This is a genomic window from Dickeya sp. ws52, from assembly GCF_007210685.1.
GTDB lineage: Bacteria > Pseudomonadota > Gammaproteobacteria > Enterobacterales > Enterobacteriaceae > Dickeya > Dickeya chrysanthemi.
The window spans coordinates 171,683-229,353 of the sequence record NZ_SZVX01000006.1; the positions used below are offsets into that span (position 1 = coordinate 171,683).

General features: G+C 55.8%; 51 protein-coding genes, 1 tRNA gene and 1 pseudogene (2 of these 53 running past the window's edge). 22 read left to right on the top strand and 31 right to left on the bottom strand.

All coding sequences use genetic code 11. From position 1 onward, the window contains the following. The 7 genes from baeR to FDP13_RS07920 form a co-directional block, all read right to left on the bottom strand. A protein-coding gene (baeR, locus tag FDP13_RS07890) for a two-component system response regulator BaeR (protein ID WP_027711357.1) crosses the window boundary here: on the bottom strand, positions 1–231 show its start. 501 nt of this gene lie to the left of the window's left edge; the window shows 231 of its 732 coding nt (coding positions 1–231); its start codon is at positions 229–231; its stop codon lies beyond the left edge, outside the window. A gap of 13 nt (positions 232–244) precedes the next feature. Then, positions 245–1,603, bottom strand: a complete 1,359-nt coding sequence (gene baeS / locus FDP13_RS07895) for a two-component system sensor histidine kinase BaeS (protein ID WP_012768946.1) — start codon at positions 1,601–1,603, stop codon at positions 245–247. 8 nt (positions 1,604–1,611) lie between these two features. Beyond that, positions 1,612–3,015: a multidrug transporter subunit MdtD gene (gene mdtD / locus FDP13_RS07900; RefSeq protein ID WP_143839157.1), complete on the bottom strand. Its 1,404-nt coding sequence runs from the start codon at positions 3,013–3,015 to the stop codon at positions 1,612–1,614. Positions 3,016–3,109: 94 nt separating this feature from the next. Further along, entirely contained in the window at positions 3,110–6,199 is a 3,090-nt protein-coding gene (gene mdtC / locus FDP13_RS07905; RefSeq protein ID WP_143839158.1) for a multidrug efflux RND transporter permease subunit MdtC, read from the bottom strand. Then, on the bottom strand, positions 6,196–9,336 hold the full coding sequence (locus FDP13_RS07910) for an MdtB/MuxB family multidrug efflux RND transporter permease subunit (protein WP_033576113.1): 3,141 nt from the start codon (positions 9,334–9,336) through the stop codon (positions 6,196–6,198). The genes mdtC and FDP13_RS07910 overlap by 4 nt, the downstream gene beginning before the upstream one ends. Further along, positions 9,336–10,595 carry an MdtA/MuxA family multidrug efflux RND transporter periplasmic adaptor subunit gene (locus FDP13_RS07915; RefSeq protein ID WP_143839159.1) on the bottom strand — a complete coding sequence of 420 codons (1,260 nt, stop codon included), beginning with the start codon at positions 10,593–10,595 and terminating at the stop codon, positions 9,336–9,338. Before FDP13_RS07915 ends, FDP13_RS07910 begins: the two co-directional genes overlap by 1 nt. Positions 10,596–10,804: 209 nt before the next feature. Continuing rightward, on the bottom strand, positions 10,805–11,986 hold the full coding sequence (locus FDP13_RS07920) for a NupC/NupG family nucleoside CNT transporter (protein ID WP_012768951.1): 1,182 nt from the start codon (positions 11,984–11,986) through the stop codon (positions 10,805–10,807). Between the two features lie 258 nt (positions 11,987–12,244). Here FDP13_RS07920 and FDP13_RS07925 point away from each other — a divergent pair. Next, positions 12,245–13,205, top strand: a pseudogene (locus FDP13_RS07925) (aldo/keto reductase). Positions 13,206–13,685: 480 nt separating this feature from the next. On the opposite strand, the gene ompA reads toward FDP13_RS07925, so the two are convergent. Then, a complete protein-coding gene (gene ompA, locus FDP13_RS07930; protein ID WP_012768953.1) occupies positions 13,686–14,753 on the bottom strand; it encodes a porin OmpA in 1,068 nt (355 codons plus the stop codon). 364 nt (positions 14,754–15,117) lie between these two features. Further along, positions 15,118–15,612: an SOS-induced cell division inhibitor SulA gene (gene sulA, locus FDP13_RS07935; RefSeq protein WP_033576116.1), complete on the bottom strand. Its 495-nt coding sequence runs from the start codon at positions 15,610–15,612 to the stop codon at positions 15,118–15,120. Between the two features lie 219 nt (positions 15,613–15,831). On the opposite strand from sulA, the gene FDP13_RS07940 reads away from it, so the two are divergent. Continuing rightward, positions 15,832–16,461: a TfoX/Sxy family DNA transformation protein gene (locus FDP13_RS07940; RefSeq protein ID WP_143839160.1), complete on the top strand. Its 630-nt coding sequence runs from the start codon at positions 15,832–15,834 to the stop codon at positions 16,459–16,461. On the opposite strand, the gene yccS is transcribed toward FDP13_RS07940, so the two are convergent. Together yccS and FDP13_RS07950 are read right to left on the bottom strand one after the other, a co-directional pair. Then, complete coding sequence (yccS, locus tag FDP13_RS07945) at positions 16,458–18,653, bottom strand: YccS family putative transporter (protein ID WP_143839161.1); 2,196 nt, start codon at positions 18,651–18,653, stop codon at positions 16,458–16,460. The two genes, FDP13_RS07940 and yccS, sit on opposite strands and share 4 nt — an antisense overlap. Positions 18,654–18,671: 18 nt before the next feature. Continuing rightward, entirely contained in the window at positions 18,672–19,118 is a 447-nt protein-coding gene (locus FDP13_RS07950; RefSeq protein WP_012768957.1) for a YccF domain-containing protein, read from the bottom strand. 153 nt (positions 19,119–19,271) lie between these two features. Here FDP13_RS07950 and helD point away from each other — a divergent pair, with 153 nt between their 5' ends. Next, positions 19,272–21,329 (top strand): DNA helicase IV, encoded by a 2,058-nt coding sequence (gene helD, locus FDP13_RS07955; protein WP_033576119.1) that lies wholly within the window; start codon positions 19,272–19,274, stop codon positions 21,327–21,329. A gap of 79 nt (positions 21,330–21,408) precedes the next feature. On the opposite strand, the gene FDP13_RS07960 is transcribed toward helD, so the two are convergent. Then, on the bottom strand, positions 21,409–21,867 hold the full coding sequence (locus FDP13_RS07960) for a methylglyoxal synthase (RefSeq protein WP_012768959.1): 459 nt from the start codon (positions 21,865–21,867) through the stop codon (positions 21,409–21,411). Positions 21,868–22,009: 142 nt separating this feature from the next. Next, complete coding sequence (locus FDP13_RS07965; protein WP_027711370.1) at positions 22,010–22,657, bottom strand: DUF2057 family protein; 648 nt, start codon at positions 22,655–22,657, stop codon at positions 22,010–22,012. Positions 22,658–22,905: 248 nt separating this feature from the next. Between FDP13_RS07965 and FDP13_RS07970 the strand changes: the two genes are divergently transcribed. After that, complete coding sequence (locus FDP13_RS07970; protein ID WP_012768961.1) at positions 22,906–23,319, top strand: CoA-binding protein; 414 nt, start codon at positions 22,906–22,908, stop codon at positions 23,317–23,319. 79 nt (positions 23,320–23,398) lie between these two features. Here FDP13_RS07970 and hspQ read toward each other — a convergent pair whose 3' ends face one another. Then, positions 23,399–23,707 carry a heat shock protein HspQ gene (hspQ, locus tag FDP13_RS07975; protein WP_012768962.1) on the bottom strand — a complete coding sequence of 103 codons (309 nt, stop codon included), beginning with the start codon at positions 23,705–23,707 and terminating at the stop codon, positions 23,399–23,401. Between the two features lie 201 nt (positions 23,708–23,908). Here hspQ and yccX point away from each other — a divergent pair, with 201 nt between their 5' ends. Then, positions 23,909–24,187, top strand: coding sequence for an acylphosphatase (gene yccX, locus FDP13_RS07980; RefSeq protein WP_143839162.1), 279 nt, complete (start codon positions 23,909–23,911; stop codon positions 24,185–24,187). An 84-nt stretch (positions 24,188–24,271) separates the two neighbouring features. Here the strand turns inward: yccX and tusE are convergent, their stop codons facing one another. Continuing rightward, positions 24,272–24,601: a sulfurtransferase TusE gene (gene tusE, locus FDP13_RS07985; RefSeq protein ID WP_012768964.1), complete on the bottom strand. Its 330-nt coding sequence runs from the start codon at positions 24,599–24,601 to the stop codon at positions 24,272–24,274. Between the two features lie 150 nt (positions 24,602–24,751). Beyond that, a complete protein-coding gene (gene yccA, locus FDP13_RS07990) occupies positions 24,752–25,411 on the bottom strand; it encodes an FtsH protease modulator YccA (protein ID WP_027711372.1) in 660 nt (219 codons plus the stop codon). Between the two features lie 224 nt (positions 25,412–25,635). On the opposite strand from yccA, the gene FDP13_RS07995 reads away from it, so the two are divergent. Together FDP13_RS07995 and FDP13_RS08000 are read left to right on the top strand one after the other, a co-directional pair. Continuing rightward, positions 25,636–25,723: transfer RNA gene (locus FDP13_RS07995), tRNA-Ser, on the top strand. Between the two features lie 147 nt (positions 25,724–25,870). Further along, entirely contained in the window at positions 25,871–26,395 is a 525-nt protein-coding gene (locus FDP13_RS08000) for an isochorismatase family protein (protein ID WP_012768972.1), read from the top strand. 10 nt (positions 26,396–26,405) lie between these two features. Here FDP13_RS08000 and FDP13_RS08005 read toward each other — a convergent pair whose 3' ends face one another. Continuing rightward, positions 26,406–26,780, bottom strand: a complete 375-nt coding sequence (locus FDP13_RS08005) for a DUF4186 domain-containing protein (RefSeq protein WP_033576173.1) — start codon at positions 26,778–26,780, stop codon at positions 26,406–26,408. A gap of 209 nt (positions 26,781–26,989) precedes the next feature. On the opposite strand from FDP13_RS08005, the gene FDP13_RS08010 reads away from it, so the two are divergent. After that, entirely contained in the window at positions 26,990–27,418 is a 429-nt protein-coding gene (locus FDP13_RS08010) for a universal stress protein (protein ID WP_033576174.1), read from the top strand. Positions 27,419–27,466: 48 nt separating this feature from the next. On the opposite strand, the gene FDP13_RS08015 is transcribed toward FDP13_RS08010, so the two are convergent. The 4 genes from FDP13_RS08015 to ppk1 form a co-directional block, all read right to left on the bottom strand. After that, complete coding sequence (locus tag FDP13_RS08015) at positions 27,467–27,733, bottom strand: DksA/TraR family C4-type zinc finger protein (RefSeq protein ID WP_027711375.1); 267 nt, start codon at positions 27,731–27,733, stop codon at positions 27,467–27,469. A 167-nt stretch (positions 27,734–27,900) separates the two neighbouring features. After that, entirely contained in the window at positions 27,901–28,128 is a 228-nt protein-coding gene (locus tag FDP13_RS08020) for a YfgG family protein (RefSeq protein WP_071603139.1), read from the bottom strand. 214 nt (positions 28,129–28,342) lie between these two features. Beyond that, a complete protein-coding gene (gene ppx, locus FDP13_RS08025; protein WP_012768976.1) occupies positions 28,343–29,872 on the bottom strand; it encodes an exopolyphosphatase in 1,530 nt (509 codons plus the stop codon). Between the two features lie 4 nt (positions 29,873–29,876). Then, a complete protein-coding gene (ppk1, locus tag FDP13_RS08030) occupies positions 29,877–31,946 on the bottom strand; it encodes a polyphosphate kinase 1 (protein ID WP_143839163.1) in 2,070 nt (689 codons plus the stop codon). Between the two features lie 222 nt (positions 31,947–32,168). Here ppk1 and FDP13_RS08035 point away from each other — a divergent pair, with 222 nt between their 5' ends. The 4 genes from FDP13_RS08035 to FDP13_RS08050 all read left to right on the top strand — a co-directional run bounded on the left by FDP13_RS08035 (position 32,169) and on the right by FDP13_RS08050 (position 37,483). Then, positions 32,169–34,385 (top strand): ABC transporter permease subunit, encoded by a 2,217-nt coding sequence (locus FDP13_RS08035; protein ID WP_143839164.1) that lies wholly within the window; start codon positions 32,169–32,171, stop codon positions 34,383–34,385. Then, positions 34,382–36,028 carry a phosphate ABC transporter permease PstA gene (gene pstA / locus FDP13_RS08040; protein WP_143839165.1) on the top strand — a complete coding sequence of 549 codons (1,647 nt, stop codon included), beginning with the start codon at positions 34,382–34,384 and terminating at the stop codon, positions 36,026–36,028. Before FDP13_RS08035 ends, pstA begins: the two co-directional genes overlap by 4 nt. A gap of 17 nt (positions 36,029–36,045) precedes the next feature. Next, positions 36,046–36,861 (top strand): phosphate ABC transporter ATP-binding protein PstB, encoded by an 816-nt coding sequence (gene pstB / locus FDP13_RS08045; protein WP_012768980.1) that lies wholly within the window; start codon positions 36,046–36,048, stop codon positions 36,859–36,861. Positions 36,862–37,042: 181 nt separating this feature from the next. Further along, positions 37,043–37,483, top strand: coding sequence for a helix-turn-helix domain-containing protein (locus tag FDP13_RS08050; protein WP_027711380.1), 441 nt, complete (start codon positions 37,043–37,045; stop codon positions 37,481–37,483). 122 nt (positions 37,484–37,605) lie between these two features. On the opposite strand, the gene FDP13_RS08055 is transcribed toward FDP13_RS08050, so the two are convergent. From FDP13_RS08055 to ppiB, 6 genes are all read right to left on the bottom strand, one after another. Then, positions 37,606–38,976, bottom strand: a complete 1,371-nt coding sequence (locus tag FDP13_RS08055) for an L-serine ammonia-lyase (protein WP_143839166.1) — start codon at positions 38,974–38,976, stop codon at positions 37,606–37,608. Between the two features lie 64 nt (positions 38,977–39,040). Next, on the bottom strand, positions 39,041–40,324 hold the full coding sequence (locus FDP13_RS08060; protein WP_012768983.1) for an HAAAP family serine/threonine permease: 1,284 nt from the start codon (positions 40,322–40,324) through the stop codon (positions 39,041–39,043). A gap of 470 nt (positions 40,325–40,794) precedes the next feature. Then, complete coding sequence (purK, locus tag FDP13_RS08065; RefSeq protein ID WP_033576180.1) at positions 40,795–41,865, bottom strand: 5-(carboxyamino)imidazole ribonucleotide synthase; 1,071 nt, start codon at positions 41,863–41,865, stop codon at positions 40,795–40,797. Continuing rightward, positions 41,862–42,371, bottom strand: coding sequence for a 5-(carboxyamino)imidazole ribonucleotide mutase (purE, locus tag FDP13_RS08070; RefSeq protein WP_143839167.1), 510 nt, complete (start codon positions 42,369–42,371; stop codon positions 41,862–41,864). The genes purK and purE overlap by 4 nt, the downstream gene beginning before the upstream one ends. Before the next feature lie 224 nt (positions 42,372–42,595). Continuing rightward, positions 42,596–43,318, bottom strand: a complete 723-nt coding sequence (gene lpxH, locus FDP13_RS08075) for a UDP-2,3-diacylglucosamine diphosphatase (protein ID WP_143839168.1) — start codon at positions 43,316–43,318, stop codon at positions 42,596–42,598. Between the two features lie 10 nt (positions 43,319–43,328). Continuing rightward, entirely contained in the window at positions 43,329–43,823 is a 495-nt protein-coding gene (ppiB, locus tag FDP13_RS08080) for a peptidylprolyl isomerase B (RefSeq protein WP_012768987.1), read from the bottom strand. Between the two features lie 338 nt (positions 43,824–44,161). On the opposite strand from ppiB, the gene FDP13_RS08085 reads away from it, so the two are divergent. Further along, positions 44,162–44,584 carry a DoxX family protein gene (locus FDP13_RS08085; RefSeq protein WP_027711385.1) on the top strand — a complete coding sequence of 141 codons (423 nt, stop codon included), beginning with the start codon at positions 44,162–44,164 and terminating at the stop codon, positions 44,582–44,584. A 271-nt stretch (positions 44,585–44,855) separates the two neighbouring features. Beyond that, the gene (gene cysS / locus FDP13_RS08090) at positions 44,856–46,241 is read left to right on the top strand and encodes a cysteine--tRNA ligase (protein ID WP_143839169.1); all 1,386 of its coding nucleotides are present in this window, start codon (positions 44,856–44,858) and stop codon (positions 46,239–46,241) included. Between the two features lie 181 nt (positions 46,242–46,422). Here cysS and ybcJ read toward each other — a convergent pair whose 3' ends face one another. Both ybcJ and folD read right to left on the bottom strand, forming a co-directional pair. Beyond that, positions 46,423–46,635 carry a ribosome-associated protein YbcJ gene (gene ybcJ, locus FDP13_RS08095; protein ID WP_027711388.1) on the bottom strand — a complete coding sequence of 71 codons (213 nt, stop codon included), beginning with the start codon at positions 46,633–46,635 and terminating at the stop codon, positions 46,423–46,425. Between the two features lie 6 nt (positions 46,636–46,641). Next, complete coding sequence (gene folD, locus FDP13_RS08100) at positions 46,642–47,511, bottom strand: bifunctional methylenetetrahydrofolate dehydrogenase/methenyltetrahydrofolate cyclohydrolase FolD (protein ID WP_033576222.1); 870 nt, start codon at positions 47,509–47,511, stop codon at positions 46,642–46,644. Between the two features lie 471 nt (positions 47,512–47,982). Here folD and FDP13_RS08105 point away from each other — a divergent pair, with 471 nt between their 5' ends. Beyond that, on the top strand, positions 47,983–49,923 hold the full coding sequence (locus tag FDP13_RS08105) for a methyl-accepting chemotaxis protein (RefSeq protein ID WP_143839170.1): 1,941 nt from the start codon (positions 47,983–47,985) through the stop codon (positions 49,921–49,923). An 11-nt stretch (positions 49,924–49,934) separates the two neighbouring features. Here FDP13_RS08105 and hutG read toward each other — a convergent pair whose 3' ends face one another. Further along, complete coding sequence (hutG, locus tag FDP13_RS08110) at positions 49,935–50,735, bottom strand: N-formylglutamate deformylase (RefSeq protein ID WP_012768993.1); 801 nt, start codon at positions 50,733–50,735, stop codon at positions 49,935–49,937. After that, complete coding sequence (gene hutI / locus FDP13_RS08115) at positions 50,732–51,946, bottom strand: imidazolonepropionase (RefSeq protein WP_143839171.1); 1,215 nt, start codon at positions 51,944–51,946, stop codon at positions 50,732–50,734. Before hutI ends, hutG begins: the two co-directional genes overlap by 4 nt. 251 nt (positions 51,947–52,197) lie before the next feature. Here hutI and FDP13_RS08120 point away from each other — a divergent pair, with 251 nt between their 5' ends. From FDP13_RS08120 to hutH, 7 genes are all read left to right on the top strand, one after another. After that, the gene (locus FDP13_RS08120; RefSeq protein WP_143839172.1) at positions 52,198–53,562 is read left to right on the top strand and encodes a formimidoylglutamate deiminase; all 1,365 of its coding nucleotides are present in this window, start codon (positions 52,198–52,200) and stop codon (positions 53,560–53,562) included. Continuing rightward, entirely contained in the window at positions 53,562–54,110 is a 549-nt protein-coding gene (locus FDP13_RS08125) for a HutD family protein (protein ID WP_143839173.1), read from the top strand. Before FDP13_RS08120 ends, FDP13_RS08125 begins: the two co-directional genes overlap by 1 nt. Before the next feature lie 212 nt (positions 54,111–54,322). After that, positions 54,323–55,180 carry a transporter substrate-binding domain-containing protein gene (locus tag FDP13_RS08130; protein ID WP_143839174.1) on the top strand — a complete coding sequence of 286 codons (858 nt, stop codon included), beginning with the start codon at positions 54,323–54,325 and terminating at the stop codon, positions 55,178–55,180. Between the two features lie 15 nt (positions 55,181–55,195). Next, a complete protein-coding gene (locus FDP13_RS08135; RefSeq protein ID WP_143839175.1) occupies positions 55,196–55,918 on the top strand; it encodes an ABC transporter permease in 723 nt (240 codons plus the stop codon). Continuing rightward, positions 55,915–56,631 carry an ABC transporter permease gene (locus tag FDP13_RS08140; RefSeq protein WP_143839176.1) on the top strand — a complete coding sequence of 239 codons (717 nt, stop codon included), beginning with the start codon at positions 55,915–55,917 and terminating at the stop codon, positions 56,629–56,631. Before FDP13_RS08135 ends, FDP13_RS08140 begins: the two co-directional genes overlap by 4 nt. Further along, positions 56,624–57,406 carry an ABC transporter ATP-binding protein gene (locus FDP13_RS08145; RefSeq protein WP_143839177.1) on the top strand — a complete coding sequence of 261 codons (783 nt, stop codon included), beginning with the start codon at positions 56,624–56,626 and terminating at the stop codon, positions 57,404–57,406. The genes FDP13_RS08140 and FDP13_RS08145 overlap by 8 nt, the downstream gene beginning before the upstream one ends. Before the next feature lie 12 nt (positions 57,407–57,418). After that, a protein-coding gene (hutH, locus tag FDP13_RS08150; protein ID WP_143839178.1) for a histidine ammonia-lyase crosses the window boundary here: on the top strand, positions 57,419–57,671 show its beginning. The gene runs 1,319 nt beyond the window's last position; the window shows 253 of its 1,572 coding nt (coding positions 1–253); the start codon lies at positions 57,419–57,421; the stop codon falls past the right edge of the window.

Here is a 57,671-nt window from a genome sequence, read left to right on the forward strand (position 1 = left end):
GCGACAGAGCGTCAGGCCGTCACGGCCCGGCAGCATCAGGTCCAGCAGGATTAGCTGGCAAGAGTGTTCACGCACCCAGGGTTCGACCTCTTCACCCTGCGTCAGCCAGTGGGTGCGGTAACCCGATGCCTGCAGATAATCCACCAGCAATTGGGCCAGTTTGGGCTCATCTTCAACGATCAGCACCGGCGGGTTTTCATCACCGGCCGCTGCAGGAGACGATGCTGTCATGTCGATTCCTGTATCAGGATAAGTGCAACGGAAGTTCGACGGTGATTTGCACACCGCCAAGCGTGGAATGCTCAGCATACAAGCGTCCATCGTGCGCCTCAACGATATTGGCGCAAATGGATAACCCTAGCCCGGAGCCGCCGCTGGCTCGGTTGCGCGAACTTTCCGCGCGATAGAAGCGCTCGAAAATCAGCGCCAGCTGTTCGTCGCTGATGCCGGGCGCACTGTCGCGCCAGTGAATCACCAATCGTTGCGGGCGTAACTCGGTTTCTATTTCCAGTCGTCCGCCATCATCGGTATAGCGTAGGCTATTTTCCATCAGGTTGTTGAATAACTGGTTCAGACGGTCCGGATCGCCAAACACGATGGCTTCGGGATGAAAGCGGGTGGTCAGCCGGATGCTTTTGTGATGAAAACGCTCTTTGAATGCCGCTACCGACAGTTGCAGTAGTGCGGTGGCATTAACGGCCGCTTTGCGGTAAGCCAACGCACTTAAATCAGACAACGACAGTTGGTGCAGGTCGTCCACCAGTTTAGTTAACAACGCGACTTCCGCCTGCAGTGAAGAAAATGCTGCGGTATCGGGCCGCCGTACGCCATCCTGCAGTGCTTCCAGTTCGCCGCGCAACACTGCCAACGGTGTGCGCAACTCATGGGAAATATCAGCCATGAACGCGCGGCGCGATTGTTCATTTTTCTCCAGCGCCGAGGCTAACTGGTTGAAATCCTGCGCCAGCCGATCCAACTCGTCTCGCCTGCCGGCGGTGACGCGGGTACTGAAATCGCCGCCCGCCAGTTGGTGGATACCGTTGACCAGCCGTTTGACCGGCGCCAGCAAACCACGCGACATCAGCCAGGTGACTACGGCCGCCAGCAGGGTGGTAAAGGCGACAATCAGCCAACTGGTACGCTGCTGCTGGCGATCGAAACTGATGTCGGCGCTACGCGTCAGCCCTTCGACCGGTGCCGCCACCAGCCAACCCACGACCCGGTTCTGCATCATCAGCGGCTGCCAGGTGCTGCCGGCAGGCATCGAGATCGGCGGGCCTATCAGGCGGCGGCGGTTCTCGTCCGTGACCCAAAACCGGGTACGCCAACCCTGCATAGCTTCATCGTTGTTCTGCTCCATCGTTCGCAGCATCGGGAAGATGCCGCGCTCGTTGTTGTGCAGAAAATCCCAGTTGCCGTACTGTTGGTACTGATCCTCCAGCCAGCCGCGGATCTGCACCACCCGCTGTTCGTTGCCGCGGCGAATGTAATCGATAAAGCCTTTTTCGAAACTGAGCCGGACGCCGAAATGCATGATGACCAACACCAACATGCAGGTGGAAAATATCGCCAGAAACAGTCTGGCGGTAATGCCGAATCTCATCATTCACCTCATGAGGAACGTGTCAGCGTCGCCTGCTGAGCGGTATCGGGCGGCACCCGGTTGAAAATCAGCGCCGGGAGCGCCATCACCGCCACCATGCACAGATAGGTGTAAAGGAACACGCGGTGGGTTTCCGGCGCGCCGCTCACCAGATGCTGATTGGCGAAAATGCCCAGCAGCAAGCCGGCGATGGTCACGCCCATACTGGTCGAGAGCTGCATCGACATCGACATCAGGCTGTTGCCGCCACTGGCCAGGGAATCGGGCAAATCTTTGAGCGTCAGGGTATTCATGGTCGAAAAACGGATACCGTTGACCATCCCCACCAACAGTAACACTAACGGCGTCATCCAGTGCCAGTTCATCAGCGCGACCAGCGCAAACAGCAAGGTAGCCAGCGCCAGCGTCAGCGTTGAGGCGATCAACACGATACGGTAGCCGAACCGGTTGACGGTCAGCACCACCAGCCGCTTCATCCCCATGTTGCCCAGCACCAGCGGGATCATCATCATACCGGCATGAAACGGGGTGTACCCCAGCCCGATTTGCAGAAATACCGGCGTCATGAACGGCAGCATACCGCTGCCGATGCGCGCCAGCCAGCCGCCTAACAACCCGATGGTAAAGCTGCGGGTGCGGAACAGGCGCAGGTTAAACAGCGATGCCTCGTTGTTCCTGGCATTCCACCAGTAACCCAGCAGCGCCAACATGCCGGTCAGCACCAGCGCGATCAGCGCCGGCGCGGAAAACCCAAGGCTTTTCTGCCCGTCCAGCGCCAGCGTCAGCGTGCCCATCGCGATCACCAGGCAGATAAAACCCCGCAGGTCGAAACGGCGCGGCGGCATGGTGAAGTTGGGCATTAACCGCCAGGTGGCGAGCGCGCCTATCAACCCGACCGGAAGATTGATCAGGAAGATCCAGTGCCAACTGGCGTATTGCACCAGAAAACCGCCGAGCGTCGGCCCCATCAGCGGGCCTATCTGCCCCGGCAGCGTAACGAAGGTCATTGCAGCCATGTACTGAGCTCGCGGCACCAGCTTCATCACCGTCAGCCGACCTATCGGCACCATCATCGCACCGCCGACGCCCTGAATCACCCGGGAAAACAGCAGTTCATTGAGGGTGGTGGAGCGGGCGCACAGCAGTGAACCGAGGCTGAACAACATGATGGCGGAAAAGAAAATATTGCGCACACCCAGCCTATCGGCCAGCCAGCCGCTGGCCGGCAACAACATGGCGACGGTCAGCACATAAGCGACGATCACAATATGCATACGCAGCGGGCTTTCATTCAGGCTGGCGGCCATAGAGGGCAGGGCGGTGTTAACGATCGTGGTGTCCAGCGCTTGCATAAAAAAGCCGAAGGCCACAATCCACAATTGCCAGCGAACGGATGCAGGCTGATGGGTCATGCGGTATCACTCCCGGGAATATCCTGTCCCTGACAGGCGCCGGGGCGAACCCCGGCGAATGATTACAGGTACGACAATGACGGCTGAAGCGGCATCAGGCCAACGGTTCGGTATGCCCGGCCGTATCGGTACGATCACGACGGCGCCAATGCAGACGGTCAAAGAACAGGTACACCACCGGCGTGGTGTACAGCGTCAGCAACTGGCTCATCACCAGCCCGCCGACAATGGTGATACCCAGCGGCTGACGCAGTTCCGAGCCGTCGCCGTTGCTCAGCACCAGCGGCAACGCGCCGAACAGCGCGGCCATGGTGGTCATCATGATCGGGCGGAAACGCAACATGCAGGCGCGGAAAATCGCCTCCTGCGCCGACAGTTTTCCTTCCCGTTGCGCCACCAGCGCAAAATCCACCATCATGATGGCGTTTTTCTTCACAATGCCTATCAGCAACAAAATACCGATCAGCGCAATCAGGCTGAACGGTTTGTTGAACAGCTCCAGCGCCAGCAGTGCGCCGACGCCGGCAGAGGGCAGGGTAGAGAGAATGGTCAGCGGGTGGGCGACATTTTCATACAATATTCCCAGCACGATGTAGACCGTCAGGATCGCCGCGATAATCAGCACCACCTGCGAATGCTGCGATTGTTGGAACGCCAGCGCGGTGCCGGCAAATTGCCCGCGAACCGTAGGCGGCACGCCCACTGCGGTCATGGTGCGTTCGATGGCGTTGGTGGCATCCGACAGGCTGACGCCTTCCGGCAGGTTGAACGAGAGGGTCGCCGCGGCCGACAACCCCTGATGGTTAACCGCCAGCGGCGCGTTGGCCGGTTGCCAGTGAGCAAAGAATGACAACGGGATCGGCTTGCCGTCGTTGTTGATAACAAACATTTTATCCAGCGAGCTGGGGTCCTGGGTGTAAGCCGAATCCACCTCCATCACCACTTTATACTGGTTCATCGGCTGGTAAATGGTGGAAATCTGCCGCTGGCCGAAAGCATTGTTCAGCAACGCGTTGACGCTGGACACATTGATGCCAAGCCGTGCCATGGCATCACGATCGTAGACCATCATCAATTCGGCGCCCTTGTCCTGCTGGTCGGAACTGACGTCCGCCAGTTGCGGCAATTTGCTCAGCGCATCGCGAATTTTGGGTTCCCAGCTCCGTAACACCGCCAAATCATCCGACAACAGTGAGAACTGGTAACCGCCGTTAGCTTCGCGCCCACCGATACGCACATCCTGCACCGCCATCAGGTACAGATTGGCGCCCGGCTCCTTCGCCAGTTTGGCGCGCAGCCGGGTAATCACCTGCTGGGCGTTAACGTCGCGCTGGGCAAGCGGTTTCAGGCTAATAAACATTGAGCCGCTGTTGGTGCGCATTCCACCGGTAAACCCGGTGACATTATCCACCGCCGGGTCGGCGCGCACGATGGTCATGAAGTCTTGCAATTTGCGCTTCATCGCCTGGAAGGAGATGCTCTGGTCGGCCTGGATAAAGCCCATCAGCCGGCCGGTGTCCTGTTCCGGGAAGAAGGTTTTGGGAATGCTGATATACAGCCAGACGCTCAGGCCGATCGTTCCCAGCAGCACCATCATTACCCAGCGCGAGTGGTTCAACATCCAACGCAGGCTGCGTCCGTAGCCTTGTTGCAGCCCAAGCAACAGCCGGTTGAAACCGCGGGTACGCGGCTGGCTGCGGGGCGTATGAGGGCGCAGCAGGCGGGCGCACATCATCGGCGTCAGCGTGATGGATACCAACAATGAGATCAGAATGGCGACCGATAACGTAATCGAAAATTCGCGGAACAAGCGGCCGGGCAGGCCATCCATGAACAGCAATGGAATGAACACGGCGATCAGCGACAGGCTCATCGATACCACGGTGAACCCGACTTCCCGCACCCCCTGTAGCGAGGCTTGCAACGGCTTCATACCGGCTTCGATATGGCGGGAAATATTCTCCAGCACCACGATGGTGTCATCCACCACAAAACCGGTGGCGACGGTCAACGCCATCAGCGACAGATTGTTCAAACTGAAACCGCACAGGTACATGGCGGAGAAGGTGCCAATCAACGACACCGGTACGGCGATAGCCGGGATCAGCGTGGCGCGTGCGGATCGCAGGAATAAAAACACCACCAGAATCACCAGCGATACCGCGATGGTCAGCGACCGTTCCACGTCGTGCAGCGAGGCGCGAATCGTCGGCGAGCGGTCTTGCGCGACATTCAACGTGATCGAGGCGGGCAACATCGCCTGTAATTCCGGCATAGCGGCGCGGATCGCGTCCACGGTGGAGATGATGTTGGCGTCCGGCGCCCGGCGGATCAGCACCAGTACGGCGGGTTTGGCGTTGGTCATCCCAGCGTTGAGCACGTTTTGCACCGAGTCCTTCACCGTCGCCACATCACTCAGACGCACCGGCGCGCCATTGTTGTAGTGGATGATCAGCGAGCGATAGGCGTCTGCGGTTTTCAGCTCATCATTGGTCTGGATTTGGTAGTGCGTGCTGCCGCTGTCTACGCTACCGAGCGGCTGGCGCACGTTGGACTGGGCGATCGACTGGCGCACGGCGTCCAGCGATACGCCCTGATTAAACAGCGCCTGCGGGTTGAGCGCCACCCGGACCGCCGGTAACGAACTGCCGCCGATGGTGACGTCGCCGACGCCGTCGATTTGCGAGACGCGTTGCGCAATCTGGGTCGAGGCATAGTCGTACAATTGGCCGGGGCCGTAAGTGTCCGACGTCAGCGTGATTATCATGATCGGCGCATCGGATGGGTTCACCTTACGGTAATAGGGACGGGTCGGCATACTGCTTGGCAACAGGCTCTGGGCGGCGTTGATGGCCGCCTGCACGTCACGGGCCGCGCCGTTGATGTCACGATCCAATGCAAACTGCAGGATGATGCGGGTGCTGCCCAGTGAGCTCATCGACGTCATTTCGTTAATGCCGGCGATGCGGCCCAGCGAACGTTCCAGCGGTGTCGCCACCGACGACGCCATGGTTTCCGGCGACGCGCCGGGCAAGGTGGCGCTGACCGAAATCACCGGGTAATCCACCTGCGGCAGCGGCGATACCGGCAGCAACTGATAGCCGAGCAACCCGCATAGCGCTATCGCCAGCGCCAGCAACGTGGTGGCGACCGGACGATGGATAAACAGTGCGAAGAACTTCACTGTGCTTCCCCTTCCTGCGGCCGACGGCGACGCAGACGATGCGCCAGACGGTCAAACAACAGGTAAATTACCGGCGTGGTGAACAGCGTCAACACCTGGCTCATCACCAACCCGCCCACCATACAGATGCCGAGCGGACGTCGCAGCTCCGCGCCGACGCCGGTACTGAACATCAGCGGTACGGCGCTGAGCAGCGCCGCCATGGTGGTCATCAGTATCGGGCGAAAACGCAGCAAACAAGCCTGATAAATAGCCTGATACGGCGCCATTCCCTGTTCGCGTTCGGCCGCCAGTGCAAAATCGATCATCATGATGGCGTTTTTCTTCACGATACCGATCAGCAAAATAATACCGATGATGGCGATGATGTTCAGATCGCTACCCGCGATCATCAGCGCCAGCAACGCGCCGACGCCGGCGGTCGGCAGGGTGGACAAGATAGTGACCGGGTGGATAAAACTCTCATACAGCACGCCCAGTACGATGTACATCGCCACGACGGCGGCCACCACCAGCCAGATGGTGCTGGTCAGCGCCGACTGGAACGCCAGCGTGCTGCCCTGGAAGCGGGTAATGATGTCGCTCGGCAACTGCATCTGTTGCTGTGTCTGCTGAATGGCTTTTACCGCATCGCCCAATGCGTAGCCGGGGGCGACGTTGAACGAAATGGTCGTCGAGGGGAACTGGTCGATGTGGTTTATCGACAGCGGCCCCTGGCGCTCTTCCACCGTGGCGATGCTGCTGAGCGGCACTACGCCGCCGCTGCTGTTGATAAGCCGGATATCACTCAGCGCCGCCAGCCCGTTGCTGCTGTCGTGGTGCTGTTCCAACACTACCCGGTACTGGTTGGACTGGGTGTAAATGGTGGAAATCAACCGCTGACCGAAGGCGTTGTACAGCGCGCTGTCCACCTGCGACATGGTGATGCCGAGACGGCTGGCGTTGTCGCGGTTGACCTTGAGGTAGGCTACCGCGCCGCTGTCCTGCCAGTCGCTGCTGACATCCTGCAACTGCGGCAATTTCTGTAGCTCGGCGGTCAATTTCGGCACCCAGGTGCTGAGCTCATCCAGCGACATGGTTTGCAGGGTGAACTGATACTGAGTGCGGCTGACTTGCGTATCGATGGTCAAGTCCTGCACCGGTTGCAGATAAAGCTGAATGCCGGGCAGGGCGGATGTGCGCTGTTGCAGCCGTTCGATCACGCCCTGAATACGGTCGCTGCGTTCATCCAGCGGCTTCAGGTTAATCTGCAACCTGCCGCTGTTGAGCGATGGGTTGGTGCCGTCAACGCCGATAAACGACGAGACGCTTTCCACCGCCGGGTCCTGCATGATAAGCGACGTGACCTGCTGCTGTTTGTCCACCATGCCGGAGAAAGAGATGGTTTGCGACGCTTGCACGGTGCCCTGAATGATGCCGTTGTCTTGTATCGGGAAAAAACCTTTGGGGATCACGATATACAGCAAGACGGTGAGTACCAACGTACTCAATGCGACGCCGAGGGTAATCCACGGGTGATTAAGCACCCGGGTCAGGCCGCGACCATACCAGGCGATTACCGCATCAAAGAAGCGCTCGCTGGCACGAGTAAACCGGTTTTGCTGGCTCAGCGAATGGTGGCTGAGCAAGCGGGCGCACATCATTGGCGTCAGCGTCAGCGACACTACCGCGGAGATCAGGATAGATACCGCCAATGTTACGGCGAATTCGCGGAACAGGCGCCCGATGATATCGCCCATAAACAGCAGCGGGATCAGCACTGCAATCAGTGAAAAGGTGAGTGAAATAATGGTAAAGCCGATTTCTCCCGCACCTTTCAGCGCCGCCTGTAGCGGCTTTTCGCCTTTTTCAATGTAACGGGCGATGTTTTCAATCACCACGATGGCATCATCGACGACAAAACCGGTGGCGATGGTTAACGCCATTAACGTCAGGTTGTTGATCGAAAAACCGAGAAAATACATGGCGGCGAACGTCCCCACCAGCGATAGCGGCACCGCGATACTGGGGATCAGCGTGGCTACCGCGTTGCGCAGGAACAGGTAAATCACCATCACCACCAATGCGATGGCGAGGATCAGCTCAAACTGCACATCATCCACCGATGCGCGAATAGTGGTGGTACGGTCGGTGAGCAGAGCAACATCCACCGACTTGGGTAAGCTGGCTTTCAGCGATGGCAACAGGTTGCGGATATGGTCGGCGGTCGCAATCACGTTGGCTCCCGGCTGACGCTGAATATTGAGGACGATAGCCTGATTCTGATTAGCCCATGCCGCCAGATGGGTATTTTCCGCCGCCTGTTCTACCGTGGCGACGTCCTGTAGCCGTACCGGGGCGTTGTTTTTCCAGGTAATGATCAACTGGCGATAGTCATCAAGCGAACGCATCTGGTCGTTGGCGGATAGCGTTACTGAGCGCGCCGGGCCGTCAAAACTGCCTTTGGGGGTGTTGACGTTGGCCGCGGTGATGGCGGTGCGCACTGTTTCGCTGCTCAGCCCATAGGCGGCCAGTGCGCCCGGATTGAGCTTGACGCGTACCGATGGCCGTTGCCCGCCGGCCAGGGTAACCAGCCCGACACCTTCCACTTGAGCGATTTTCTGCGCGATGCGCGTTTCAATCATGTCCTGCACCTGTGTCAGCGGCAGGGCGGTGGAGGTGACCGCCAGCGTCATGATCGGCGGATCCGCCGGGTTGACCTTGCTGTAGGTCGGCGGGAACGGCAGATCGGTAGGCAGCAGATTGGTGGCGGCGTTAATCGCCGCCTGTACATCCTGTTCGGCGACATCCAGCGACAGCGACAGTTGGAACTGCAATGTGATCACCGATGAACCGCCGGAACTTTGGCTCGACATCTGCTTGAGGCCGGACATGCTGCCGAATTGGTGTTCCAACGGTGCGGTGACCGCCGAGGTCATCACGTCCGGGCTGGCGCCGGGGTACAACGTAACGACCTGAATGGTCGGATAGTCCACTTCCGGCAGCGCGGAAACCGGCAACGCACGATAGCCCACAATCCCGGCCAGCAGAATGGCGATCATCAACAACGTGGTGGCAATCGGCCGGAGAATAAACAAGCGCGACGGTCCGCCACTGTTATGCAGCGTGGTGTCCTCTGACGGCGTTGTCCCCTGCATCAGGATTTCTCCGCTTTAGGCTGAGATTTTTCACGCTGAGGCTTTTCTGTGCCGGCAGTGGATTTGGCGTCAGCCGCCGCTGGCGCCAGCACTTCTACATGCGCGCCTTCGGTCAAGCGGTCGATCCCGTCGGTGACGACTCGCTCGCCCGCGTTCAGCCCGTTGGCCACTACGGTTTGCTGGCCATACTGAATACCGGTGGTGACGAGGTGTTTACTGACTTGATCCTTATCGTTCAATACCCAGACGAAGCGCCCTTCGTTGCCCATTTGGATAGCGGAGGATGGCGCTACCACCACATTTTGCAGCGTGTCCACTTTCATCTTGATATTGACGAACTGATTGGGGAACAGCGCGTCATCAGTGTTGTCGAAACGGGCTTTTAGCTTGATGGTGCCGGTGGTGGCGTCGATCTGGTTATCCATGCTCAGCAACCGTCCCTGCGAGAGGAGACGCTGACTGGCGCGATCCCAGGCTTCCACCAGTACCGGCTGGCCGGATTTTTGTGCTTTCAGCACGGTGGGGATATCGCTTTCCGGTACGGTGAAAACGGCGTCTATCGGGTGGGTTTGAGTTAATACCAGCAGGTTTTCGGTGCTGGTGACATAGTTGCCGATATCAATCTGACGCAGGCCGACGCGGCCGCTAAACGGTGCAGTGATACGGCTGTAATCGAGTTGCAGTTGCGCGCTGGCGACCGACCCCTGATCCGATTTCACCGTCGCTTCGTACTGGCGGACCAACGATTCCTGGGTATCCAGTTGCTGGCCGGAAACCAAGCTGGTTTTAGACAGTTGCTGGTAACGAGCCAGATCCTGCCGGGCATTGATCAACAAAGCCTGATCTTTGGCTAATTGCCCCTGAGCCTGTGTCAACGCGACCTGAAATGGCCGCGGATCGATTTCCGCCAGCAGTTCGCCTTCTTTGACCTGCTGCCCTTCCTGAAAATGGATCGCCATCAATTGCCCCGCCACCCGGCTGTGTACCGTAACAGTATTGGCCGCCGTCACCGTACCCAAACCAGACAGATAGTAAGGCACGTTGGATGAAGAGGAAAACGCAGCCTGAACCGGCGGCGGAGCGGTAGAACCGCGGCGGCCACTGCCGTTGCGGTTTTGTCCCTGACGTGAGGCTTGCTGTGAGGTCGTCGCCTCGTTGGCGGATTCTGATTGTGATGGGCGAAAATAACGCCAGGCGAACAACGCCGCGGCAATAACAACAACGAGGATCAGAAAACGAAATAAGCGTGCGGCGTTCATAATTATGGAAGGAACCTCCAATCAGCACAGGCCAAGATAAGCCCATGAAACACTGAATATTATGATACTAGTTTAAACAGCGAAGGGAGGACAAAAATGGAGGAAATATGGAAGATATGTCAGGGTTTGTAGAAAAAGAATCCCCGGCGTATGAACGCCGGGAACTCTGCTGAGTGTGTTAGCGAGGTGTCATTGCCGCGACAATCGGGTTACAGCACCAGACCGGCAACGGCGGCGGACAGCAAGCTGACCAGCGTTGAACCATAAACCAGCTTCAGACCAAAACGGGAAACGGTGTTGCCCTGTGCTTCGTTCAGCCCCTTGATGGCCCCGGCGACGATACCGATCGAGGAGAAGTTGGCGAAAGACACCAGGAACACCGACAGAATACCCACGCTGCGCGGGGACAACTGACCGGCCACTTTCTGCAATTCCATCATGGCGACGAATTCGTTGGACACCAGTTTGGTGGCCATAATACTGCCCACTTGCAGCGCTTCGGCTTTGGGGATCCCCATTATCCAGGCAAACGGATAGAACACGTAACCCAGGATTTCCTGGAAGCTCAGCCCGAATACAGCGCTGAACAGCGCGTTGATAGCGGCGATCAATGCGATGAAACCGATCAACATCGCAGCAACGATAACCGCAACTTTGAAACCGGCCAGGATGTACTCGCCCAGCATTTCAAAAAAGCTTTGACCTTCATGCAGATTGCTCAGGTGCAGCTCTTTCTCTTCATTGGTGTCGTACGGGTTGATGAGCGACAGCACGATAAAGGTACTGAACATGTTGAGCACCAGTGCCGCTACGACGTATTTGGCGTCCAGCATTGACATGTAAGCGCCGACGATCGACATGGAGACGGTCGACATCGCGGTGGCCGCCATGGTGTACATGCGTTTTTCAGACATCTGTCCGAGAATGTCTTTATACGCAATGAAGTTTTCAGACTGGCCCAGAATCAGCGAACTGACGGCGTTAAACGACTCCAACTTACCCATGCCGTTGACTTTGGACAGGATGGTACCGATCAGCCGGATAATGAACGGCAGCACTTTGATGTGCTGCAAAATCCCGATCAGCGCGGAGATGAATACAATCGGGCACAGTACTTTCAGGAAGAACACAAAGCTATTGTTGCCAATATTGCCAAAGACGAAGGTTGTACCTTCACCGGCGAAACCGAGCAGCTTGTCAAACAGACCGGCAAACCCTGTTACGAAACCGAGACCTGCACTGGAGTAAAGAAAGAAATAAGCGAGCAGGATTTCAATGACTAAAAGTTGAACAATATACCTGACGCGAATGCTTTTGCGATCGCGGCACACCAGCAGTGACAGGCCGGCGACAACAATCAGGGCCAGGATAAATTGCAGAATGTTGGACATGTTTGCTCCAAATTATGATAGGGGCCGATTTTTGGACGTCATTTTATGTAACGATTGCGCTTAAAATGAGACGTAAGACGCAAAAGCAGAATTATATCGCGGAAAATAACCTAAACTAAAGCGTGGGTCTCATAGCATTCGCTTCTGTCTGAGAGAGAGTCGGGCATTTCAGCACGGCTGACTGGAAAATGCTGTGATGGAAGTTCCTCGTCCGTCACTCCGGCAGAGTAGGGAAAACCTAACCACAAGGAGAGAATCATGCCTGCATCTGACGTATTACGTGAATTAGGGCATTCAGGAATTCGGGTGCCGTTGCTGACGTTTGGCGGCAACGTGTTCGGCTGGACCATTGATGAGCCGAACTCGTTTCGCGTATTGGATGCCTTGCTTGAGCAAGGACTCAATTTTATTGATACCGCCGATGTCTATTCAACCTGGGTGCCGGGCAATAAAGGCGGTGAGTCGGAAAGTATCATCGGCAACTGGCTCAAACAGCGTGGAAACCGTGATCGGGTGATTATCGCCACTAAAGTGGGTAAGACGATGGGCGGCGATCGGCAGGGGTTGTCGGCTGGTTATATCCGTCGGGCGGTAGAGGATTCATTGCGTCGTTTGCAGACCGATTATATCGACTTGTATCAATCCCATGATGATGACCGCTCGACTCCGCTGGAAGAAACGCTGTCGGCTTTTGATGCGTTGATTCGCGAAGGCAAAGTGCGTGCTATCGGGGCATCCAATTATGCAGGCGAACGTCTGGCGCAGGCGTTGCGTCAGCAAGGATAACCATTTGGCTCGCTATGAAACGCTGCAACCGGAATATAACCTGTATGATCGACAGCACTATGAAACCACGCTGGAACCGGTGGTGAAAGCCAATGGGCTAGGGGTGATCGGGTACTATTCGCTGGCAAGCGGCTTTTTGTCCGGCAAATATCGTTCGGCCGCCGATGCGGCGAAAAGCGCACGTGGTCAGGGAGTGGTGGAACGTTATCTTAATCCGCGCGGGCTGGCGATTTTGAATGCGTTAGATCAGGTGGCGGAAGCTCACCATACTACACCCAGCCAGGTTGCGTTGGCATGGCTCATAGCCAGACCGGGCGTCACATCGCCGATAGTCAGCGCAACGTCGATTGAACAGGTCGTAGAGCTGGCTGGCGCGACGCGTCTGGCGTTGATGCCTCATGAGATTGAACGGCTAACTGTCGTCAGCGCCTGAGTGTTGAGTGCTGCCACTACGTTGATATGGCAAGCGGCTGTCCGGCACGTTGGCTTGCTTACTCGGCTCATCATCAATGGGCAACGCGTTGCGTTGTTTAACACGCCATGCATGTTGTCCTGCAACTCAAATTATTTGGGGGATAACGAACGAGCTGCTAATACTGCCCTGATCGTGGTCCGGTTCTGGTTGTCATCCGGTGTGGTGATGGCGAGTGGTTTTGATACTACCTGAATATAAACGATGAGGCATTTTAGCGCTGCCATCATTGTTTTATTCTATGAAGTACATGTGTTTATTCCAGAGTAGGATAATCCAATTGATGTCGTGCGCTTATGAGCAACAGTAAGCGTCAGGAATAAAAAAGCAGCCTCTGCATAAACAGAGACTGCTTTTTTGTCAGGGAAACAGCAGCCACTTACAACGATAGAAAACTATCTATAGGGGCCGTGTTTACCCTTAACGCGTGCTCAGCGGCAATTAAGCCTGAGGCTGAGTCACTACGTCTTTGATGCCTTTCACTTCGATCTCTACGCGACGATCCGGTGCCAGGCAGTCGATCAGCGCAGCACGTGCTTTCACGTTAGCACAGGTAGAACCGCTAACCGGGTTGGCTTTGCCCATACCACGAGCAGAGATTTTGTTAGACGGGATACCTTTGTGAACCAGGTAATCGACAACAGTCTGAGCACGTTTGGTAGACAGGGTCTGGTTGTACTGGTCGGAACCCAGACGGTCGGTGAAGCCCAGAACGACTACAGAACCATCTTTCGGATCCAGGGAGCTCAGCTGAGAGTACAGCTGGTCCAGAGAACGCTGACCTTCCGGTTTCAGAGTGGCTTTGTTGAAGTTGAACAGTACGTCAGACTTCAGGGTGAAGCGTTTGGTCTGAACAACCGGAGCTGGAGCCGGAGTCGGGGCCGGAGCAGCGGCAACGACTACCGGAGCCGGAGCAACGGTTTCCTGACCGAAACGGTAGGAAACGCCTACGCTCAGCAGGCCATTATCAGGACGGCCGCCAACGGTGGAAGCGTCGCCAATGTTGTTCACCCATTGGTAATCCAGGCGGGTTGCCCAGTTTTTGGTGATAGCGTATTCAACACCGACTGCAGCCAGCGGAGAAACACCGGTGTCGTGATCGTTCAGGCCGGAGTTGTCATGGCTGTCTGCACGCCATACGAAACCACCCAGACGAGTGTAGACGTCCACATCGTCAACAATCGGGTAGCTCAGTTTCGCTGCCAGCTGGATGCCCTGAGCTTTGAAACTACCCTGGTTGCCGCCGTTATACTTCATACGGCCCAGCCAGTCATAGCCCATTTCAAAACCCAGGTACGGGTTAGCCTGATAACCGCCGAATGCACCGGCACCCAACTGGTTCTGTGCAGCATTGGTCACGTTGTAACCATTACCGTTCAGGCCAGAATCGTGATACTGGGACCAACCCAGTTTACCGCCTGCGTACCAGGTGTTATCGTTCGGTGCGGCTTGTGCTACGGTAGCAAAGCCAGCCAGTGCCACTGCAATCGCGATAGCTGTTTTTTTCATTTTACGCCTCATTATCATCCAAATCGGCAATTAACTCTGTAAGCTAATCAGCCTTTGGTTAAAATCCTTTCTTGGAGACATTGCCCTTGGTCTAATTACGTGCTGCCAGTGAACTGGCATTATGATAAGGGCAACTCCAGCGTGCTAAAGTCTACAACGTGGGGAGAAAGTTACAAGTATGATGTGACCGACGCCATAAAAAAATCAGTCGTTCATACATAATTACTAACAAATCATGGACGATTTTGTCAGATTACCCGGATGTCTTTTAATATTAATACTCCGCAATAACACGCTAGACACCCTATTTACGGGGGCTAAAGCGAACTTCTTACCGCCTTGTAAGAAAAGTCCTAATATTCATTTAGTGATACAATCTTGAGTGAATTTTTAGTGTGGAAAAAGGTCTTGTGATTGTTTTTTCCTCTGGACGCATAATAAATCCATAGGTATTTCCATTCTGTGCCGCCCTTTGTAACCGCATTTTTTGTTCATGATTCAGTTCATCCGGTAACCAACACAATACGACGCTGTAATTACCGGTCATTAATGCTTTCTCCATGGCATCAACCGTAGCTACTGGATTGATACGGTGCAATTCGATCATTTTTTCCAGTGGCAACCCTGCCTGTTGCAGCCATAAACGGCTGAGTTTTTGCTGTGGCGACAGCCAGAGTAACCAGCGTGATTGCGTACCCAACTGTTGCAATAAAGGAAGCAGTAACGGCGTTAATACCGGATGATCATCGCCATAGACGATTTCACTGATGAAACCGCTGGAGGCGGCTTGAGGCATCGCGTTATTACTCAGGTGTGACGTGTGACAAACATGACGAGAACGGATGGTTTGAGTACGCATGATTTCTTTACCTCACAGTATTACTGTATGTGCGTACAGTATCTTTTGTGTGAGCAAAGATCAACCGGAATTTCTGAAAGCGCTTCGCATAATCGTTATGTCGTTGCCTTCATAACATTTTTTGTATTTGAAGAGGGTGTTTTGCTGTGTTTAATTAATTGTTCCCGTTACAGATGTATTTGGTAAACAGGGAAAAATATTCAATACAAGGAATGAGTAATGAAAAAGCTGTGTGAAAAAAGGATTTTACAGGCGAAAACAGTATTTTCCCCGCTGGGAAGTATTCTTTCTCGCTCACAATTTGGCGGCTACAGCATTGCAGTGGATGGGGTGATTTTCGCGTTAGTCTCCAATGGTGAGCTTTATCTGCGTGCCGCGCCTGATAATGAGGCGTTTTTTCTCGACAGGCAAACACCCAAACTTATCTATACCAAGCGCGGTTTGCCGGTGCCGCTTAATTATTATCTGGTGGGGGAGACGCTCTGGCAGGACGAATCCGTACTGTTGGAATTGGCGTCGTGTGCCCTCGAGGGGGCTCGTCAGGACAAAGCCGCCAGAATGCGTTGCATCAGATTAAAAGACCTGCCGAATATCAACCATGACCTGGAGCGTTTACTCTGGAAGGTCGGGATTAGAAATATTGATGAATTACATCGTCTTGGCGCTAAAACCAGCTACCTCAAACTGCGGTCTGTCAGCCAGAATCTAAGCGTTAATGTGTTGCTGGCGCTGGCGGGCGCAATCTGTGGCGTCCATCAGGCGGCGTTACCGCAAGTCGTGCGCAGCGAACTGATTGAATGGTTCGAGAATACCAGTCTGCGTGCTATCAGACCTCCCAGAATCAATTAGTGCGCAGAGGTCTGTTGTCGATTCCGATGCATCGGTTCCTGTGTGTGATTTTCTTCGGCGATCATCTGATTTTTCAGTTGCGTCAGTTCCGGCAGCAGGCCGATGATCAGGTTCACCTGCTGCAGCAGTAATTGCCCTGTGCTGTCTTGTTCCGGTGACTGAGTATGAATACGGTTTTTCAGCGCTTCCAGTTCGCGGTCCAGTACCGTTTGGTCGCTGTTATCTTGATGAAGTGCGTCATCGACATAACAAACGGCATCATTGAGTAATTGCAGGGTTTCAGACGACTGAATGTGTTCGCGGTGAGCCCCCAACGTCGAGATATATCCCAGCAAGGTGTGGTTGAGGCACATTAGCCGGAAGACGTTTTCCCGCATACCAAGGCGGGCGTGGGGTTCTGCCGACATATTGGACACCACTGAAGCCAGCTCCGCATCGCTATTGTGGGCATCGCGACGAGCGATGCGATAAGGCAATCCGTTATCTTTGCCTTGATGATATTGGAGCATGATGGCATCGAGATAGCGGCAATTCGCATTCATCGCTTTATTTATCACGGCGGGAAGACCGCGGAATTTCCAGTCCGGCCAGATAAAACTGACCGCTGCCCAGGCAATACCACAGCCCGCCAACGTGTCGACTACCCTGGGAATGGCAACCTCCAGCCCTTCGCCCAATAAATTAAAACACATCAATACCAGCAGCGTGATAAACAGCGTGGCTTGGGCGTATTGCACGGTGCGGAAGGCAAAAAACAAGACGCCGCTGATAACAATCAGCGCCAGTTGTCCTTCCAGAGAGGGCACGATATACAGTAAAGGAACGCCGATGAGTACGCCGCCCAGCGTTCCGATAATACGTAGGGCTAAACGTCGGCGGGTGGCGTTGTAGTTGGGCTGACAGACAAACAGGCTGGTCAACAGGATCCAGTAGCCGTGTTGTAACCCGGTTAATTGAATAATCGCGTAGCCGATGCACAGTACCAGCGACATACGAACCGCATGTCGAAATAGTGAGGATTGCGGCGTCAGGTGACGGCTGATACGTAACCTGATATCGCTCCAGCCGGTAATTTTATCGTCTGAAAGCCGGCTTTCCGCCGTAAGACGGTGATTGTGGCGTTCCAGCGTCTGCTCGGACTGGATATTGATGAATTGGGCGTCAATTGCTCGTAAATTATTGAGTAAATGGCGTAATGCCTTGATGTACAAAGTTTCTATCCCTTGAGCGGCTAACCTGCCGATAGCCGCATCAAGATGAAAGAAGGCTCGCTCAATACGGTAATCATGCTGATATTTTTGTTGCAGCAAAATGGACTGTGATACTTGCTGGCAGGCGCGCGATAACATAAATAGCAAACGCTGAAACCGAAACGGCACATCGCTGTAGCGCAACATCTGTCGCAGTTGTTCGTATTGGATGTGTGCCGAGCTGGCGCGTTCGTGAATATCCTGCGCGACAAAATAATAGTGTAACGTGCGTCGGGTTCCGCGCTGGCCGCGGTCGCCGCGCAACCGAGTCAGTAGCGACGCCTTAGCCTGATTGAGCGTATCAACCAACCGGCCGTTGGCCATCGCCACGTCAATCAACGATTGGTCGTTATCATCAAGATCAGGGTCAAACAGATTGGATTTGGTTTCCAGATAATGAGCCAACTGCTGGTAGCAACGAGCCAGGTTGTCCTGAAGCGGTCGAATAGGAAACAGCACGTGGCCGAGTAGGGTCAGCAAGTTGTACCACAATGCCCCCAACAACAGCAGAAACGGTTGCTGATACCAGTCGTTGTAAAGCGATATACCCAGCATGGTGTAGATGGCAATCAGCAGTGCGCCAAACGCGATGGTGGCATAGCGTTGTCCCAGCGAGCCCAGCAGAATAAAGCTCCAGGTTGAACCGGCCAGCCCAATGGCGAATAACCAGGGATACGGATAAAGCAGCTCGATTGACACCGAGGCGACCAGGAAACAGGCAAGGGTAATGATCAAATTAAACAGACGGCCGGACAACCGGTCATCAAGGTCTGTCAGCGCGGCGGCGACGACCCCCAGCGTTAAAGGAATGGTGCTGGTCGATACTCCCAGCCACCAAGGGACGAGCGCCACACCACTGAGTGCGATGAGAATCCGCAGATTATACAGCCAGCTACTGTTATAGATGACCTGCCGCAGATTGGTTGTGACGTTCAATTGCACGATGATGACCCGCTTTGGTTACTGATAACGCCGACGGGCGTTGGCTTCTCTTGCGGCGCGCGCCTCTTCCACCGACACGACGCGGCGTCCCACCGGCCAGAGTGCGATGGCGGCGATTTTGAAATTGGCGATGCCCACCGGGATGCCGATAATCGTCAGACATTGCGCGATACCACTGGCAATGTGCGACAGGCACAGCCACCAGCCGAAAAAGACCAGCCAGAATACATTGAGTAGAGTACCGCCGGCATTAAGCAGCGTATTTTTTTGCTCAGGCTGCAGTTCGTCGACATGGATGGCTTCATTACCATAGGGGAACAGTGAGAGTTTGGTGATTTCCCAGCATGAGCGTGTCAGCGGCAGGGTAAAGACCAACACGATGCTGACCGCCGTGGCCAGCAGCCAGGCGAGCGTGGTGAAAAAACCACCCAGCACGAAATTCAGGATATTAAGTACGGCTCGCATGATATGAACACCCTCGGTCAAACCCTATGACGGGAAACGAATTATCACATTATTAGCCGGGTTATTCTAACGTGTTTTTCTGGCTAGAGCGTGGGGTCGGATAGCGGTTACACTACAACTTTGAACATTTCTTCTGAAAATGGCACAGCGCTCATGGAACTGAAATCGACCTCGTTGGGTAAGCACCTGGCACAGCATCCCTACAACCGTGTGCAATTGCTGAATGCCGGTGTCAATGTCAGCGGCGACCGACACGAATACCTCATCCCCTTTAATCAGTTGCTGGCGATTCGCTGTAAGAAAGGGCTGATCTGGGGAGAGCTGGAATTCGAGTTGCCGGAGAACAAGGTGGTGCGTCTGCACGGTACGGAATGGCAGGAAACGCAGCAGTTTTTCCGTCATCTGTTCAAGTCCTGGCAGAGCTGGAGCCAGGAGATGAGCGAGGTGTGCAAAGACGTATTGCAGCAACTGGCGGAGAAGATTACGACGCAGGAAACGGTAGATGGCTGGTTCAGCCGTCAGACACTGATGCGCGTTCAACAAGAGATCCGAAGTGGGTTCGCCGCGTTGCCGTTACCATTGGCGCGTCTGGATGAATTTGAACATTGCCGGGACAATTATCAGCGTTGTCTGCGTTGGTTGGAGCAAGGCGAGACCCTGCGTCAGCAAGCCAATCAGTTTTGGACGGAAACCACGTTGGTCGGGCACAAAGCCTTTTTCGATACGGTGGAAAGCTCACCGTTAAACCCCAGTCAGTGTCGGGCGGTAGTGAACGGCGAAAATGCCGTGCTGGTGTTGGCCGGCGCAGGCAGCGGCAAAACCTCGGTATTGGTGGCGCGAGCCGCCTGGTTGCTGCATCGGGCCGAGGCGTCGCCTGAGCAGATCTTATTATTGGCGTTTGGTCGGCAAGCTGCGGATGAAATGAACGGCCGTATTCATGAGCGGCTGCATACGGATGAGGTTCAGGCGAAGACGTTTCATGCGTTGGCGTTGCACATTATCCAGCAGTGCAGCCGTAAGGCTCCGGTCATCAGTCGGCTGGAAACCGACGGCGCGCACCGACGCACATTTCTGATCCAGCACTGGCAGCAGCAGTGTGACGAAAAGAAAACCCAGGCGAAAGGCTGGCGGCAGTGGTTGACCGAAGAACTGGAATGGACGTTGCCTGAGGGAAATTTTTGGCAGGATGCGGCCATCGCATCAAGATTGGCCGGACGGCTGGAGCGCTGGTTAGGGGTGATGCGGATGCAAGGCGGCACCCAAAGCGAGATGCTGGCATTGGCCGACGACGAAACCCGGCCGCTATTCCAGCAACGGTTAAGATTAATGGCGCCACTGCTGAAAGCATGGAAAAAAGCCTTAAAGGATGAAGGCGCCGTCGATTTCTCCGGTTTGATCCACCAGGCGGTCAACTATCTGGATAAGGGCCGTTTTGTCAGCCCGTGGCGGCATATTCTGGTGGATGAGTTTCAGGATATCTCCCCTCAGCGCGCTCGTTTGCTGGAAGCGTTGCGCCGACAATCGCCGGAGAGCAGCCTGTTTGCGGTTGGCGATGACTGGCAGGCTATTTACCGGTTTAGTGGTGCAGAGTTAACGCTTACCACGGCATTTGAGCCGCATTTCGGCGAAGGCGCGCAGTGTGTATTGGATACCACCTATCGCTTTAACCATCGCATCGGCGAGATCGCCAACCGGTTTATTCAGCAAAATCCGGCCCAGCTAAAAAAAGTGCTCAACAGCTTGCGAGACGGCGATAGAAAATCGGTAGTGTTGTTGCCGCAAGAACAGTTGGATGCCTTGCTGGATAAGATGAGCGGTTATGTGGCGGCACAGGCGCGTATACTGGTATTGGCGCGTTATCACCATTTGCGCCCTGATGTATTGGATAAGGCGCAGACCCGTTGGCCGCATTTGAACCTCCATTTCATGACGATTCATGCCAGCAAAGGGCAACAAGCGGATTACGTGATTGTGTTGGGGTTGCATGAAGGACGCGACGGTTTTCCCGCGCCGCAGCGAGAGTCCGTGCTGGAAGCGGTCTTGCTCCCTCGGCCAGAACCTTTTCCGGATGCAGAGGAGCGCCGATTGTTATATGTCGCGTTGACCCGTGCCAGGCATCAGGTGTGGTTGATGTACGATCGCGACGAACCCTCGGTGTTTGTCGAGGATTTGCACCAGCTAGGGGTGCCGATGCAGCGCAAACCGAGCTAACGGTTGTGGTTTTATCTATGTCTGCCGGTGAGAGAAAACTGGCCGGGAAATCGACCAGTTTTCATGGAAAACAGAGCGGTTACTTCAGCCGCCCCTGAAGGTAACGCTGATAGTCAGGAATGGTGACGGAAACCGACTGGCGGAACAGCGTGGAATTGATCAGGAAGTCTGCCGTCGAGCGGTTGGTGGCGACCGGAATATTCCACACCGTAGCCAGCCGCAGCAACGCTTTGACGTCAGGGTCATGCGGCACGGCGTTGAGCGGATCCCAGAAAAAAATCAGCATGTCGATTTTTCCTTCCGAGATCAGGGCACCCACCTGCTGATCACCGCCCATCGGCCCGCTCAGCATACTTCTGACCGGCAGTCCGGTATGGAGTTGAATCAGGTTGCCTGTCGTGCCGGTAGCATACAAATGGTGTTCCGCCAGTTGGCTTTTGTTGGCGCTAACCCATTCCAGCAGCGATTCTTTACAGTGATCGTGCGCAACCAGTGCAATGTGCTTATGCACCTCGATTGTGCGGGTGGTGTACTCCATGGCGACATCCTTCGAACAGTATAATTTCGAACAGTATAGTTTTTACAGATTACGAAAACGCGGTTTCAGTGGAAAGTAGCAGACTGAAAAAATGCGAGCATCTTTCCAAAAACGGCGTTTTTTGTCTGTAAAATCAGCATGATTATTGGGTTTCTCTGTCTCTTGCCCATTCGAGAAAACGCTGGCGTGTGCTTTTGTCCGCTTGTTGAAACCAGTACTGCATGATGCTGAGCGGATCCAGTGGATTGGCTGTGGTGCTGGTTGTTGTCGAGGCCTTTGCCGTCGATTGTGGCGCGAACGCGATAACGGCTGCCGGTTGGCCTGAACGATTGTAATCAGTCATGCGTTTTTCGATTTCACCGGCTAAGTCCGTTTCGCCGACAGTCAGAACATCGGTACGAATCGAGATAGGCAGACTTTTGCCGTCTACCCATTGGTAATTGGGGGATTGGCTGAAACTCCGTCGCGCTGCGGCGTCTTCCAGGTCAGGCAGTCGAACAGAGACTTCATTCAGATTGCGGGCGTCAAATACCGTGATCAGGCCCGGCGAACGGTAAGTCTGCTTTATTCCCATCGGTGCATTAACGGACTTCAGTACCTGAAAGACGATCTGGTGAGAGCCTTTTTCCAGCTCGAGACTGTCGGCGCCATTAAGGAGTGAACCGGAGACCTTTTTCCCATCGATCATCATCAATTCGATATCAGGCCTGAGTTTCAGCGTCGTCGCCATCGCCAGAGAACTGAGCGTGAGCAACCACAATGTGGCGGCGATAGCGGAAATGGTTTTCATACGTGCCTCATGACAAATCTCGTTACCATATTGTTCAATAACGAACATAATGTGTCAAAATTTAAAAAATGAAATATTTGGTTATTAATCGGTTGCCGTCCAGCAAGGGGTGCGAGTTGTTGCCGATGGATTTTGCTGGCTGGGCGTATGGGCGCAGAGATTCTGCGTTACACTGATAGCAGACAGCGCCGGGACGTCGGCATTACCGCTAAGCGCTGCCTGTCGGGTGAATAGTCACGGAGGCAACCATGCAAGACAACGACATTAAAGCGTTACTCAATCAGGTGAAAACCATTGCGTTGGTCGGTGCCAGCGAGAACCCCTCGCGCCCCAGCTACGTAGTGATGGCCTATCTGCTTGGGCAAGGTTATCGGGTTATTCCGGTCAGCCCACGTCTGGCAGGGCAAACTCTGCTGGGGCAAACTGCCTATGCGTCACTGGCTGAGATTCCGGAGCCGGTCGATATGGTGGATGTCTTTCGCCAGCCGGATGCCGCGTTTGAAGTGGCTCAGGAGGCTATCGCGATTGGCGCACGCGTGCTGTGGTTGCAGATTGGCGTGATCAATGAAGCGGCGGCAGTACTGGCGCATGACGCCGGCTTATCGGTGGTGATGGATCGGTGTCCGAAAATTGAAATTCCCCGGCTGGGGCTGGAGAAATAGGTTTTCGCCTCATGCTCCGATAAGGAACAACACTGATGGTAAACGTGCGCTGTAATGATCACATGGCAATCGTCGTATATTAGTGCAGCAGACGTGGTGCGCGGCGCCGAATCGTGGCGGCCAGTTCGTCCAGGGATGGATGATCGATGGGGTTGGGGTCCTCGTTGATCAGTTGTTCTTCCGCCAGATAAGTATGAATGGGGCGACCATGCTCGTCTTCCATCACTACGTGATACCAGGGCGCCGTTCGCAAGGTGTCATTGACCGAAAGTTCCTCCCACTTTGGTTGTTCGAGGGAGTACTCAGGATCAATATCGATAACGACGCCGGGATACCCCAGTAGCTTATGACGAATCTGCTGTCCGATGGTGAATTTACAGTTAATCATATGACCTCCCGAGAAACGTATTACGTACCTTAAATGGGGGGATGGGGCGTGATTTTCAAGTCATCTGGCGCGGCAGCGATTTTTATCACGGTAACTAACCCGTCACACTTGCTCTTGTCTTAATCATAGGCTGAGTAATAGTAAAAAGGCGTTAAGTCCGATGCATTTTTACACGGCATCCCATGTGATTAAGGAGGACATATGCCGACAGTATCTGTGATTGCGTGGGTGTACGGAATGGTACAAGGGGTGGGGTTTCGCTATCACACTCAATTGCAGGCCCGCCAGTTGGGTGTGTGGGGTTATGTCCGCAACTGTGACGACGGCAGCGTGGAGGTCGTCGCCAGTGGAGATCACCAGGCTGTAGAGCAACTGATGGCCTGGCTGAAGCAGGGAGGGCCGCGCCACGCCCGGGTGGACAAGGTTCTGATTGAACCCTATCCCGTTACCGATGAGCGTGATTTTACTATTCGTTATTAAACCCAGGTCGTTATTAAAACCCGGCCGTTATTAAAACCCGGCCGTTATTAAACCCAGGTCGCTATTAAGCCTGGTGCCGAAGATTCAGATGCATTTTACCGGTTTCGGCAGCCCGGCGATTTTCGTGGCCTGTTTGGCCGGGCCTTTGGGAAACAGGCGATAGAGATAGCGACTGTTGCCTTTTTCCTCACCGTATTTCTGCGCCATGGCTTTCACCAACATGCGGATGGCGGGCGAGGTATTGAATTCGAGGTAAAACGCTCGGACAAAACGAACGACTTCCCAGTGCGCGTCGGTGAGCGTGATGCCTTCTTGTTCCGCCAGTATCGGGGCCATGCCCTCTTGCCAGTCGCGGCTGTCTTTCAGATATCCCTGAGCATCGGTTTCGATGACTCGGTCTTCAAACACTAACATATTGCCTCGGTATCACGTGAAAACGCGCCTAGTCTAGCAAACTTTAAGGGATACGCAGAAGAGGGCGCACTGACCGGTATGAATGTCGTGTTGGCTAACAGCAACAAGGCGCCCGAAGGCGCCTTGTCTGACAGTCTGACAGCGGGAAGATTACTCGCTGCGCGACATGCCCAGCAGACTCAGGAGGCTGACAAACAGGTTGTAGATGGAAACATACAAGCTGACCGTCGCACGAATGTAGTTGGTTTCTCCGCCATGGATGATGTTGCTGGTTTCCCACAGAATGGCGCCGGCGGAGAACAGGATAAACATTGCGCTAATCGCCAAATGCAGCCCCGGCAGATTCAGGAACAGGTTGGCAATGGTTGCGACCAGCAACACCACAAAACCTGCCATCAGCATACCGGACAGGAAAGACATGTCCTTACGGGTAGTCAGCACATAAGCGGAACAGCAGAAGAACACCAGCGCCGTGCCGCCCAATGCCAACATGATAATGTCGCTGGCGCCTGCGGCGATCAACGAACTCAGCAGCGGGCCGAGGGTATAACCCATAAAACCGGTCAGCGCGAATGCCGCCAGAATCCCTGCCGGGCGGTCTGCCAGACGGTAGGTCAGGAACATCAGGCCGTAAAAGCCGACCAACGTCAGAATCAGGCCGGGAGACGGCAGATTCAGCACCGTACTCAGGGTGGCGGTGACGGCGGAAAAACCCAGCGTCAGCGACAGCAGGAAATAAGTATTACGAAGTACCTTATGGGTACTGAGCAGCGACTGCTCGCGAGTGGAAGAGGCAATAATACGGTCCATATAACGACTCTCTCTATAAGGGGGCCATTGTTGTCTTTAAAAAGAGTAAGTAGTTGCGTTATGTTATTAAAGCCGGTTTACCCTTCTTTACGCAGTTGACGATAAAAGTTTGAGTCTGATGGCTATTTTGTACGCTCTTAATGAGTTATTGCCTGTTTTTCAGGCGATCGAACGCTATGTCGCTTTACAACATCCAGCGCACTGTTTATAGTTCGCGTCGTTGCGGAGGAGTGGCCGAGTGGTTGAAGGCACCGGTCTTGAAAACCGGCGACGCGAAAGCGTTCTAGAGTTCGAATCTCTACTCCTCCGCCAAAATTCTAACGGGTCAGCATTATGCTGGCCCGTTTTCGTTTGTGCTGAAATTCCTGTCTTCAATCCTATTTTTCAATTTCCATTCATGTGGTTCTGCCCGGTGACGCAGTATGATAGTGCCTGTCGCTATGGGTTCCGGAGAAAAACATGCAGGTGTTAATCGTCGTCGATATGCAAAACGGTGTGTTCGCCACGCCGCGTTATCAGCAGGACATCGTGGTTGAGCGCATCAATCGGTTAATTGATGCGGCGGATCAGACCATTTTTATTCAGCATACGGATGCAGACATGCCGCCCGGCAGTGAAGCATGGCAGTTATTGCCCGCACTGCATCGCCCTGTGAATGCTATTTCCGTCACTAAAACGGCTTGCGATGCGTTTTACCGTACCGAATTGGCCGAAATATTAAGCCGCCTGCATGTTCAACATTTCACGCTATGCGGTTGCGCCACTGATTACTGCGTCGATGCTACCATCAAAAACGCCGCCAGCCGGGGGTATGCTCAGACGGTAGCAGGAGATGCCCATACCACGGCGGACCGCCGGGCGGTGAGCGCCGCGCAACTGATCGCCCAGCATAATGATGTCTGGCGTGATTTCATTATTCCCGGCAATACCTTACTGGTGAAAGATACCGAAGTTATCTTGCAGGCGTGGCAAACGCTAGCCTGAAACCGGCGAATTAGACGTTGGTGTGAGGTGTGTTGAGCAGGTCGCGCTCAAGCCAGCATAAAATAACATCGACGATATAGCGCTGTTCATCGTCAGTCAGCGGGCGATGTTGGTTGATATTATGCCATTTCTCCAGGCATCCCCGGCAACAGGTTGCGGTGGCGTGCTGAGCGATGAAAACCGGATGGCCGCGCATCGGCGTCTGTTTTCCATCGTTGACCGGCTCTGCCGGCGCCAGTCGCCGGGCAATAAAATCGGCGGCGTGAGAGGCAATCAGCTCTTTACCTTTGGTAAAACAGTCATCGCGCTCTTTGGCGCCCAAATGAAAACGCTGACGAAAACGGGAGCGCGATAGCCGTAAAAACAGCGCATCAAGTGTTGTCATGCATGAAGTCTGTGGGTCATGGTCGGCGGTTGGCTAAGACTACGCCTGTTGCCGAAAGTGGGCAAGGATGTCGGGTAACTGATTGTATTACATTGTTAATACGACAGATAAACCCGGCGTTGCTTCACAAATGCCTCAAAAACGACATCACGTGACGGCAAACGGAGCTACGCTTTCAGTATTGCGATGGCTGACTTAAGGGGACGATGATGTATAAGACCATTTTAGTACCCGTGGATATTGATGAAGAAGAGCTGACTCAAAAGGCATTGTCACACGCCGTAGCGCTGGCCCGACAATCCGGTGCTACCGTCCACCTGTTTCATGCGTTGCCTGACGCTTCGGCGTTTATGTCGGCATATTCGTTTGGCATCAAGGAGTTTGAGAACGAAGCGGTGATCAAAGCGGATAAAAAACTGCATGATTTGGTGAAAACCATCGATTTGCCGGCAGACAAGCTGTCTCACAGTATTAGTTTCGGTATTCCGCGCGATGAAGTGCTGGAGCTGGCTCAGGAAATTGAAGCTGACCTGATTGTGATTGGTTCGCGTCGGCCGAATGTGAAGACTTACTTGCTGGGGTCGAATGCGGCGGCGATCGTCCGCCATGCCCAAACCTCGGTGCTGGTCGTGCGGTGAGTCGGCGAGCGGGGCCCGGTGTCATGTCGGCATGAGCGGCCTCGTATTTCAGCGTAACTGGCTGTCTTTACTGCCACGCCGATTATAGCCACTGTTGAGCGTGTGTTTCTTATCCATTGTTTCCTGGCATTGCACGCAAAAACGAACCCCCGGCAGTGCCAGGCGACGTGCCTGCGGGATAGCCTCGCCGCATTCTTCGCAATACTGCGCGCTGCTGCCCTGATGTAACAGACTACGGGCGCGGGCGATGGCGTCATCTACCGTTGCGTCGATTTGATCCTGAACCGCCCCATCATTGGACCAACCACTGGCCATGATTGTCCCCATCCATCGTCAGTATGAGATCGGATGTTAAGTATGGCATGAAATGCACCGACAGCAGGCGCGGCAGCGCAAAAAAGCACGGCACCATACGGCTATGGCAGCAAAGGGCAATAGCATGAATCACTGAACGACATCAACAGCATCGGCAATAACGGATGCTATTCGCGTTGGGGAGTCACAGTCGTTGAAGTGGCAGCAGCGGCAACAGGCTGTTCAGCACGCTGTTGCTGTGTGTTCTGGTGATGGAAAAAAGCGCCGATGGCGGAATAGGCAAAACGACCAAACAGAATAATAAAACTAATCATCAGTACAGTACGGGCGATGCGCGTACCGGATCGTCGTCGCTGACGCAGGGCAATGCGCCGTTTGTGGGTAATCGTAGCCATTGGTTATCAGTTTCTCTGTGATCGCGAACATTCGCTGTATTTTATTTAGGCACAAGCTAACGGCATGGTCAACGTAAGTCGGGGAGAAAAGTGTGATGGTGGGTAGCCAGACGTGCGGTTGGGCGCAAGGTTGTGATTAACGTCACGGAAAAACGCCAATCTGATAACCGCAGGCCGGACAGCACACCACAGGTGCCGCCGGCCTGGAAAATGTTCAGACAGGCTCTTCTTCGATATACAGTTTCCAGCCGCTGACGTCGTCCCAGTATTGCTGTTCCCGCTCCAGATCAAGTTGGACCAACATGTTCTGGTTGAAGAACCCTTGTGGGAAGATCAACGTCCACGCGGTATCGTTGGCGATAAGACGCAACGTTTTCGGCGTGGTGGTCGCCTGGCGCTGATTGTTCAGCAGTGTGGCAAGGCGCAACAATTGCACCATCGGCAGGTACTGTTTCTTTTTGAACAGATTGAAGCGCGGCAATTCTTCCAGCCTGACCCCCTTGCGGTGCAGCCGCACCATCAGCGCCAGCAATTGCTGCTGTTCCTGATTGAAACCCGGCAGGTTGGTGTTCTGCAGGATGTAGGCGGAGTGACGATGCATACCGCTGTGATTAATGCCCAGCCCCACTTCATGCAGCATCGCCGACCATTTCAGCAACGCGCCCAGTTGCGGATGCACTAATGACGGATTCTGCTGCGCCCATTGGGCGTAAAGCTGCTCGGCGGTTTCCCTTACGCGTTTTGCCTGCTCCCGGTCAATGTTGTAATGGCTGGCCAGGCTTTGTGCGGTACGGATACGGATATCCTGATGGCGGAAACGGCCCTCCATTTCATACAGCACCCCTTCACGCAGGGCGCCGTCCGACAGGCGGAGTTCTTTGATCGCCAGAGCATCAAATACGCCGCACAGAATAGCGAAACCCGGCACCAGCACCGTCTGACGATCTTCAGTCAGCCCCGGCAGGCTGACCGCCCGGAAGTTTTTGAACTGCAGGATGCGTTCGCGCAGCATTTCCAGCCGCTCCGGGGTAATCAACCCGTCTTTTTCCCCCATCGCCACCAGAATTTCGCAGGTAGCCTTGATGGTACCGGACGCGCCGAGCGCGTAGTCCCAGCCGTAGATGCGGTATTCCCATGCCAGCGTTTCCAGCTTCTGTGCTGCGGCAAGCCGGGCACGCCGGAAATTGGCCTCGCTGATTTCGCCGTTGGGGAAAAACTGCTGGGCGAAACTGACGCACCCCATGCGACGGCTTTCTACCAGTATCGGTTCAAAATCTTCGCCGATGACCAGTTCGGTGGAGCCGCCGCCGATATCGATAACCAGCTTGCGGCCTTTTTCCGGCTGGGTGTGCTCCACCCCCATGAAGATCAGACGCGCTTCTTCATTGCCGGAGATAATCTCAATCGGGTAGGGCATGATTTTGGCGGCACGCCGCAGAAAATCCTGCGCATTGACCGCCTGGCGTAGCGCATGGGTGCCGACAATCGAGACATTGGTGGAGGGAAAGCCCTGCAACCGTTCGGCAAACAGCGCCAAACAGCTCAGCCCACGTTGCATCGATTCTTCGCTAAGCCGGTTTTGGCTGTCCAGCCCATCGGCCAGGTGTACGCGTTGCTTCAGACGGCTCAGTACCTGCAAAGCGCCATTGACGACGCGGGCTACCACCATATGGAAACTGTTGGAGCCCAGGTCGATAGCCGCGAATTCCTGGGGTTGTTCGGTATTGTGATTCGTTAAAGGCATTGGGTCAGGCCTGTTCTCCGGGTTGCTCGAGCGCCTTGATATAGTCATAGATGGCATTCTGGGCGCGTATTTTGCGCCGGTTACCGCGGGTGACATAGCGATTGCTTAATTCCTTGTCTACCACACGGGCTTTCACCGTATCGCTGAACAATATATCCAGTATGTCCAGCACCCGTTCCTTCAGCCTGTTGTCGAGCACTTCCACCGCAACTTCGATACGGTAATCAATATTACGTGTCATCCAATCGGCGGACGACAGGTACACCTTGTGATCGCCGCCGTTGTGGAACACATAGACGCGATCATGCTCCAGATAGCGGTCAAGGATACTGATGACACGAATATTATCGCTGATCCCGGGAAGTTCTGGAATCAGCGAGCACATGCCGCGAACCAGCAGGTTGATTTTTACACCGGCGCCGGAGGCGGCATACAACCGATCTACCAGCCCTTTATCTACCAGATTATTGATTTTTAGCGTTATTTTTGCTTCCAATCCCGCCTGTGCGTTGGCAATTTCTCGATCAATCATCTGATACAACCGCTCGCGGGAGTTTTGCGGCGACACCAGCAGATGGTCGAAACTGACCGGTCGGTACGGGTTTTCAATGAAGTTGAACACCCGGCGCACTTCGTTGGTGATGCGTTCATCCGCCGTCAGCAACGAATAGTCGGTATACAGGCGGGCGGTTTTCTCGTTGAAGTTACCGGTGCCGATGTGAGCGTAGCGCACAATATTGTCCCCTTCCTTGCGGGAAATCAGGAACAACTTGGCGTGAATCTTCAGCCCCGGCACCGAGAAGATAACGTGAACGCCGGCTTCCGTCAGCCGTTTGGCCCAGTGAATGTTGGCTTCTTCGTCAAAGCGCGCTTGCAGTTCCACCACCACCGTAACTTTCTTGCCGTTGTGGGCGGCGTGAATCATCGAATTAATGATGCGGGAATCTTTCGCCACACGGTAAATATTGATGCGGATAGAGAGTACGCTTGGGTCGAAAGAGGCCTGACGCAGCAGCTCCAGTACGTGCTCAAACGTGTGGTACGGGTAGTACAGCAGCACATCGCGGTGGCGAATGGCGTCAAAGCCATTGCGAAACTGGCTGAACCAGTGATGACGCAGGCGCGGTATCGGTTTGTTGACCAGATTGGCGCGGCCGATATTCGGGAAACCGATGAAATCTTTGAAATTGTGATAACGACCACCGGGGATCACCGAGTCATAAGAGGAGATACCCAGCTTGTGCAGCAGGCACTCCACCATCGCATCCGGCATGTCGCGCTGATAGACGAAGCGCACCGGCTTGGCGGTCAGGCGTTGTTTCAGGCTGGAGGACATCAGTTCCAGCAAGCTCGATTCCATTTCGGTGACCAGATCGTACTCGGCGTCGCGGGTCATTTTCATCGAGTAGGCATTCAGCGCGTCGAAATCGAAAAAGCCGCGGAAAATATCATCCAGACAGTAGCGCAGGATATTATCGATAAGGATCATGGTTTTGCGGCGATGCGGCGCTTCCGGCGGCAGGTCGACAAAACGGGGCACCTTGTCGGATGGAATTTCCAGCAACGCATAATCGGTTTGTTCGCCGCGGATGATTTCCACCGCCAGATAGGTGTAATCGTCTTTTAGAAACTCCACCAGATTGGTTTCCGGCAGAATCAGAATCGGCGTGATGTGCGGGCGCAGGTTTTGCCGAAAGTATTCGCGCAACCAGATTTGCTGGTTGGAGGAAACCTGACGCTCATTCACCAGAAAGATCTGATTGCGGGCCATTTCCAGCAACAGCTCATTGTACAAATTGTCGAACAGTTGGTCGGTTTTCAGTACCCGTGTTTGAATTTTTCCCAGTAAATGGCGCAGTTCGCCGGCGGAGCCTTGTTCTTCGTTGATCAGGATGCGGCGCTTCAGGTCGGCAAAGCGAACTTTGTAGAACTCGTCCAGATTGCTGGAATAGATCCCCAGAAATCGCATCCGCTCGATCAACGGATTGGATTTATCCGCAGCTTCCTGCAACACACGTTCATTAAAGGATAACCAACTCAACTCTTTTTCTATATAGAGTTTGTCCTGACTCATTATCGCTCCGTTACACTATTTTTACGTAAGTGTAGCTACTATCCACGTTCATTATGGCGCGCAAATGACGATAAAAGCGAATGCGCGTATCGACTTACCATTGTCATATTACAGGTGTAAAGGCAACATATGTTACCCCGTCAGCGGCGGGAAATTTCACTTCCTCTGTATTAATGCAAAGGAACCGGCGGATTTTCGACACGGCAGGAACAACGGCGACACATGGCGGACTCAGGCAATTTAGCGTATCGGGACAGGCGGCGGGCGTTGATCGACCGGCTGACGCGCCGGATTGTGGTGGGGAGCGGGTGGCTGGTGCTGCTGGCATTAGTACTGATCTTTTTTTATCTGCTGTATGTGGTTGTTCCGCTGTTTTCTTCCGCGTCTATCCGTCCGCTGGCGCCGGTGACGGCCGATATGCGCGAACCGACGCTGACGCTTGGCATCAGCGATAATGGTCGTTGGGCTTTTCGGGTGGATGCCGCCGGTTACGGTGAATTCATCGCGCTTGAGCGCGCTCAGGTTGTCGCCCGCGAGTCGGTAGCGCCGGCAGTCACGCTGGCGGCGATGAGTGCGGGTGAGCGCCCGCTACTGGTACTGGGGCAGGCGGACGGCGCGCTGAGCGTGGTTCGCCCGGAGTGGCCGTTGTCTGGCGATGACACGCCGCAGTGGCGATATCCGCTGGGTAAGCGGCCACGTCTACTGGGCGGAGCGGTTCAACCGTTGCGGCAACTGGCGGTTGCCGAATCGGGCGACATGTTGCGAGTGGCGAGGGTGACCGACGATAACCGTTTGCAACTTTATTCGTTACAACTCGATTCATTACCAGTCGATGCATTACCGCTTGTTTCCACATCGCGCGATGAGCCGGCCACCGCCGAGATTCAACCCATCGGGCAGACGGTGCTGACCGAACCGGCGGACCAGGTACTGCTGACGCCGGATGGGCAGCAGATCTATACCCTGAGTGCGAATCGCCTGACGGTGTGGCAGCTCGGTGAGCAAGTGCTTACCGCCCGTGAAACGGTGACGTTGCCGGGAACCGCGCCCTTGTCGCTGGCGCTGCTGGCCGGGGGGCATTCGTTGCTGGTGAAATCCGCCGACGGGCGCGTCAGCCAGTGGTTCGACACCCCGACGGCGGCGGGGCCGCGCCTGAATGAAATTCGCACCTTCCCTACCGTGGGGCGACAACTGCAACTGGTGACCGAACCGCGTCGTCGTGTGTTTGCCACCCTTGACCCGCAAGGCCATTTCTCGCTGTTCGCCAGTAAACAATCCGGCGAGCTGATGAGCGCGTTACTGGCGCCGCCCGCCGGCAAGGCGGCGTTTTCCCCTCGTGGGCGGGCGCTGTTGCTGGAAACGGCTACCGGCTGGCAACCCTATCAACTGGATAATGCTTACCCGGATATCGGCTGGCGTGGGCTATGGCAAAAACTCTGGTATGAAAGCTACCCCGAGCCGGATTATGTCTGGCAGCCGACCGCGGCTGATGATGGCTATCAGGCTAAATTCAGTCTGATTCCGTTGTTGAGCGGCACCTTCAAAGCCGCGCTGTATGCCATGCTGTTCGCCGCGCCGTTGGCGCTGGCGGCGGCGATGTATACCGCCTGTTTTATGACGCCGGCGTTGCGGCGTTGGATTAAACCTGCGATGGAAATCATGGGCGCGCTGCCGACGGTGGTGATTGGGCTGATTGCCGCGCTATGGCTGGCACCCCACATGGCGACCTATCTAGCCGCTATTTTGTTGTTGCCGCCGTTATGGGGCGCGGCGGTGCTGGGGTGCGGCTGGTGGCTGGAGCAATGGCCTGTCCGCTGGCGGCGCGGCGTGTTGGCCGGGTGGGATGCGTTGTTGTTGATACCGGCGATGTTATTAACGCTGGCGCTGGCGTGCTGGCTGGGGCCGTGGCTGGAGTTACGTTTGCTGGGGCAGCCGCTCTGGCAGTGGATGGGCGATCATTTCAGCCAGCGTAATACGCTGGTGGCAGGCGTTGCGTTGGGGTTTGCCTTGATCCCGCTGATTTTTTCGCTGGCGGAGGATGCCTTGTTTAGCGTGCCGCCGCGTTTGAGCCAGGGCTCGCTGGCGCTGGGGGCGACCGCGTGGCAAACGTTATGGCGGGTGGTGCTGCCATCGGCCAGCTCCGGCATTTTTGCTGCGTTGATGCTCAGTTTCGGCCGCGCGGTAGGCGAAACCATGATCGTGCTGATGGCGACCGGCAATACGCCGGTGATGGACAACAGCCTGTTTCAGGGATTGCGATCGCTGGCGGCCAACATCGCTATCGAAATGCCGGAAGCGGCGATGTCCAGCGCGCACTATCGGGTGTTGTTTTTAGCCGCGTTGGTCCTGTTTCTTTTTACTTTCGTGGTCAATTCGCTGGCGGAGGTGATTCGCCAGCGCCTGCGTCGCCGCTATCGTGATGAGGGAGAATTGTCATGAGGCGCTGGTTCAGTACCGGAACGCCCTGGATATGGCTAACGGCGTCTGCGATTACGTTCAGTTTGATCGCCATCGTCGCCGTATTTGTGTTGCTGATCGGGCAGAGTGCGCGCTATCTGTGGCCGCAACCGGTATGGCTGTTTAGTCTGCAGGATGCGCAGGGTAATACGCGACAGTTGATCGGCGAACGTTATGATGAGCAGTCGCTAACCCGGCAACAGTTAACGGATGCCGGTATCGTCAATGCACCCGAGACCGGGGCGACCCGTTATCTGCTGAAAACCGGGTGGCGAGAGGTATACGGGCAAAGCTTCCAGACGCTGCTGTCCCTATCGGTGGCCGACGCCGGCCGGCCGGCGAACATGCTGGCGGTGCGCCGCACTACCAACGGCATGGCGTATGGCTATCTCGACGGGATGACCGAAGATGGGCAACCGTTGGTGTCCGATAACCTGTCGTCGACGTTGCAACAACGTATTGCGCTGGTTCAGCAGTTGATGAAGCGTGCTCAGTCCCTGCGTTTGGGCGAGATGAACCGGATTAATCAGCAGTTCGATGCGTTGCGGTTGCAGGAAGAGAAACTGCGCCGGGAAAACCGGCTGGACGACCGGGCGCAGGCGCGTCTTAAGGCGGAGCGTACGGAGCTGGAGCACCATTTTAATGGGCTGAACCAGCAATTGCTGGCGCTTAATGCCGATATCAATCGCTCGGCGGTATGGGTGCGCGATGCGCAGGGGCAACGCCATACCATCCCGGTCAGAATGATTGACCGGGCGTGGTACCCGAATGCGATGACGCTGACCGAAAAAGCGCAGCAAACAGTGCAGGTGCTGGGCACCATGCTAACCCGGTTCGAGCCGGACGACAGTAGTCCCGGTCAGCTCTTTCCGGCGATTTTCGGCACCGTGCTGCTGGTGATTCTGATGTCGGTTATCGTGATGCCGCTGGGGGTCGTGGCGGCGGTTTATTTGCACGAATACGCCGATAACACCAATCTGACCCGTTGGGTGCGGGTTGCCGTGGCGAATCTGGCTGGCGTACCGTCGATCGTCTACGGTGTATTTGGGCTGGGCTTTTTTGTTTATCTGGTCGGCGGCACGCTGGATCACCTGTTTTATGCCGAGTCGCTGCCTAACCCGACCTTTGGTACGCCGGGGTTGCTGTGGGCCTCGCTGACGCTGGCGCTGTTGACGCTGCCGGTGGTTATCGTCTCTACCGAAGAAGGGTTGTCGCGAATCCCGGTGTCGGTGCGCCATGGATCGCTGGCGTTGGGGGCCACCCGGGCGGAAACCCTGTGGCGCGTGGTGTTACCGATGGCAGTGCCGGCGATGATGACCGGGCTGATTCTGGCGGTGGCGCGGGCGGCGGGGGAAACCGCGCCGCTCATGCTGGTGGGCGTGGTGAAATCGGTGCCGGCGTTGCCGGTGGATGAGATCTTCCCTTATTTGCACCTGGAGCGGAAATTCATGCATCTGGGGTTCCAGATTTACGATTTGGCATTCCAAAGCCCGGATGTGGAAGCGGCGCGCCCGCTGGTGTATACCACCGCGTTGTTGCTGGTGTTCATTGTGGTGGCGCTGAATCTGGCGGCAATCGGCATTCGCCATGTATTACGTGAAAAATACCGAATGATGTCACTCTGAGTGGCGGGAGAATAGTGATGGGCATGTCTAAACCGCTGGAGAGACTCCCCGTGATGGACGTCCACCGGTTAACCGATGAACAAACGGCGTTGTCGGCAGAGGGGCTGAATCTGTATTACGGCGACAAGCACGCACTGTGCGATATTTCGCTGCGTATTCCGAAAAACCGTGTGACGGCGCTAATTGGGCCATCCGGTTGCGGCAAGTCTACCTTGTTGCGTTGCTTTAACCGCATGAACGATCTGATGGACCGTTGCCGTATCGAAGGCGATCTCCGTCTGCAGGGCATGAACATCCACGATCCGTCGCTGGATGTCTCGACGCTGCGTCGCCGGGTCGGCATGGTGTTCCAGCGGCCTAATCCGTTTCCGAAATCCATTTATGAGAATGTGATTTACGGCTTGCGTTTGCAAGGCATGAAAGACCGGCGTCAACTGGACGAGGCGGTGGAAAGCGCGCTGCGGGCCGCCGCGTTGTGGCATGAAGTGAAAGATAGGCTGGGCGACAGCGCGCTGACGTTGTCCAGCGGACAACAACAACGGCTGGTGATCGCCCGAGCCATCGCCATCGAACCGGAAGTGTTATTGCTGGATGAACCGACCTCGGCGCTTGATCCGATTTCAACGCTGGTGATCGAAGAGCTTATTGGCGCGCTGAAGCGCCGTTTCACGCTGGTATTAGTGACGCATAACATGCAGCAGGCGGCGCGGGTATCGGATTACACGGCGTTTATCCATCACGGCCGGTTGATCGAATACAGCGAGACGGATGCGTTGTTTACCGCTCCGGCTGAACGTCGCACCGAAGATTACATCACCGGTCGTTTTGGCTAGTGGTTACCGCCACCGCGGTGTTTGCGTTGCATTCCACAAGGTAGGGTTGTTTCCATACTTTTTTCTTATGAAAAATTGACCTGCGTCGAGAAACTGACGTTTAGTTGCCTGCTCCGCGCTGTGATTGCATGGGGTGATGATAAACTGCGCGCAATTTAGCGTAGGGGCAAATAGCGGCATTATGAGATTCGGTACCATGAGCGAAGGTGAAATCATCACCGAGCTTTGTCGGCGTATAAAAGATGCGCGTATTCAGCAGCGATTATCCCAGGTGGATCTGGCCGAACGGGCCGGCCTCGGCATCGCCACCATCAAACGGGCGGAGATGGGGGAATCGATCACCCTGAGCAGCCTGCTGGCGATTCTGCGCGGGTTGAATCGCCTGCATCAATTGGAAGGCGTGCTATTTGATACCGAAGTTGAGAATTTCAATGCGCGACTTAATGGCGGGCAATCCCGTACGCCGTTACGCATTCGTAAGAAAAATACCGACGCGCCGGCTCCCGTCGCCGCAGCGGAATCGATGCCTAAGCCTGTCGCCAGCGCTCTTGACTGGTATGTTTCCGCGGCTGAAAACAATTTAATTTGGTCCTGGCCGGACAACGAAAAAAAACCTTCCTGAAAGAAGACGCCGGACTGATGCGTTGACATCAACCCGGCGTATTTTTGTCGCCTGCTTTGCCGCTCAGCGTGCTCACAGTCAGGCGATTGCGATTTTACCCGCAGCGGTTTATTCGCAGTGGTTTACTCGCAATGCACCACTTTGATCGCCAGACCGCCCCGGGAGGTTTCGCGGTATTTGGCGTTCATGTCTTTGCCGGTTTCGTACATGGTTTCAATCACTTTATCCAGCGAGACGCGGGGTTCGCTGGCGCGGCGAATCGCCATACGGGCGGCGTTGATCGCCTTGACGGAAGCGATGGCGTTACGCTCAATACAAGGCACCTGAACCTGACCGGCCACCGGGTCGCAGGTTAAACCGAGGTTGTGTTCCATACCGATTTCAGCGGCGATACACACCTGCTCCGGATTCGCGCCCAGCAGCTCTGCCAGACCGGCCGCCGCCATTGAGCAGGCGACGCCTACTTCACCCTGGCAACCCACTTCCGCGCCGGAAATCGACGCATTCATTTTGAACAGAATGCCGATGGCGCCGGAGGCCAGGAAATAGCGCAGGCAGGTGTCCGGCGTGACCGGTTGAATAAAGCGGTCGTAGTACGCCAGTACGGCAGGAATAATACCGCAGGCGCCGTTGGTCGGTGCGGTGACCACCCGGCCGCCGGCGGCGTTTTCTTCCGATACCGCCATAGCGAACATGTTGACCCAATCCATAGCATCCATCGGATCGTTGGAAAAACGCCCGTTGGTGAACAACAGCCGGTGTAACGCCGAGGCGCGACGTGGTACGCGTAGCGGGCCGGGCAGCACGCCTTCGGTGTTCATACCGCGATGAATGGCGTTCTGCATGGTTTGCCAGACGCTGGCGAAATAGGCTTCCAGCGCGTCGCGGCCGTGCATGGCGATTTCGTTTTTCATTATCACTGCCGACAGCGACAGGCAGTTATCGTGGCAGTGTTGCAACAGTTGGCGGGCGGAATAGAACGGCCAGGGCGCACACTCTTCCTGGGTATTCGGCTGACCGAAGTGTTCTTGATCGACCACGAAACCGCCGCCGATCGAATAGTAGGTTTTGCTATACAGCACCTTCTGGCCGGCATCGAGCGCGCGGATCGTCATGCCGTTTTCGTGTAGCGGCAGGTTTTCCGGCTGAAAACGCAGTGCGCTCTCCAGCGGGAAATTGACTTCATAGCGCCCATTGAGCAACGGCAGACGACCGCTGTGTTGGACTTGTTGAATAAAAGCCGGGATCGCGTCGATATCCACGCTATCCGGCAGGTTGCCCGCCAGTCCCATGATGATGGCGATATCGGTGTGGTGGCCCTTGCCGGTCAGAGCCAGCGAGCCATAAACATCAACGATAATGGTGTCAACCGATGAAATCAGAGACAGGTTAACCAGATCGTCGGTGAACATGTTGCCAGCTTTCATCGGGCCAACGGTATGCGAACTGGAAGGGCCGATACCAATTTTGAAAATATCAAATACGCTGACCATAGGGGGTTCCTTTCAGCTGACGCAGGCAGCCAGGCCGCCTGCGTCGGGAGGGACAGAGGGGTAATTACTCGAACAGGGTGTAGACGATCCCGGTGATGGCGATCAGGCCCAGCAGGGTGACGAACACATTGCTCAGTGCGCCGCTGTATTGACGCATGGCCGGTACTTTGTGGATCGCGTACATCGGCATCAGGAACAGCAGACAAGCGATGACCGGGCCGCCCAGTGTTTCAATCATGCCCAGAATGCTGGGGTTCAGGGTGGCGACCAGCCAGGTGGTGACCAGCATGAACAGCGCGGTGATACGGTTGAGTTTGGCGGTGGCGACGGTTTTACCGCGGCTGCGCAGCATTTTTATCATCATGCCGTTCAGGCCTTCGCCGGCACCCAGGTAGTGACCCAGAAACGATTTGGAAATCGCGATAGTGGCGATGACCGGCGCCAGATAACCCATTACCGGGTTATTAAAGTGGTTCGCCAGATAAGACAGGATGGAAATGTTCTGTGTTTTGGCTTCCATCAGGTCAGACGGGGAGAGCGCCAGCACGCAACTGAACACGAAGAACATGACGGTCAGCACCATCATGATGTGGCTACATGCCAGAATACGGGAACATTTTCTCTCTGCGTTATCACCGTATTCACGACGTTTCGCGACCGCAAAAGATGAGATAATCGGCGAGTGGTTGAAAGAGAACACCATAACCGGAATCGCCAGCCACAGTGTTGCCAGCAGGCCATTGCCCGTGGTGCTGTTGGTCAGGGAAATATTATGGAAAACAGTGGTATTCCAGTGGGGAATTAAATACAGCGCCAGCATCATTAATACGGCGACGAACGGATAAACCAAGACGCTCATGGCTTTTACGATCATCGCTTCGCCGAAGCGGACAATAAACATCAGCCCCAGAATTAATACCAGCGACAGAATTGCTCGCGGCGGCGACGGTAAATGCAACTGGTGAGTAATAAAGCTATCAACGGTGTTGGTAATCGCAACGCTGTAAACCAGAAGAATCGGGTAAATAGCGAAAAAATAGAGCAGTGTGATTAATTTTCCCGCACCGACACCAAAGTGTTCTTCGACCACTTCGGTAATATCTTCACCGCCTTTTTTACCGGATAAAACGAATCGGCATAATGCGCGGTGAGAAAAATAGGTCATCGGGAAAGCAATAATAGCCATGATAATCAACGGAATTAAACCGCCGATGCCGGCATTGATGGGTAAAAACAGCACACCCGCGCCGATGGCGGTGCCGTACAGGCCCAGCATCCAGACGGTATCGCTTTTACGCCAGCCTGAAGCTTGCTCCAGTACCTGACTGCTGTCTTGAATTGTGCTCATACGTGTTTCTCCTTGGTGAACACAGAGTATAAAAAATACCGTACCGGCTGAGAGCCAATACAGAGAGAATTCGCAGGTGTCACACGAGACATCATGTGAATCGGGGTAATCTTTTTTGTGGCGGCATTCTATATCCTGACCGGTGTGAAATAATAGTGAGGCGATCACACAAATGAACAGAGATCAATTATTTTAACTCCAAATAATTAAAAATAAAATATCAGTATTGATGCGTTAAATAATTTATTTCGGCAGGTATCTTTTTTGATGCGTTAATTGATTCGAATGGGTGAATAATAATGCGGGAATATTTTCATGCAGGATGTTAACGAGTGAAATAAATAACCGGTGCAAGGTGGTTATTTTATTCGCGTTGGAGATAATAAACTCAATCATCATAATGTCACGTAAAAATCTTACCGGGCGATGATATGCGGGCCATGACTGACCCGCATTACGCTACTGTGTGCTTAATCGGCTAACCGTTGTTGTGCCCACGCCAGCCCGGAATGATAGGCATCCGGCAGCAGCGGCGTCAGGGCGTTCAGCGTCTGGCTCAACTGCGCATTATCCGGATGCGTAAGGTTCAGATGCCCCACCTTGCGGCCCGGGCGAACCTCTTTCTCATACCAGTGCAAATGCACCAGCGGTAGCGTCAGCCAATCAATGTTCACATCCGTGCCGATCAGATTAACCATCACCGACGCAGTAGCGACCACCGGCGACGGCAACGGCAGATCAAGAATCGCACGCAAGTGCAATTCGAACTGACTGATGGAGGCGCCGTTTTGCGTCCAGTGCCCGCTGTTGTGTACGCGCGGCGCCAGTTCGTTGATCAACAGACGGTCACCGACCACGAAACACTCCATCGCCATCACGCCTACGTAACCGAGGCGATGCATGATTGACGACAGCATCTGCTCCGCCTGTTGTTGCAGGTGAGGCTGTGGTTGCGGCAGCGCTACGCTGGTACGCAGGATGCCGTCTTCATGCAGGTTGTGGGTCAGCGGGTAAAATACGCAGTCGCCCTTCGCGCTGCGTGCGCCGACCAGCGACACTTCGCCGGAAAAAGCGATGCCTTGCTCGACAATGCACTCGCCGTAGCATTCGGCCGGCAGGCTATGTTCTTCGCCGGGGCGGATACGCCATTGTCCGCGCCCATCGTAGCCGCCGACACGGCGTTTAACGATCGCCAGTTCGCCCAGCGTTGCGAATACCGTCGGCCATTCCTGTGCCGAAGCCAGCAATTGCCAGGGGGCGGTCGCCAGACCCAGTTCATCCAGCAGTTGCTTTTGCGTCAAGCGATCGGCCAGACGAGGGAAGATATCGCGGTTGACGAAAGCGGAATGCTGCGCCAGTTGGCGAGTCAGCGCCGTTTCCGGCCAACGCTCGATTTCGGCCGTGATAACGCTGTGCTGCACCGGTACGGATTCCGGCTCTGCATCCAGCCCGACCGGATAAACCGCGATGCCAAGCGGCTCGCCGGCCTGACGCAACATACGGCCTAACTGGCCGTTACCCAGTACGCAAACCGGTTTCATGCCTCTTCCCTCGGATCCGGATGGTTCAGTACGTCGTCGGTCTGTGCCTGACGCCAGGCCGCCAGACGCCACGCCAGCGCGCTGTCGTGGCGTGCCAGAATCTGTGCCGCCAGCAGAGCGGCGTTGGCCGCGCCCGCTTTGCCGATGGCCAGAGTGCCGACGGGAATGCCGCGCGGCATCTGTACAATCGAATAGAGGCTGTCGACGCCGCTTAATGCCGCGCTCTGTACCGGAACACCCAGCACCGGCACCAGGGTTTTGGCCGCCAGCATCCCTGGCAGGTGAGCGGCGCCGCCCGCGCCGGCGATAATAACGTCAAAGCCATTCTGGTCCGCCTGTTCGGCGAAGCTGAACAGTTTATCCGGCGTGCGGTGCGCGGAGACGACTTCAACGTGATACGGCAGATTCAGCGTAGTGAGGATCTCTGCAGCAAACTGCATGGTGGCCCAGTCACTCTTTGAACCCATGACAATAGCGATTTTCGCCGGGGCAGCGTTGGATGACATGCCTGTAATGCTCCTGTGGTTTGCATGACGGTGGTAAGCCATGTCGATGATCGTGCATGACATGGATCGTACATGATGCGGTCATTGCGCGGTGCAACGGCGACCTGAAAACCGAGAGGCGCAGGTCGCGAGGGCGTAGAGCATACCATGAGCTAGAAGGGAGGAAAACGGTTGCGTAGCGATGAAATGGGCCATCGAGAGGGAAAATCAGTGTAAACGCGGCGTTACAATGGAAATGAAATCAGACGGGTATCGTCGGCGGTCACCCGCAGCAGCGATCCCTCCTGATGCCAGGCGCCCAACACTGCACGTTCAGCCTGTACGCCGGCCTGATCGATCGGATGGATCGCCGGGCGGTGGGTGTGGCCGTGGATCATCAACGTCGCCTGATGACGGCGTAACCGGGTAAGCACTTCATCGGCGTTAACGTCCATAATCGTCATGGATTTGTGCTGGTTGGCCTGCTGGCTGGCGGCGCGCATACGAGCGGCGATGCGCAAACGAAAAGACAACGGCAACCACAGGAAAAGCCGCTGGATGAGCGGGTGATGTACTTTGCGGCGAAAGCGCTGGTAGGCATGATCGTCGGTACAGAGTGTGTCGCCGTGCAACAGCAACGTGCGTCGGCCGTAGAGGTCAATCACGGTTTCGGTGGCGAGCAACTGTAGGCCGCTCTGGCGTGCGAAACGTCGGCCCAGCAGAAAGTCGCGGTTGCCATGGGTGAAATAGCACGGCACGCCGCCGTCGGAAAGTGTTTTAAGCGCTTGCGCCACGATGCCGTGCAGCGGCGCCGGGTCGTCGTCGCCAATCCAGGCGTCGAACAGATCGCCAAGAATATAGAGTGCGTCGGCACCGGGAGCGTCTTCATGCAGAAAACGCAGAAAACCGGCGGTAATCGCCGGTTCCTGTTCACTCAAATGCAGATCGCTAATAAACAGCGTAGACATGCCGCAGACGTTACTCGCTAACGGTCACGCTGGTGACCACGACGTCTTCTTTCGGCACATCCTGATGCATACCGCTGCGACCAGTGGACACCGCTTTGATCTTGTCGACCACGTCCATGCCTTCCACCACTTCGGCAAACACACAGTAACCCCAACCGTTCACCGTTTCAGATTTGAAGTTCAGGAAGTCGTTATCCACCACGTTGATGAAGAACTGGGCGGTCGCTGAATGCGGATCGTTAGTGCGAGCCATCGCCAGCGTGCCACGGTTATTGGTAAGACCGTTGTTCGCTTCGTTTTTGATCTGCGCGTTGGTGCTTTTCTGATTCATGCCGGGTTCGAAGCCGCCGCCCTGGATCATGAAGCCGTTGATCACACGGTGAAAAATCGTGTTGTTGTAAAAACCGCTGCGGCAGTAGTTCAGGAAGTTTTCCACGGTAACCGGCGCTTTTTCCGGGAAGGTATTGATGACGATGTCGCCGTGGTTGGTATGAAACGTAATCATAGATGAACCTTACTTAGCCATAATACACAGAATAATGAGAGATATTCACCGAGGCGCCAAGCCGCCAAGAGCGCTCTTATAACATAAGTGAATGGCTGAGTCAGCACAGGGTGAAGCCGTCGGTAAAATGAAGAAAAGGAATGAGAATCTATTTCAAATAAATTCATTAAATTAAACGGATTTTTTTGAATTAATTTGAAATATATTTTTATTGCTCTAAATCAATAACTAGTATCATTTTGATATGTTTTTTTACTTTATAAATTTATCCTTATTGTAGTTGATAGTCACTCTCGTTAACACGTTGCTCATTCAATAATCATACAGGTAGGTAAATTATGTTAGACCGGGTTAATCAGCTGTTAGACAAACCGGATTGCGGCAAGCTGGTTTTGCGACTGTCATTCAGTATTTTGGTACTGTTCCACGGTGTTCATAAGTTGATCGCGGGGGTCGGTGGTATTCAGGGAATGCTGGCGGCTCATGGCTTGCCGGGCTTTATCGCCTACGGCGTGTTTATTGGCGAGGTGATTGCGCCTGTGCTGATGATTCTGGGCATCCTGACTCGTCCTGCCGCGCTGTCTTTCGCCTTCACCATGATTGTGGCGTTCGCACTGGCGCATCCGGAAGCGATTTTCACCCTTGATAAAACCGGGGCATGGGGGATTGAGAACGTGGCGGTTTACTTCTTCGCCGGTATCGCTATCGCCCTGCTGGGCAGCGGTAAATACTCTGTGATGAGTAACCCGCGCTGGCGCTAAGCGCGGCATCGGTAGTCAATAGTTCGATTGCGGTTAGCAGCGATACAAACCCGGCGATAACGCCGGGTTTGTGCGTTTTAAGTCTGATAAGACGCGAAACCGCCGGGATGGCTAATATTGGGCTCACCCGCTTGCAATAGGGCAGGGTTCAGGTTTCAATACGCAGCTACGTCCGCAAACCGGATAAAAACCGACTTTATTACGCGTAACGCAGACAACGATGCACATCTCCTGCGAACACGTTATGTTGTGAACACCATGGAATGCCCTGATGCTAAAGATCTTTAATACCCTGAGTCGTCAAAAAGAGGAATTCAAACCCATCCACGCTGGCAAGGTTGGCATGTATGTGTGCGGGATAACCGTTTACGACCTGTGTCATATCGGTCATGGGCGTACTTTCGTGGCGTTTGACGTGGTGGCGCGTTACCTGCGTTATCTCGGGTATGACGTAAAATATGTCCGCAATATCACCGACATTGACGACAAGATCATCAAGCGCGCGACGGAAAACGGCGAAACTATCGAGCAACTCACCAACCGCATGATCGGTGAGATGCACACCGATTTTCAGGCGCTGAATATTCTGTCTCCGGATGAAGAGCCGCGGGCCACGCATTACATCGCGGAAATCATTGAGCTGGTTGAAAAATTGATCGCCCGTCGTCATGCCTACGTGGCGGATAACGGCGACGTGATGTTTTCGGTGGATACCGTGCCGGGTTACGGCGTGCTGTCCCGTCAGGATCTGGATCAACTGAAGGCCGGGGCGCGGGTGGAAATCACCGAGGTGAAACGCAACCCGATGGATTTTGTGCTGTGGAAAATGTCCAAAGCGGGCGAGCCGAGCTGGCCGTCGCCGTGGGGCAATGGTCGTCCAGGCTGGCATATTGAGTGCTCGGCGATGAACTGCAAACAACTGGGTGAACATTTCGACATCCACGGCGGCGGTTCCGACCTGATGTTTCCGCACCACGAAAATGAAATTGCCCAGTCGACCTGCGCGCACGGCGGCGATTACGTGAATTACTGGATGCACTCCGGCATGGTGATGGTTGACCGGGAGAAGATGTCCAAGTCGCTGAATAATTTCTTTACCGTGCGTGATGTGTTGACTCACTACGATGCGGAGACCATTCGCTATTTTCTGATTTCCGGTCATTACCGCAGTCAACTGAATTACACGGAAGAGAACCTCAAGCAGGCGCGTGCCTCGCTGGAACGCCTCTACACCGCGTTACGCGGCACCGATGCGTCTGCATCGGCGGCGGGCGGCGAGGCATTTGAACGCCGTTTCCGCGACGCGATGGATGACGATTTCAATACGCCGGAAGCTTACTCGGTGCTGTTCGACATGGCCCGCGAGGTTAACCGCCTGAAAGCGGAAGACGCGGCGGCAGCCGATGGTCTGGCGGCGATGTTGCGGCAACTGGCCGGCGTGCTGGGGCTGCTGGAGTGCGATCCGGAGCTGTTCCTGCAAAGCGGCGCGCAGGCTGATGACGGCGAAGTGCAAGAAATTGAAGCGCTGATCAAACAGCGCAACGATGCCCGTCAGTCGAAGGACTGGGCGCTGGCGGATGCGGCGCGCAACCGGCTGACGGAAATGGGCATCGTGCTGGAAGACGGCCCGCAGGGCACTATATGGCGTCGTAAGTAATATCTGGCGTCGTAAGTAATATCTGGCGTCGTAAGTAATATCTGGCGTCGTAAGTAATATCTGGCATCGTAAGTAATATCTGGCGTCGTAAATAATCGTCGCTCGCCAAATGGCATCCTCCCAATAGAAAAGGCCCGGTTTTCGGGCCTTTTCTGTTTCCGGCGGTAATGAAAACGACGGGTTACGCCTGAACGGTGACCGATTCGCCGCCAAAACTCACAACCTGGCCGGCAACGATTTTGCAGCGTTTGCGGGTTTCGGTCTGGCCATCGACGGTGACGTCGCCGGCGGCAATCGCCTGTTTGGCGGCGGCGCCGCTTTCGCTCCAGCCTTGCAGTTTCAGCAAATCGCACAGTTCCACGTGCGGATGTTTCTCAAGATGAAATACGTTCATGGTGGGTTATGCCTGTGCCGGAGTGTCGTGGTATTCCTCGCAAGCCTGCAAGGTGTTTTGAATAAGCGTTGCAACCGTCATCGGCCCGACGCCACCCGGCACCGGGGTGATGTACGCCGCGCGCTCGGCGGCTTCGTCGAACTTCACATCGCCCACCACTTTGCCGTTTTCCAGCCGGTTGATGCCGACATCAATCACGATAGCGCCCGGTTTGATCCACTCGCCGGGAATAAAGCCCGGTTTGCCGACGGCGACCACCAGCAGGTCGGCGTGTTCGACGTGGTGGCGCAGATCTTTGGTGAAGCGATGGGTCACGGTGGTGGTGCATCCCGCCAGCAGCAGTTCCATACTCATCGGACGGCCGACGATGTTGGACGCGCCGACAACGACGGCGTTGAGGCCAAACATATTGATGTCGTAACGCTCCAGCAGCGTGACGATGCCGCGTGGAGTACAGGGGCGCAGCAACGGCGCGCGCTGGCACAGCCGACCGACGTTATACGGATGGAAGCCGTCTACGTCTTTGTCCGGCGCGATGCGTTCAATCACTTTGGTATTGTCGATGCCTGCCGGTAACGGCAACTGCACCAGAATGCCGTCGATAGCGGTATCGGCATTCAGTTCGTCGATCAACGCCAACAATTCCGGCTCGGTGGTGGTGGCCGGCAGGTCATAGGAGCGCGAAATGAACCCCACTTCTTCACAGACTTTGCGTTTGCTGGTGACATAAATTTGTGAAGCGGGGTTATCGCCCACCAATATGACTGCCAGCCCCGGCGCGCGTTTACCTTCAGCCAACCGTTGCTTTACGCGCACGGCAACTTCGTCCTTCACCTGCTGCGCAATCGTTTTACCATCAATAATTTTTGCAACCATGTACAGAAAATCCATCATTTTCAATGCGGGGGGGATGCGCCTATTTTGGCAGAAGCGGCGCGGGCTGTCAGGCATTGTGTGGTGATTAATTGTGATCGCGCTGTATTTATCCCCGCGGTGCTGTGGGTTGCCGGTAGATGAGGTCTGCGTCGGCAATGCGCAGAGTGATGGAAAGGTGCCGGATCACCCCTGGGTGAGTTTCTGGCAGTGTTTAACGCTGTGAAAGTAAAGCGTCGATAGTCTTTCTGCAAAATTGTGATATGTGTTAATTATTTTAAACCTTTGTTGGATTTTCTGGTGGGGTATAACGGTGGATTAAATTATAAAAATAAGTTATTGCTGATTTTTTTGTTTTTTGTCAAAAATTCGCCCCTCGGTGTAAATAAAGTTTTTATACTGAATGACGATGAAGTGAATATAAGCCAGTCGATTGTTTTCTGTATCTTTTTGAGGGCCAAATAGGGGGCGTTCATGCTTCGATTATCCTCTCTTTCTATTCGTTACAAGTTTGCGTTGGCGTTAACGCCATTATTGATAGCACTACTGTGGTTTGCGACTAACGGCGTACTGGAGCGACGCCATACCGAGCAGGATATGGTGCAATTCGCACAGTTGTTGGCTCTGGCGCAGCAGGCAGGCAACGCTGCACATGCCTTGCAGCGCGAGCGCGGTATGAGTTCAGGATATATCGGTAGTAAAGGGCAGAAATTCGCCAGCCAATTACGGGATCAACGGGGGGAAACCGATAAAGCATTAGCGGCATTGTGGGAAGGCCAGTCCTCGCTGACGTTATCCGGCGCAGTCGGCGGCATTGCGCAGCGTCTGAACCGCTTGCAGGAACGTTTACAGACGTTGTCTTCACTGCGTGCTCAGGTGGATGGTTTTTCGGTGCCTGCTTCGCAAGCCGTCGGATGGTACACCGCAAGCGTCAGCGATCTGATTGCATTGGTGGGCGAGATGAGCCATCTGGTCACCGATGGCGGGTTGGTGAGCCGGTTGGCAGCCTATTACAACCTGTTAAATGCCAAAGAGCAGGCGGGCATTATGCGGGCGCTGTTGTCCGAAGTGTTTGCCGTGGATCGTTTCGCGCCCGGCCAGTACGAGCGTTTTAGTCAATTGGTCGGCATGGAAAACGCCTACACCAATGCGTTTAACCAGTTTGCCCAACCGGCGCTTCGGCAACAATTGCAGGATTCGCTCAATGATGCAGCGGCGCAGACGGCGCTGAAAATGCGGGATACCGCGTTTAGCAAAGCGGCCAGCGGCGGATTCGGTATTGATGCGAACGACTGGTTCAGCCAACAGACGCAGCGTATCGATAGGCTCAAAGTGGTTGAAGACGCGGCCTCCGCGGAATTGCTGAGCTGGGCTAATCGGCTGGAGTATCAAGCGCGGGTCAGTGGTTACGCTTATCTGGGCGGCGCGGTGGCGGCGCTGGCGCTGGCCTTGCTGCTGGCGGTGCTGGTGGCGCGCAACGTGTACCAGCAACTGACTTCCACACTGAAAACCATTGATGAAATGGGCAACGATCTGACCTGTCGGCTGGATGTGCCGGGTAAAGACGAATTGTCGCAGTTGAACCAGGCCTATAACCGGTCGCTGGAAAATATTGAGATGGTGGTCAGCACCATTAAGCAAGGCGCAGAGCTGGTGGAGAGCGCCAGCACTGAAATTGCCCAGGGGAATCAGGATCTGGCGCAGCGTACCGACGAACAGGCGGCATCGTTGGTGGAAACCGCCAGCAGTATGGAGCAAATCACCATCGCGGTGAAACAGACGGCGGATTATGCCGGCCAGGCATCAGAACTGATGAAAGTCATGGAAGAGCAGATCGGGGCGGCCGATCGCATTACCATGCAGGCCAGTGAGGCGATGACGCAAATCCGTCAGTCCAGCGAGCAGATGTCGCAAATTACCACGGCGATCGACGCCATTGCGTTTCAGACCAATCTGTTGGCGCTGAATGCGTCGGTAGAGGCGGCGAGGGCCGGCGAACAAGGGCGTGGTTTTGCCGTGGTGGCGACCGAGGTGCGTAATCTGGCGCAACGCAGCGCCGGTGAGTCGCAGCGCATTCGGGAGCTGATTTCCACCAGTATCGACCAGGTACATGCCGGTGTGACGCTGGTTGCACGCAGCAGCGAAACCATGAAACAGATCATGACCAGCACATCGCAGGTGCGGGATTTTGTCAGTGATATCGCGACAGCTGCACGGGAACAGTCGCTCGGTGTGGATCAGATCAACCTGGCGTTGAGCCAGTTGGAGCAGGTGACCCAGCAGAATGCGGCGCTGGTGTCGGAGGCGGCCACCGCCAGCCAATTGCTCGACAGGCAGGCCAGCGACATGAAAGAAACGGTCGATCGTTTTGTCGTCGCCGAGAGCAACGATGTTCGGATTGGCCTGCCCCGCTAATCAACCGGCGGTCAGCGCTGATACAGCCTGGCCGCCGCATCCATAAAGGCGCGAGCGATGCGCTCCAGCATCGGTTGTAATTCCCGAGCTTTGTCCGGTTGCCAGGCGAAAGGAGCCTGTTCACTCATGTAGTTACACTGCGCCAGCTCCAGTTGCATCGCGTGTTGGCGCTGTTCCGGTTGGCCGTAGGCGCGGGTGATGTAACCGCCACGAAAACGACCGTTCAAAACCCAGCTCCAGCGCTGCTGTGACTGGCAGACTGCCAACAGCGCCGACTCAATAGACGGCGCACAACTGAGACTGCCGTTGGTGCCGAGATTCAGGTCCGGCAGTTGCCCGTCGAACAAACGTGGAATGCGTGACGCGATAGAGTGTGCGTCGAACAGCAACGCATAGCCGTGGCGCTGTTTGATGCGCGCCAGCTGCTGTTGCAGCGTCTGGTGATAAGGTTGCCAGATATCGCGCAGATAACCGGCGCGCACGGTTTCCGACGGCGCGTGTCCGGGAAGGAACGCCGGCGTGCCGTCGAACAGGATGTCGGGGAACAAGCCGGTGGTGGCGGTGGTATACAGCGGCTGGTCGTCGGCCGGGCGGTTCAGGTCGATAACAAAACGCGAATAGTTGGCCGCCAGCACACTGGCGCCCAGCTCGCGGGCAAAATCGTACAGTTGTGGGATATGCCAGTCGGTATCCGACAGCGGGCGAGCGGCGGGGCTGAGCCCGCCAGCCACTTCCGGCGTCAGCGCGATGCCTGCATGAGGGATGCTGAGCAACAGCGGGCCGTCGCCTTCAATAAAAGTGAATGGGGTCATGAACGTTGTTCTCCACGAAAAATCGTCGTGCAGGGCAGTTGACCACCCAGCCAGTAAACCAGCTCTGCCGGGCGCGCCAGCGGCCAGTGTACGAAATCCGCCGTTTTGCCGATTTCCAGCGAGCCGTTACTGTGCTCCAGCCCCAGCGCGCGCGCCGCGTGCAGCGTGACGCCGGCCAGCGCTTCTTCCGGCGTCAACCGGAACAGCGTACAGGCCATGTTCAGCATCAGCCGCAGCGACAACGCGGGCGAGGTGCCGGGGTTACAGTCACTGGCGACAGCCATCGGTACGCCGTAACGGCGCAACAGGTCGACCGGCGGGCATTGCGTTTCCCGCAGCAGATAATAGGCGCCGGGCAGCAGCACCGCGACGGTGCCTGCCGCGGCCATCGCCGCCACATCCTGTTCGGTCGCGTATTCCAGATGATCGGCGGACAGCGCCTGAAAGCGCGCGGCTAATGCACTGCCGTGCAGCGATGAAAGTTGCTCGGCGTGCAGTTTCACCGGCAACTGAAGCGCTTGCGCGGCCTGAAATAACCGTTCTACCTGCGCCGGGCTGAACGCCAGGTGTTCGCAGAAGGCATCAACGGCATCGGCCAGCCCTTCGCTGACCACCGCCGGCAGCAGCCTGCGGCAGACGAGATCGATCCACGCCTCCGGCTGCTGCCTGAATTCCGGTGGAATAGCATGGGCGGCCAGACAGGTGGAAACGATCTGCACCGGCTGTCGCTGCCCCAGTTCGCGGATTACCCGCAGCATTTTCAATTCGCTGTCCACATCCAGCCCGTAGCCGGACTTGATCTCCAGCGTGGTGACGCCTTCGGCCAGCAACGGCTGCAAACGTGCGAGCGCCGAGGCGAGCAGGCTGTCGTGGTCCGCCTGTCGGGTGGCGTTGACGGTGGCAAGAATACCGCCGCCCGCCGCGGCGATGTCGGCATAACTGACGCCATTAAGGCGTTGCTCGAATTCACCGCTGCGATCACCGCCAAACACCAGATGGGTATGGCAGTCGATAAATCCGGGCGTAATGATGCCGCCGCCGAAATCGGTGACGTGCGACGGCGCGAAATCGGGCAATGCGTGCCGCGCACCCAGCCAGACAATACGTCCGGCGGTGACGGCCAGCGCGCCATCCTCAATCATCTGATAGCGGCCGCCGCGTAGGGTAACCAGGTCAGCGCCCAGCCACAGGCTATCGCACGATATCGTCATCCTGTATTCCTTGCTGTTATAATCTTGTATAGACAAGTTATACGCCCCACCACAGCATTTCATCAAGCTGTGACGGAATAGGAATTTCTTATTCACTTTCTCCGTCACAGTACCGGCAGGCAGCTCACCTGTTTCTCCTATGCGCAATAAAAAATGCGTAATAAAAAAGCCTTATGTCATGTGCGGCTGACTTTGGTGTATAGATATGTCTATACAATATCGTTAATCACAATCACCGACAGGATTTCGCTATGTCCGTTTATTTTGCCGAGCGAGCGTTACTGCCGCAGGGAATGGCGCGCAATGTGCGTCTGGAAGTGGATGAATTGGGGTATCTGCAATCCGTCACGCCGGATGCCGCATCGGCAGGCGCGCAGCGGCTCACCGGCATTGTGCTGCCGACGATGGTTAACCTGCATTCGCACGCTTTTCAGCGTGCGATGGCCGGGCTGGCGGAGGTAGCCGGTCATCCGCAGGATAGCTTCTGGACCTGGCGTGATCTGATGTATCGCATGGTGTCAAACCTGACGCCGGAGCAGGTCGGCGTGATTGCCACCCGGCTGTATATCGACATGCTTAAGGGCGGCTACAGCCAGGTGGCGGAGTTTCATTATTTGCACCACGATCCGCACGGCAAACCGTACCGCCAGCATGACATGCTGCGTCATCTGCTGGCGGCGGCGCAGCAAGTCGGTATCGGCCAAACCATGTTGCCGGTGCTCTACAGCTACAGCGGCTTCGGCGCACAGCCGCCGCAACCGGGGCAGGCGCGCTTTATTCAGAATGTGGATCATTACCTGCGTCAACAGGAAACGCTGGCGACGCTGATTCAACCTTATCCGTTGCTCAATCACGGGTTGTGTTTCCATTCGCTGCGCGCGGTCAGCCAAAATCAGATGGAAGATGTGCTGGAAGCCGCCGACAGCAGCCTGCCGGTGCATATCCATATCGCTGAACAGCAAAAAGAGGTGGATGACTGCCTGAACTGGAGCGGTGAACGCCCGGTACAGTGGTTGTTCAACCGGTTTGCGGTGGATGCCCGTTGGTGCCTGGTGCACGCTACCCAACTGGATGAGCAGGAACTGAATCGTCTGGCCGACAGCCTGGCAGTGGCCGGATTATGCCCGACCACCGAAGCCAATCTTGGCGACGGTATTTTCCCGCTCGATCGTTACGTGGCGCGGGGCGGGCGCTGGGGCATCGGTTCCGACAGCCATGTGTCGCTGAATGTGGTGGAGGAACTGCGCTGGCTGGAATACGGTCAGCGCCTGCGTGATCGCCGTCGTAACCGGGTGGCGACGGCGCAGCAACCGGCGGTCGGCAGCCTGTTATATGCTCAGGCGTTGCAGGGCGGCGCTCAGGCCTGCCGGGTGCCGGTCGGCGAACTGAGCGCAGGCTGGCGCGCCGACTGGCTGGTGCTGCGCGAAGACGCTCTGCTAAGCGCGGTGGCCGACGACAGCCTGCTCAACCGCTGGCTGTTTGCCGGCGGGAGTCAGCAGATCCGCGAAGTGTGGGTGGCGGGTAAACCGGTGATCGAAGACGGGCGGCACGCGTTGGATGAAGAGACCGACGCCCGGTTTATCGACGTCATGAAAACATTGCAGGCGGTGTTGTGATGCAAACCTTCAGTCTGGATACCTTGCCGGTCAGCCGCTGGAAAAACGGCGGCGGTGAAACCCGGGAAATCTGCCGGATAGCGTCGGACGAACCCGGCAGCGATTTTGCCTGGCGCGCCAGTATCGCCACCATCGAACGCGACGGCGATTTTTCCTGTTTTCCCGGCGTAGACCGGGTGATCACTCTGTTGTCAGGCGAGGGAGTGGATCTGTGCGGCGAAGACTGGCAACACCGGCTGACGTTGTACCAGCCGTTCGCCTTCGCCGGCGAGCAGGCGATCGTGGCGCGGCTGTGCGGCGGCGTCAGCCTGGACTTCAATATTATGGTCGATCGCCGCCGCTGCCGGGCGGAAGTCTCGGTGATCAAGGGGGTAACGGTGCAGGCGCCGGATACGGACGGCGTGGCTTATGTGCTGGCAGGGCACTGGCGCGCCGATACACACCGCGTGTCTTGCGGGGAGGGCGGCTGGTGGCGATCTTCTGACGTACGTTGGACGCCTGATGACGACACCTCTGTTTTGCTCCTGGCCACGATTCACGCACGATAATCTGCTCTGTGCATCGTTGTGATGCACGATCATTGTGCACCGCGGTTGTGCGGTGTGCCCCCGAATACGCTTTTCTGACACGTCGCGATGCCCAGATGACCGCCACTGGGCCTGATTTGGCCGGTGGTTGAAATCATGGCCTGAATTTTGCTGATTATTTGGTGTTGTATATACATGTAATGACTTTGACGCTTGGACATCAGGGGGTAGGCATGAAGAAGAGCAGATTTTTTCAATCGGTGATGGCGGTATGTGTTGTGAGCGCGGCGGCGGCATTCTGCGCAGGGGCCCAGGCTAAAGAGTGGAAGTCGGTGACTATCGCGACGGAAGGCAGCTACGAACCCTGGAACCTGACCTTGCCGGGCGGCAAGCTGGGTGGGTTTGAGCCGGAACTGATGACCATCCTGTGCCAGCGGATGAACATCCAGTGCAAGCTGGTGGTGCAAAACTGGGACGGCATGATGGCTGGTCTGCAGGCCGGTAAGTTCGACGTGATGATGGACGCCATCGTGATTACCCCGGAGCGCAAACAGGTGGTGGATTTCTCCCTGCCTTATGCGTCTACCCCGGCCAGCTTTATTACCGTCAAGGGCAAGCTGGCGCTGCCGGTCGAAGCCGACAAGGCGATGATTAAACTGGCGAATGATCCCGCCCAGATTAAACCGGCGGTAGCCGGCCTGCGCGGCGCATTGCAGGGCAAAACCATCGGCATCGCTTCCGGCACTGTCTATACGCCTTTTATCGACACCTACTTTCGGGATGTCGCCACCGTGCGTGAATACACCGCGTCCGCTGATGCGATTCTGGATTTGCAGGCAGGGCGTATCGATGCGGTGTTTGACGATGTTACCTTCGCCACCTCCATCCTCAGCAAACCGGAAAACAGCAACCTGACGTTAGGCGGCCCGCAACTGGCCGGGCCTATCTGGGGAGAGGGCGAAGCGCTGGGCTTTCGTAAAAGCGACCCGGAACTGAAGGCAAAATTCGATGCGGCGATTAAAACGGCGCTGGCCGACGGAACGGTGAAAACGCTCAGTGAGAAGTGGTTCAAAACGGACGTCACCCCCTGAGATTGAGGAAACGGTATGCTGACCCTGTTAGGTTTCAGTGATCAGGGGTGGGGCGGCCTGCTGGCGATGGCGGCGCTGACCACGTTGTGTCTGACGACGGTGGCGTTGCTGGTCGGCGCGCTGGTCGGCGCGGCGGTTGCCGCGGCCAAACTGTCCACGCGCCGGCTCTGGCGCGTGGCCGGGGAAACCTATTCCATCGTGTTTCGCGGCATCCCGGAACTGCTGATCATCGATCTGTTTTATTTTGGCGGTTCCGGCGTGCTGACGCAGGTCGGCCGCTGGTTCGGGGCCGACGGGTTTATCGAACTGCCGCCTTTTCTGATCGGCGCGCTGGCGATTGGCCTGATTTCGGCGTCGTATCAGGGCGAGGTGTACCGCGCGGCGCGTCTGGCGGTGAATCACGGTGAGCTGGAAGCCGCTCGCGCGATGGGGATGCCGCGCTGGCGCATCGGGGTACGAATCTTGTTGCCGCAGGTGATGCGTTTTGCCTTGCCGGGTTTGTCCAACGTCTGGCAAATGAGCCTGAAGGATTCGGCGCTGGTGTCGGTCACCGGCATTATCGAACTGATGCGCGCCAGCCAGATGGCCGCCGGCTCGACCCGCGACTATTTTCTGTTCTATCTGGCCGGTGCGGCGCTCTATCTGGTGCTGACCGTGTTTTCCAATACCGCGTTTGCCCGGCTGGAACGGTTTTTGTCCCGGCCTTATCACCGTAAAACGCTACAGGAGCCGTCATGATCGATATGGCCTTTCTGACCCAAACGTTCCTGCGGTTACTGTCGGCGCTGCCGGTGACGCTGGGGTTATTTTTTTCCTCGTTCGCCGTCGGGGTGGTGCTTTCGGTGCTGCTGGTGGCGATGCGGGTGAGCGCCGTCTGGCCGCTGAGCTGGTTTGCCCGTCTGTATATGCTGGTCTTTCGCGGTACGCCGTTGCTGATTCAGCTATTTCTGGTCTATTACGGACTGGGGCAGTTCAGCGTGGTGCGCGACAGCCTGTTCTGGCCGGTGCTGCGCGATCCGTTCAGTTGCGCGGTACTGGCGCTGGCGTTGTGCACCGCCGGTTATACCGCGGAAATTCTACGCGGCGCGCTGTTATCCATTCCCGCCGGGCAGATTGAAGCCGGACTGGCGTGCGGTATGTCGCGCTGGCTGCTGCTGCGCCGCATCATTGCGCCAATCGCGCTGCGTCACGCGCTGCCGGCCTGGTCGACCGAGGCGATTTTGCTGATCAAATCCACCGCACTGGCCAGTCTGGTCACGGTGTGGGATGTCACCGGCGTGGCGCAACAGATAATCCAGCGCACGTATCGCACGCTGGAGGTGTTTGTCTGTGCCGCGCTGATTTACCTGCTGCTGAACTTCATTATTGTCAGGGTATTTGCCTGGCTGGAGCGCGCCTTGTCGCCCAATCTGGCTGCTGTGCCGACGTCTTTTGGGAGAGAGCATGAATAAAACCGCCCCCATAACCTTATCGATGATCGATATCCGTAAATCATTCGGCACGCTTGAGGTGCTCAAAGGCATCTCGCTGGATGCGCGCAAAGGCGAGGTGATTTCGCTACTGGGTGCCAGCGGGTCGGGCAAAAGCACCTTTTTGCGTTGCATCAACCTGCTGGAAACGCCGGATGACGGCACCGTCGCCGTCAGCGGTGAAATGATCCTGATGAGGCGTCACAAACTCGGCCATCAGGTCGCGGCTGACCGTCGTCAGGTGGAGCGGCTGCGTACCCGGTTGGGCATGGTATTCCAGAATTTCAATCTGTGGAGCCATATGACGGTGCTGCAAAACGTCATCGAAGGGCCGTTGCATATTCTCGGGCGCTCGCGTGCCGACTGTGTCGAACAGGCTGAGGCGTTGCTGGCGAAAGTCGGGCTGTACGAGCGGCGGCACTTTTATCCGGCGCAGCTTTCCGGCGGCCAACAGCAGCGAGTAGCGATTGCCAGGGCATTATCGATGGAGCCTGAAGTGATGTTGTTTGATGAACCGACCTCGGCGCTGGACCCGGAATTGGTCGGTGAGGTGCTGAAAGTGATGCGCGGGCTGGCCGAAGAGGGGCGTACCATGTTGGTGGTGACCCATGAAATGGGGTTTGCCCGCCACGTCTCCAGCCGGGTGGTGTTCATGCATCAGGGGCGGATCGACTGCGAAGGCGCGCCCGATGCGATGTTCGGCGGCGAAAGTTCGCCGCGTTTTCAGCAATTTATCGCCGGTCACCAGACGGTATAGGAAGGCAATGCTATGAACACCGAAGTGTGCTGGGGGGATGCGCCGCTGACATGGCGTGAACTGGTGCAGGTGGCTCGCTACGGGGCACCTCTTAGCCTGAGTGAGGCGGCCTGGCAGCGTATGAATCAATCGCGGCGTATCGTCGAGCAGATTGTCGACAGCGAAACACTGGCCTATGGCGTCAATACCGGGCTGGGCGCGTTATGCAATGTGACCTTGCCGGTGGCGGATCTGGCGCGATTGTCGCGCAATACCTTGCTCAGTC

What these genes read in the sequence shown, in the direction of transcription:
- ompA (WP_012768953.1), bottom strand. Translation starts at nt 14,753, where the DNA reads ATGAAAAAAACAGCTATCGCGATTGCAGTGGCACTGGCTGGCTTTGCT.
- FDP13_RS08060 (WP_012768983.1), bottom strand. Translation starts at nt 40,324, where the DNA reads ATGAGCACAATTCAAGACAGCAGTCAGGTACTGGAGCAAGCTTCAGGC.
- FDP13_RS08120 (WP_143839172.1), top strand. Translation starts at nt 52,198, where the DNA reads ATGTCCGTTTATTTTGCCGAGCGAGCGTTACTGCCGCAGGGAATGGCG.
- baeS (WP_012768946.1), bottom strand. Translation starts at nt 1,603, where the DNA reads ATGAGATTCGGCATTACCGCCAGACTGTTTCTGGCGATATTTTCCACC.
- yccA (WP_027711372.1), bottom strand. Translation starts at nt 25,411, where the DNA reads ATGGACCGTATTATTGCCTCTTCCACTCGCGAGCAGTCGCTGCTCAGT.
- pstA (WP_143839165.1), top strand. Translation starts at nt 34,382, where the DNA reads ATGAGGCGCTGGTTCAGTACCGGAACGCCCTGGATATGGCTAACGGCG.
- FDP13_RS08085 (WP_027711385.1), top strand. Translation starts at nt 44,162, where the DNA reads ATGTTAGACCGGGTTAATCAGCTGTTAGACAAACCGGATTGCGGCAAG.
- FDP13_RS08020 (WP_071603139.1), bottom strand. Translation starts at nt 28,128, where the DNA reads ATGGCTACGATTACCCACAAACGGCGCATTGCCCTGCGTCAGCGACGA.
- FDP13_RS08140 (WP_143839176.1), top strand. Translation starts at nt 55,915, where the DNA reads ATGATCGATATGGCCTTTCTGACCCAAACGTTCCTGCGGTTACTGTCG.
- ppx (WP_012768976.1), bottom strand. Translation starts at nt 29,872, where the DNA reads ATGCCTTTAACGAATCACAATACCGAACAACCCCAGGAATTCGCGGCT.
- cysS (WP_143839169.1), top strand. Translation starts at nt 44,856, where the DNA reads ATGCTAAAGATCTTTAATACCCTGAGTCGTCAAAAAGAGGAATTCAAA.
- FDP13_RS07940 (WP_143839160.1), top strand. Translation starts at nt 15,832, where the DNA reads ATGAAAAAGCTGTGTGAAAAAAGGATTTTACAGGCGAAAACAGTATTT.
- FDP13_RS07960 (WP_012768959.1), bottom strand. Translation starts at nt 21,867, where the DNA reads ATGGAGTACACCACCCGCACAATCGAGGTGCATAAGCACATTGCACTG.
- FDP13_RS07950 (WP_012768957.1), bottom strand. Translation starts at nt 19,118, where the DNA reads ATGCGAGCCGTACTTAATATCCTGAATTTCGTGCTGGGTGGTTTTTTC.
- FDP13_RS08005 (WP_033576173.1), bottom strand. Translation starts at nt 26,780, where the DNA reads ATGACAACACTTGATGCGCTGTTTTTACGGCTATCGCGCTCCCGTTTT.
- FDP13_RS08000 (WP_012768972.1), top strand. Translation starts at nt 25,871, where the DNA reads ATGCAGGTGTTAATCGTCGTCGATATGCAAAACGGTGTGTTCGCCACG.
- FDP13_RS08010 (WP_033576174.1), top strand. Translation starts at nt 26,990, where the DNA reads ATGTATAAGACCATTTTAGTACCCGTGGATATTGATGAAGAAGAGCTG.
- FDP13_RS07970 (WP_012768961.1), top strand. Translation starts at nt 22,906, where the DNA reads ATGCAAGACAACGACATTAAAGCGTTACTCAATCAGGTGAAAACCATT.
- ppiB (WP_012768987.1), bottom strand. Translation starts at nt 43,823, where the DNA reads ATGATTACGTTTCATACCAACCACGGCGACATCGTCATCAATACCTTC.
- FDP13_RS08055 (WP_143839166.1), bottom strand. Translation starts at nt 38,976, where the DNA reads ATGGTCAGCGTATTTGATATTTTCAAAATTGGTATCGGCCCTTCCAGT.
- helD (WP_033576119.1), top strand. Translation starts at nt 19,272, where the DNA reads ATGGAACTGAAATCGACCTCGTTGGGTAAGCACCTGGCACAGCATCCC.
- FDP13_RS07965 (WP_027711370.1), bottom strand. Translation starts at nt 22,657, where the DNA reads ATGAAAACCATTTCCGCTATCGCCGCCACATTGTGGTTGCTCACGCTC.
- FDP13_RS08135 (WP_143839175.1), top strand. Translation starts at nt 55,196, where the DNA reads ATGCTGACCCTGTTAGGTTTCAGTGATCAGGGGTGGGGCGGCCTGCTG.
- ybcJ (WP_027711388.1), bottom strand. Translation starts at nt 46,635, where the DNA reads ATGAACGTATTTCATCTTGAGAAACATCCGCACGTGGAACTGTGCGAT.
- FDP13_RS07910 (WP_033576113.1), bottom strand. Translation starts at nt 9,336, where the DNA reads ATGCAGGGGACAACGCCGTCAGAGGACACCACGCTGCATAACAGTGGC.
- lpxH (WP_143839168.1), bottom strand. Translation starts at nt 43,318, where the DNA reads ATGTCTACGCTGTTTATTAGCGATCTGCATTTGAGTGAACAGGAACCG.
- hspQ (WP_012768962.1), bottom strand. Translation starts at nt 23,707, where the DNA reads ATGATTAACTGTAAATTCACCATCGGACAGCAGATTCGTCATAAGCTA.
- folD (WP_033576222.1), bottom strand. Translation starts at nt 47,511, where the DNA reads ATGGTTGCAAAAATTATTGATGGTAAAACGATTGCGCAGCAGGTGAAG.
- yccX (WP_143839162.1), top strand. Translation starts at nt 23,909, where the DNA reads ATGCCGACAGTATCTGTGATTGCGTGGGTGTACGGAATGGTACAAGGG.
- FDP13_RS08035 (WP_143839164.1), top strand. Translation starts at nt 32,169, where the DNA reads ATGGCGGACTCAGGCAATTTAGCGTATCGGGACAGGCGGCGGGCGTTG.
- FDP13_RS08050 (WP_027711380.1), top strand. Translation starts at nt 37,043, where the DNA reads ATGAGATTCGGTACCATGAGCGAAGGTGAAATCATCACCGAGCTTTGT.
- hutG (WP_012768993.1), bottom strand. Translation starts at nt 50,735, where the DNA reads ATGACCCCATTCACTTTTATTGAAGGCGACGGCCCGCTGTTGCTCAGC.
- FDP13_RS07915 (WP_143839159.1), bottom strand. Translation starts at nt 10,595, where the DNA reads ATGAACGCCGCACGCTTATTTCGTTTTCTGATCCTCGTTGTTGTTATT.
- sulA (WP_033576116.1), bottom strand. Translation starts at nt 15,612, where the DNA reads ATGCGTACTCAAACCATCCGTTCTCGTCATGTTTGTCACACGTCACAC.
- FDP13_RS08145 (WP_143839177.1), top strand. Translation starts at nt 56,624, where the DNA reads ATGAATAAAACCGCCCCCATAACCTTATCGATGATCGATATCCGTAAA.
- FDP13_RS08130 (WP_143839174.1), top strand. Translation starts at nt 54,323, where the DNA reads ATGAAGAAGAGCAGATTTTTTCAATCGGTGATGGCGGTATGTGTTGTG.
- FDP13_RS08125 (WP_143839173.1), top strand. Translation starts at nt 53,562, where the DNA reads ATGCAAACCTTCAGTCTGGATACCTTGCCGGTCAGCCGCTGGAAAAAC.
- FDP13_RS08105 (WP_143839170.1), top strand. Translation starts at nt 47,983, where the DNA reads ATGCTTCGATTATCCTCTCTTTCTATTCGTTACAAGTTTGCGTTGGCG.
- purK (WP_033576180.1), bottom strand. Translation starts at nt 41,865, where the DNA reads ATGAAACCGGTTTGCGTACTGGGTAACGGCCAGTTAGGCCGTATGTTG.
- FDP13_RS08015 (WP_027711375.1), bottom strand. Translation starts at nt 27,733, where the DNA reads ATGGCCAGTGGTTGGTCCAATGATGGGGCGGTTCAGGATCAAATCGAC.
- mdtD (WP_143839157.1), bottom strand. Translation starts at nt 3,015, where the DNA reads ATGACCCATCAGCCTGCATCCGTTCGCTGGCAATTGTGGATTGTGGCC.
- ppk1 (WP_143839163.1), bottom strand. Translation starts at nt 31,946, where the DNA reads ATGAGTCAGGACAAACTCTATATAGAAAAAGAGTTGAGTTGGTTATCC.
- FDP13_RS07920 (WP_012768951.1), bottom strand. Translation starts at nt 11,986, where the DNA reads ATGTCCAACATTCTGCAATTTATCCTGGCCCTGATTGTTGTCGCCGGC.
- pstB (WP_012768980.1), top strand. Translation starts at nt 36,046, where the DNA reads ATGGGCATGTCTAAACCGCTGGAGAGACTCCCCGTGATGGACGTCCAC.
- purE (WP_143839167.1), bottom strand. Translation starts at nt 42,371, where the DNA reads ATGTCATCCAACGCTGCCCCGGCGAAAATCGCTATTGTCATGGGTTCA.
- tusE (WP_012768964.1), bottom strand. Translation starts at nt 24,601, where the DNA reads ATGTTAGTGTTTGAAGACCGAGTCATCGAAACCGATGCTCAGGGATAT.
- hutI (WP_143839171.1), bottom strand. Translation starts at nt 51,946, where the DNA reads ATGACGATATCGTGCGATAGCCTGTGGCTGGGCGCTGACCTGGTTACC.